This window comes from Chryseobacterium herbae, from assembly GCF_025154075.1.
In the GTDB taxonomy this organism is placed as follows: Bacteria; Bacteroidota; Bacteroidia; order Flavobacteriales; family Weeksellaceae; genus Chryseobacterium; species Chryseobacterium herbae.
In genome coordinates this window covers 389,055-446,725 of record NZ_JAOAMU010000003.1, presented here as the reverse complement: position 1 = coordinate 446,725, position 57,671 = coordinate 389,055, and the positions used below count along the sequence as shown (strand labels likewise).

The 57,671-nt window shown below is 37.7% G+C and carries 51 protein-coding genes and 2 tRNA genes (1 of these 53 only partly in view); 28 read left to right on the top strand and 25 right to left on the bottom strand.

Annotated features, from left to right (window positions below; all coding sequences use genetic code 11):
- Positions 1–95 precede the first annotated feature (95 nt).
- The gene (locus tag N0B48_RS12020) at positions 96–1,988 is read left to right on the top strand and encodes an ABC-F family ATP-binding cassette domain-containing protein (protein WP_259839034.1); all 1,893 of its coding nucleotides are present in this window, start codon (positions 96–98) and stop codon (positions 1,986–1,988) included.
- A 104-nt stretch (positions 1,989–2,092) separates the two neighbouring features.
- On the opposite strand, the gene N0B48_RS12015 is transcribed toward N0B48_RS12020, so the two are convergent.
- Positions 2,093–3,148, bottom strand: a complete 1,056-nt coding sequence (locus N0B48_RS12015; protein WP_259839033.1) for a Gfo/Idh/MocA family oxidoreductase — start codon at positions 3,146–3,148, stop codon at positions 2,093–2,095.
- Positions 3,149–3,336: 188 nt separating this feature from the next.
- Here N0B48_RS12015 and N0B48_RS12010 point away from each other — a divergent pair, with 188 nt between their 5' ends.
- From N0B48_RS12010 to N0B48_RS12000, 3 genes are all read left to right on the top strand, one after another.
- Positions 3,337–5,619, top strand: a complete 2,283-nt coding sequence (locus tag N0B48_RS12010) for a TonB-dependent siderophore receptor (RefSeq protein WP_259839032.1) — start codon at positions 3,337–3,339, stop codon at positions 5,617–5,619.
- 84 nt (positions 5,620–5,703) lie between these two features.
- Positions 5,704–6,219: a PepSY-associated transmembrane domain-containing protein gene (locus tag N0B48_RS12005; RefSeq protein WP_259839031.1), complete on the top strand. Its 516-nt coding sequence runs from the start codon at positions 5,704–5,706 to the stop codon at positions 6,217–6,219.
- Positions 6,220–6,379: 160 nt separating this feature from the next.
- Positions 6,380–6,973, top strand: coding sequence for a hypothetical protein (locus tag N0B48_RS12000; protein WP_259839030.1), 594 nt, complete (start codon positions 6,380–6,382; stop codon positions 6,971–6,973).
- A gap of 100 nt (positions 6,974–7,073) precedes the next feature.
- Here N0B48_RS12000 and N0B48_RS11995 read toward each other — a convergent pair whose 3' ends face one another.
- Positions 7,074–7,709, bottom strand: coding sequence for a peroxiredoxin (locus N0B48_RS11995; RefSeq protein ID WP_259839029.1), 636 nt, complete (start codon positions 7,707–7,709; stop codon positions 7,074–7,076).
- A 94-nt stretch (positions 7,710–7,803) separates the two neighbouring features.
- Here N0B48_RS11995 and N0B48_RS11990 point away from each other — a divergent pair, with 94 nt between their 5' ends.
- Entirely contained in the window at positions 7,804–8,688 is an 885-nt protein-coding gene (locus N0B48_RS11990) for a mechanosensitive ion channel family protein (RefSeq protein ID WP_259839028.1), read from the top strand.
- Positions 8,689–8,729: 41 nt separating this feature from the next.
- Here N0B48_RS11990 and N0B48_RS11985 read toward each other — a convergent pair whose 3' ends face one another.
- The 7 genes from N0B48_RS11985 to N0B48_RS11955 form a co-directional block, all read right to left on the bottom strand.
- Entirely contained in the window at positions 8,730–9,212 is a 483-nt protein-coding gene (locus tag N0B48_RS11985; RefSeq protein WP_259839027.1) for a hypothetical protein, read from the bottom strand.
- Between the two features lie 79 nt (positions 9,213–9,291).
- Entirely contained in the window at positions 9,292–10,482 is a 1,191-nt protein-coding gene (gene sucC / locus N0B48_RS11980) for an ADP-forming succinate--CoA ligase subunit beta (protein ID WP_259839026.1), read from the bottom strand.
- 131 nt (positions 10,483–10,613) lie between these two features.
- A complete protein-coding gene (locus N0B48_RS11975; protein WP_259839025.1) occupies positions 10,614–11,891 on the bottom strand; it encodes a chloride channel protein in 1,278 nt (425 codons plus the stop codon).
- 101 nt (positions 11,892–11,992) lie between these two features.
- On the bottom strand, positions 11,993–12,676 hold the full coding sequence (locus tag N0B48_RS11970) for a hypothetical protein (RefSeq protein ID WP_259839024.1): 684 nt from the start codon (positions 12,674–12,676) through the stop codon (positions 11,993–11,995).
- 69 nt (positions 12,677–12,745) lie between these two features.
- On the bottom strand, positions 12,746–13,132 hold the full coding sequence (locus N0B48_RS11965; protein ID WP_223606402.1) for a DUF423 domain-containing protein: 387 nt from the start codon (positions 13,130–13,132) through the stop codon (positions 12,746–12,748).
- A 1-nt stretch (position 13,133) separates the two neighbouring features.
- Positions 13,134–14,141, bottom strand: a complete 1,008-nt coding sequence (locus N0B48_RS11960; RefSeq protein WP_259839023.1) for a hypothetical protein — start codon at positions 14,139–14,141, stop codon at positions 13,134–13,136.
- Between the two features lie 229 nt (positions 14,142–14,370).
- Positions 14,371–15,699, bottom strand: a complete 1,329-nt coding sequence (locus N0B48_RS11955) for a hydroxymethylglutaryl-CoA reductase, degradative (protein WP_259839022.1) — start codon at positions 15,697–15,699, stop codon at positions 14,371–14,373.
- 143 nt (positions 15,700–15,842) lie between these two features.
- Between N0B48_RS11955 and N0B48_RS11950 the strand changes: the two genes are divergently transcribed.
- Positions 15,843–17,102, top strand: coding sequence for a putative DNA modification/repair radical SAM protein (locus N0B48_RS11950; protein ID WP_259839021.1), 1,260 nt, complete (start codon positions 15,843–15,845; stop codon positions 17,100–17,102).
- A gap of 76 nt (positions 17,103–17,178) precedes the next feature.
- On the opposite strand, the gene N0B48_RS11945 is transcribed toward N0B48_RS11950, so the two are convergent.
- The gene (locus tag N0B48_RS11945) at positions 17,179–17,517 is read right to left on the bottom strand and encodes a winged helix-turn-helix transcriptional regulator (protein WP_259839020.1); all 339 of its coding nucleotides are present in this window, start codon (positions 17,515–17,517) and stop codon (positions 17,179–17,181) included.
- Between the two features lie 94 nt (positions 17,518–17,611).
- Between N0B48_RS11945 and N0B48_RS11940 the strand changes: the two genes are divergently transcribed.
- Positions 17,612–18,475 (top strand): pirin family protein, encoded by an 864-nt coding sequence (locus N0B48_RS11940; protein WP_259839019.1) that lies wholly within the window; start codon positions 17,612–17,614, stop codon positions 18,473–18,475.
- Between the two features lie 107 nt (positions 18,476–18,582).
- On the top strand, positions 18,583–19,341 hold the full coding sequence (locus N0B48_RS11935) for a TIGR03915 family putative DNA repair protein (RefSeq protein ID WP_259839018.1): 759 nt from the start codon (positions 18,583–18,585) through the stop codon (positions 19,339–19,341).
- Between the two features lie 800 nt (positions 19,342–20,141).
- On the opposite strand, the gene N0B48_RS11930 is transcribed toward N0B48_RS11935, so the two are convergent.
- Entirely contained in the window at positions 20,142–20,942 is an 801-nt protein-coding gene (locus tag N0B48_RS11930; RefSeq protein WP_259839017.1) for a DNA alkylation repair protein, read from the bottom strand.
- A gap of 96 nt (positions 20,943–21,038) precedes the next feature.
- On the opposite strand from N0B48_RS11930, the gene N0B48_RS11925 reads away from it, so the two are divergent.
- The 4 genes from N0B48_RS11925 (at position 21,039) to gap (ending at position 24,534) form a co-directional block, all read left to right on the top strand.
- Positions 21,039–21,380, top strand: coding sequence for a winged helix-turn-helix transcriptional regulator (locus N0B48_RS11925; RefSeq protein WP_259839016.1), 342 nt, complete (start codon positions 21,039–21,041; stop codon positions 21,378–21,380).
- A 175-nt stretch (positions 21,381–21,555) separates the two neighbouring features.
- Positions 21,556–22,428 (top strand): DUF4846 domain-containing protein, encoded by an 873-nt coding sequence (locus tag N0B48_RS11920; protein WP_259839015.1) that lies wholly within the window; start codon positions 21,556–21,558, stop codon positions 22,426–22,428.
- 83 nt (positions 22,429–22,511) lie between these two features.
- Positions 22,512–23,498 (top strand): 6-phosphofructokinase, encoded by a 987-nt coding sequence (gene pfkA, locus N0B48_RS11915; RefSeq protein ID WP_259839014.1) that lies wholly within the window; start codon positions 22,512–22,514, stop codon positions 23,496–23,498.
- Positions 23,499–23,529: 31 nt separating this feature from the next.
- Complete coding sequence (gap, locus tag N0B48_RS11910) at positions 23,530–24,534, top strand: type I glyceraldehyde-3-phosphate dehydrogenase (protein ID WP_259839013.1); 1,005 nt, start codon at positions 23,530–23,532, stop codon at positions 24,532–24,534.
- 101 nt (positions 24,535–24,635) lie between these two features.
- Here the strand turns inward: gap and N0B48_RS11905 are convergent, their stop codons facing one another.
- Positions 24,636–25,478: a hypothetical protein gene (locus N0B48_RS11905; RefSeq protein WP_259839012.1), complete on the bottom strand. Its 843-nt coding sequence runs from the start codon at positions 25,476–25,478 to the stop codon at positions 24,636–24,638.
- 699 nt (positions 25,479–26,177) lie between these two features.
- Between N0B48_RS11905 and N0B48_RS11900 the strand changes: the two genes are divergently transcribed.
- The 9 genes from N0B48_RS11900 to N0B48_RS11860 all read left to right on the top strand — a co-directional run bounded on the left by N0B48_RS11900 (position 26,178) and on the right by N0B48_RS11860 (position 35,136).
- Positions 26,178–26,951 carry a response regulator transcription factor gene (locus N0B48_RS11900; protein ID WP_259839011.1) on the top strand — a complete coding sequence of 258 codons (774 nt, stop codon included), beginning with the start codon at positions 26,178–26,180 and terminating at the stop codon, positions 26,949–26,951.
- 97 nt (positions 26,952–27,048) lie between these two features.
- Positions 27,049–28,236, top strand: a complete 1,188-nt coding sequence (locus N0B48_RS11895) for an oxygenase MpaB family protein (protein ID WP_259839009.1) — start codon at positions 27,049–27,051, stop codon at positions 28,234–28,236.
- A 203-nt stretch (positions 28,237–28,439) separates the two neighbouring features.
- Positions 28,440–29,447 (top strand): recombinase RecA, encoded by a 1,008-nt coding sequence (gene recA, locus N0B48_RS11890; protein ID WP_259839007.1) that lies wholly within the window; start codon positions 28,440–28,442, stop codon positions 29,445–29,447.
- Between the two features lie 248 nt (positions 29,448–29,695).
- Positions 29,696–31,588, top strand: coding sequence for a molecular chaperone HtpG (gene htpG, locus N0B48_RS11885; protein ID WP_259839006.1), 1,893 nt, complete (start codon positions 29,696–29,698; stop codon positions 31,586–31,588).
- Positions 31,589–31,794: 206 nt separating this feature from the next.
- Complete coding sequence (locus N0B48_RS11880) at positions 31,795–32,880, top strand: E3 ubiquitin ligase family protein (protein WP_259839005.1); 1,086 nt, start codon at positions 31,795–31,797, stop codon at positions 32,878–32,880.
- A 13-nt stretch (positions 32,881–32,893) separates the two neighbouring features.
- A complete protein-coding gene (locus N0B48_RS11875) occupies positions 32,894–33,445 on the top strand; it encodes a LemA family protein (protein WP_259839004.1) in 552 nt (183 codons plus the stop codon).
- A 2-nt stretch (positions 33,446–33,447) separates the two neighbouring features.
- Positions 33,448–33,804: a hypothetical protein gene (locus N0B48_RS11870; RefSeq protein WP_259839003.1), complete on the top strand. Its 357-nt coding sequence runs from the start codon at positions 33,448–33,450 to the stop codon at positions 33,802–33,804.
- Positions 33,805–33,813: 9 nt separating this feature from the next.
- Positions 33,814–34,599: a hypothetical protein gene (locus tag N0B48_RS11865; RefSeq protein WP_259839002.1), complete on the top strand. Its 786-nt coding sequence runs from the start codon at positions 33,814–33,816 to the stop codon at positions 34,597–34,599.
- 156 nt (positions 34,600–34,755) lie between these two features.
- Complete coding sequence (locus tag N0B48_RS11860; protein ID WP_259839001.1) at positions 34,756–35,136, top strand: helix-turn-helix transcriptional regulator; 381 nt, start codon at positions 34,756–34,758, stop codon at positions 35,134–35,136.
- A gap of 113 nt (positions 35,137–35,249) precedes the next feature.
- Here the strand turns inward: N0B48_RS11860 and N0B48_RS22915 are convergent, their stop codons facing one another.
- The 3 genes from N0B48_RS22915 to N0B48_RS11845 all read right to left on the bottom strand — a co-directional run bounded on the left by N0B48_RS22915 (position 35,250) and on the right by N0B48_RS11845 (position 38,309).
- On the bottom strand, positions 35,250–36,746 hold the full coding sequence (locus N0B48_RS22915) for a T9SS type A sorting domain-containing protein (RefSeq protein WP_259839000.1): 1,497 nt from the start codon (positions 36,744–36,746) through the stop codon (positions 35,250–35,252).
- A 64-nt stretch (positions 36,747–36,810) separates the two neighbouring features.
- Complete coding sequence (locus tag N0B48_RS11850; RefSeq protein WP_259838999.1) at positions 36,811–37,605, bottom strand: alpha/beta hydrolase; 795 nt, start codon at positions 37,603–37,605, stop codon at positions 36,811–36,813.
- 407 nt (positions 37,606–38,012) lie between these two features.
- Positions 38,013–38,309: an MGMT family protein gene (locus tag N0B48_RS11845; protein WP_072922467.1), complete on the bottom strand. Its 297-nt coding sequence runs from the start codon at positions 38,307–38,309 to the stop codon at positions 38,013–38,015.
- Between the two features lie 298 nt (positions 38,310–38,607).
- Here N0B48_RS11845 and N0B48_RS11840 point away from each other — a divergent pair, with 298 nt between their 5' ends.
- Complete coding sequence (locus N0B48_RS11840) at positions 38,608–38,754, top strand: hypothetical protein (protein ID WP_259838998.1); 147 nt, start codon at positions 38,608–38,610, stop codon at positions 38,752–38,754.
- Positions 38,755–39,139: 385 nt separating this feature from the next.
- Here N0B48_RS11840 and N0B48_RS11835 read toward each other — a convergent pair whose 3' ends face one another.
- From N0B48_RS11835 to N0B48_RS11820, 4 genes are all read right to left on the bottom strand, one after another.
- Positions 39,140–40,114 (bottom strand): deoxyhypusine synthase family protein, encoded by a 975-nt coding sequence (locus N0B48_RS11835; protein WP_259838997.1) that lies wholly within the window; start codon positions 40,112–40,114, stop codon positions 39,140–39,142.
- Between the two features lie 179 nt (positions 40,115–40,293).
- On the bottom strand, positions 40,294–40,674 hold the full coding sequence (locus N0B48_RS11830; protein ID WP_259838996.1) for a GreA/GreB family elongation factor: 381 nt from the start codon (positions 40,672–40,674) through the stop codon (positions 40,294–40,296).
- 369 nt (positions 40,675–41,043) lie between these two features.
- Complete coding sequence (gene arfB, locus N0B48_RS11825) at positions 41,044–41,436, bottom strand: alternative ribosome rescue aminoacyl-tRNA hydrolase ArfB (protein WP_259838995.1); 393 nt, start codon at positions 41,434–41,436, stop codon at positions 41,044–41,046.
- 39 nt (positions 41,437–41,475) lie between these two features.
- Positions 41,476–42,510 carry an AMP-binding protein gene (locus N0B48_RS11820; protein WP_259838994.1) on the bottom strand — a complete coding sequence of 345 codons (1,035 nt, stop codon included), beginning with the start codon at positions 42,508–42,510 and terminating at the stop codon, positions 41,476–41,478.
- A gap of 100 nt (positions 42,511–42,610) precedes the next feature.
- Here N0B48_RS11820 and N0B48_RS11815 point away from each other — a divergent pair.
- The 3 genes from N0B48_RS11815 to N0B48_RS11805 all read left to right on the top strand — a co-directional run bounded on the left by N0B48_RS11815 (position 42,611) and on the right by N0B48_RS11805 (position 47,840).
- Positions 42,611–42,681 (top strand) — tRNA-Gln (locus tag N0B48_RS11815).
- A gap of 507 nt (positions 42,682–43,188) precedes the next feature.
- Positions 43,189–43,259: transfer RNA gene (locus N0B48_RS11810), tRNA-Gln, on the top strand.
- A gap of 561 nt (positions 43,260–43,820) precedes the next feature.
- Positions 43,821–47,840, top strand: a complete 4,020-nt coding sequence (locus tag N0B48_RS11805; protein WP_259838993.1) for a T9SS type B sorting domain-containing protein — start codon at positions 43,821–43,823, stop codon at positions 47,838–47,840.
- Between the two features lie 59 nt (positions 47,841–47,899).
- Here N0B48_RS11805 and N0B48_RS11800 read toward each other — a convergent pair whose 3' ends face one another.
- From N0B48_RS11800 to N0B48_RS11775, 6 genes are all read right to left on the bottom strand, one after another.
- Complete coding sequence (locus tag N0B48_RS11800; RefSeq protein WP_259838992.1) at positions 47,900–48,997, bottom strand: agmatine deiminase family protein; 1,098 nt, start codon at positions 48,995–48,997, stop codon at positions 47,900–47,902.
- A gap of 4 nt (positions 48,998–49,001) precedes the next feature.
- Positions 49,002–49,616, bottom strand: coding sequence for a hypothetical protein (locus N0B48_RS11795; RefSeq protein WP_259838991.1), 615 nt, complete (start codon positions 49,614–49,616; stop codon positions 49,002–49,004).
- A gap of 109 nt (positions 49,617–49,725) precedes the next feature.
- A complete protein-coding gene (locus N0B48_RS11790) occupies positions 49,726–50,547 on the bottom strand; it encodes an AraC family transcriptional regulator (RefSeq protein ID WP_259838990.1) in 822 nt (273 codons plus the stop codon).
- 109 nt (positions 50,548–50,656) lie between these two features.
- Positions 50,657–51,457, bottom strand: a complete 801-nt coding sequence (locus N0B48_RS11785) for a GLPGLI family protein (RefSeq protein WP_259838989.1) — start codon at positions 51,455–51,457, stop codon at positions 50,657–50,659.
- 200 nt (positions 51,458–51,657) lie between these two features.
- Positions 51,658–53,085 (bottom strand): amino acid permease, encoded by a 1,428-nt coding sequence (locus N0B48_RS11780; RefSeq protein ID WP_259838988.1) that lies wholly within the window; start codon positions 53,083–53,085, stop codon positions 51,658–51,660.
- Positions 53,086–53,202: 117 nt separating this feature from the next.
- Positions 53,203–53,496: a helix-turn-helix domain-containing protein gene (locus N0B48_RS11775; protein WP_259838987.1), complete on the bottom strand. Its 294-nt coding sequence runs from the start codon at positions 53,494–53,496 to the stop codon at positions 53,203–53,205.
- 186 nt (positions 53,497–53,682) lie between these two features.
- On the opposite strand from N0B48_RS11775, the gene ccoN reads away from it, so the two are divergent.
- The 3 genes from ccoN to N0B48_RS11760 form a co-directional block, all read left to right on the top strand.
- A complete protein-coding gene (ccoN, locus tag N0B48_RS11770; RefSeq protein ID WP_259838986.1) occupies positions 53,683–55,962 on the top strand; it encodes a cytochrome-c oxidase, cbb3-type subunit I in 2,280 nt (759 codons plus the stop codon).
- A 19-nt stretch (positions 55,963–55,981) separates the two neighbouring features.
- Positions 55,982–56,869 (top strand): cbb3-type cytochrome c oxidase N-terminal domain-containing protein, encoded by an 888-nt coding sequence (locus N0B48_RS11765; protein ID WP_259838985.1) that lies wholly within the window; start codon positions 55,982–55,984, stop codon positions 56,867–56,869.
- Positions 56,870–57,338: 469 nt separating this feature from the next.
- Positions 57,339–57,671: the beginning of a translocation/assembly module TamB domain-containing protein gene (locus N0B48_RS11760; RefSeq protein WP_259838984.1), read on the top strand. It continues 4,698 nt past the right edge of the window; only the first 333 of its 5,031 coding nucleotides appear in the window; the start codon lies at positions 57,339–57,341; the stop codon falls past the right edge of the window.

Here is a 57,671-nt window from a genome sequence, read left to right as displayed (position 1 = left end):
TATCCCTAATTCACTTCATTAGGTCAAACTTTTCTAGTTACATTTTCGTACTTTTGCCGCTCAATACAAAATCAATATCAAACCATTACATTCCAATGAATTACGTTTCTGTCGAAAATCTTACTAAATCTTATGGCATCAAAGTTTTGTTCGAAAACATCTCCTTCCACGTTAATGAGGGTGACAAAATAGCCATCGTTGCCAAAAACGGAAGCGGAAAGTCTACCCTTCTTAAAATATTAATGGGGAAAGAAATTGCAGACAGCGGAACTGTAACTATTAATAAAGACATCCAGGTGGTTTTATTTGATCAGGAAATCGAGTTTGATTCTGATCTTACCATTGACGAATTCATGATGACGCTTGATTCTTCGCCCATTCAGGCTCTGAAAAATTATCATAAATCGCTGCTTTCCACAGATTATGATTTCATTGAAAAAGCTTTGGCTGAAATGGAAATTCACAAAGCTTGGGATCTGGAGAATGATATGAAACAAATTCTTTCTCAGCTGAAGATTACAGATCTCGAGGCTAAAATGGGAACCCTTTCCGGAGGACAGATCAAACGTGTGGCTTTGGCAAAATTACTGACTGAAACCAGAGCGGAACACCGTCATACTCTTCTGATTATGGATGAGCCTACCAACCACCTTGATGTGGAAATGGTAGAATGGCTGGAAAGCTATCTGAGTAAAGCAAAAATAACATTAATCCTCGTTACTCACGACAGGTATTTCCTGGATGCTGTTTGCGGAATTATCTGGGAAATGGAGGATAAAAACCTGTATTTCCATAATGGTTCTTACGCGACTTATCTTGAAAACAAAATGATCCGTGAGGACAATATGAATTCTACTATCGACAAAGCCAATAATCTTTACAGAAAAGAGCTGGAGTGGATGAGAAGACAGCCCAAAGCGAGAACGACAAAATCGAAATCCAGACAGGATGACTTTTACGAAACTGAAAAAATAGCGAAAACCGATACAAGAAAAGAATCTCTTGAACTCGATTTCGAAATGAAAAGGCTTGGAAACAAAATTCTGGAATTGAGAGATATTTCTAAAAGCTACGGTGATAAATTATTATTAAAAGATTTCAGCTATCAGTTTCAGAGAGGTGAGAAAGTAGGAATTGTAGGAAAAAATGGTGCTGGGAAATCTACTTTACTGAACATTATTCAGGGACTTGAACCCAAAGATTCCGGAGAAATTGAAACCGGAGAAACGATCAAGTTTGGTTATTTCTCACAAAAAGGACTGAAATATAAAGAGGATGAAAGAGTCATTGATTTCATCAAAGAAATTTCTGAAAACTTTCCTTTAGCGAATGGAAAAACGATCTCTGCATCGCAGTTCCTTAGATTATTCTTATTTGATGATCAAACGCAATATTCGCCGATTTCAAAACTTTCGGGTGGTGAAAAAAGAAGACTGCATCTGATGTATATTTTGTATCAGAACCCTAACTTTCTGATCTTTGATGAACCTACCAACGACCTGGATCTTCCGACGTTGACTGTACTGGAAAACTTTCTACTGAACTTCCAGGGAAGTTTGATTATTGTTTCTCACGACAGGTATTTTATGGACAGAATTATTGACCATGTTTTAGCTTTTGAAGGGGAAGGAAAAATCAGAGATTTTATAGGAACTTTCTCAGAATACCGAGAAACGAAAAGTCGTGAGGATGCGCAGGGGAAAAACACAGCTCCTAAACCGGAACCTGTAAAAGAAATTGTTGTAGCAACACCAGAGGTTTCTCAACCTGCTTCTCCAAAAAGAAAAATGTCTTTTAAGGAGCAGAGAGAATTGGAAACGATAGAAAAAGAAATGCCTGAACTTGAACAAAAACGTGTCAAGATCATGGATCAACTCAATAACGAAACGGAATATGAAAAGGTAGCTAAGCTTTCTGCGGAACTGGAAGCCATTTCTGAAAAGCTGGAGGGATATGAGATGAGATGGCTGGAGCTTCAGGAAATCTAAATAAGTTGAAGAGTTTTAGAGTAAGAGCGCATGAGAGTTTACACCCAACGCATTTACTCTAAAACTCTCCCCCTCTAAAACTCTCAGACTCTTAGACTACTCTCCTACAAATAAACCACCTTCTCCCCTTTTGAGCTCTCCAGAGAAGCATCGATGATCTTCATATTCTGTACTACTTCTCTTCCCTGAGACGGTAGCGCATATCCGAAGACAATATATTCGTAGATCTGCTGGTAGTAATCCATATAATTTCCGGGATCGCTGGACGTGAGGATTCTTTCTGTTTCTGAATTTTCATTCAAATAATTCAAAATCCCATCTGTTCCCTGTAATGGCTGTGTCCATTCATTCCCGTAAACAGGTATGGCTCCGGCCACCAACTCATTTTCCTGATTATCGGTTCTTTCCTGCAGGAAGCTTCCTTTTTCTCCGTGAATATTGTATGCGTAGTGCGCTTCTTTCGTGAAAACCGATGATTTCAGTCGTACTCTTAAATTATTCTTATAATATAATAAGATCTCGAAATAGTCATTGGCATATTCCTCACCTTTCATCGAAAATACATCTGCGAAAAGCTTTTCAGGATATCCGAAATACTGTACCGCCTGGTCTACAAGATGAGAGCCAAGATCATGAAGTGATCCTGAACCTGTCTGCTGAGGGTCTTCTTTGTGCTGTTTTCCGCTTGGCGTTGTACGGAATCTGTCGAAACGGATTTCAGCTTCTTTGATCTCGCCTAATTTTCCTTCATTCAAGATTTTATGAACCTGTAAAAAATCGCGGTCAAATCTTCTGTTTTGATAAACACTTACAAATAATCCTTTTTCTTCAGCCAGATTCACAAGTTGTTCTGCCTCTGAAACGGTTACGGTAAAGGGTTTTTCAACGATTATATTCTTCCCTGCCTCGAGCGCCATTTTAGCATATTCAAAATGGGTCTGTACCGGTGTATTGATGATTACAAGCTCAATATCTGCATTCTGAAGCATCTCCTCCACCGAACGGTAAATGGTAGCATCCGGATATTTTTCTTTAGATTCTTCTTTGCTTCTCTCTACGATAGCAGCCATAAAAAATCCGGGATGTTCTTTCAAAAACGGAGCATGAAATACTTTTCCGCTCATTCCAAAGGCACAAAGTCCTGCTTTTACCAATTGCATATGTATTTATTTTTAAACAAATATATTCAATAATCCTCAGTTTAACAGCTTCTGACGACAACAGCTATTTTTATCACATCCTCAGAATATGACAAAAATCATTTTATTGTTTTTATTAATTCTAAATTAATTCTTTCCGAATTCTTATTTTTGCCGCTATTTAAAACTGTTCTATATAAAAATAAGAAATGAAAAAACAACTAGCTTCTTTAGGATTTTTGTTGGCGGCCGTATCTTTAAGTGCCCAGATGAAAAACCTTGAAACCGATACCATCAGATCTCAAACCATTGAAGACATTAATCTTCACAAAACAGGAAATCCCAACCAGGCAAAAACATTATCTACAAAATCTGCCCTTACGGTAATGGAAAATCCTCAGGCCATCTCCATCGTAACCCACGAAATCATTGAGCAGCAGCAGGCAAAACAACTGGGTGATGTCATTCAGAATATCAACGGTATGTATGTGACTTCATCCAGAGGAAATTCTCAGGACAGTTTTGGAGGTCGTGGTTTTATTCTGGGTAACGATAACGTTTTTAAAAACGGAACGAGAGTTAACAGCGGAGTATTTCCTGAGGTAAGCGGTTTGGAAAGAGTTGAGGTATTAAAAGGAGCTAATGCGATGCTTTACGGAAATACGGCTGCAGGAGGAATCATCAATATGATCACCAAAAAACCTAAATTCAATTTCGGAGGAAGCATAGGACTTAACGGAGGAAGCTGGAATTCTTATAAGCCAACTGTCGATATTTATGGTCCGTTATCTAAAAATATTGCATTCAGAGTAAACGGCGCTTATGAATATGCAGAAAGTTTCAGAGATGTTGTACAATCTGAGAAATATTATTTCAATCCTTCTATCTTATTTAATTTAAGTGCTAAATCTCAGCTGATTGTAGAAGCGGATTATCTTAAGAATAATTTTACTCCGGATTTCGGGATTGGCTCTATTACCAATAAAGATCTGAGCTATTCTCTGAACAATTATGTGGACAGAAATACATTTTTCGGTACAGACTGGCAATATCAAAATGTAGAACAGGCTTCAACGAATGTGACATTCAACCATGAAATAAGTACGAACTGGACATTAAATGCAGTTGCCTCTTACCAAAGCTATGTTAAAGACTACTTCTCATCCGAGCGTGTACAATGGGGATATGATAAAAAAATATCCGAGACCCGTCTATCATGGGCAAGACCGTTTAATAAAACCAACAACAGAACTAAGTATGGTTCTGCACAGGTCAATATTAATGGTGAATTTAACACCGGATCAATAAATCACAAATTATTAATCGGAGCAGATGCTGACTACAATCAGGCAGATGCTTATGCTTTCAATGTAATTGCTCCTACCAATGTTCTGTTTCTGGATGATCCTTCAACATGGGGAAATATCCCAATGCCGGACAGCGGTGAAAATTCACTGACAAGAATCAATACGAGAAGAGCCGGTGTTTATGTACAGGATTATATCAGCCTGACCAAACAGTTTAAAGTGATCGCAGGTGTGCGCTGGTCTTATGTAGAAAATATGCCTTCTATAAAGACTACTTATGCCACTGCGACAAAGCCTTTGGATAAAAGCTTTGTACAAAACTCTGCAACTTCTGATCAGGCATTTTCTCCAAAGTTAGGGGTGGTTTATATGCCTAATGATAATCTGTCTGTATTTGCCACTTACACCAATTCATTTGTTTCCAATGCAGGATATATGTCTAATGAAATTGGTTCTTTAGATACTTCAGGTACGCTTACGCAGGTGAGAGACAGAGTCAATACTCTTCAGAAACAAGGTATCAACCCTACTACTATTGACCAGTACGAAATCGGAGCAAAGAAAAACCTTTGGAATAATGCCCTTGCTATTAATCTTACGGTATATCAGATTTTACAAAATAACAACTATCAGAACTTCTTTTACGTAGATAACACAGGAACTGTACAGACACCTGATACTAACCTTAAGGAATTTGCGGGTAAAATGAGAAGCCGTGGTGTTGAAGTAGATATTACAGGAAATCCTACAGAAAACCTTTCTATTATCGGTGGTTTCTCCTATAATAATTCAGTTTATCTTGATACTCCTGAAAAAGGATATGTAGAAAAGCAAAGACTGGTAAGAACTCCAGCTACTACAGCCAATGCATCTGTATTTTATAAATTCACTAATTATGCAAAAGGATTAAAAGTAGGAGCCGGTATTTATTATATCGGAGACAGAATTGCGGGTTGGAATGATTCAAAGTCTACCAATGTCACAAGAAAGGATGTAACAAGAATGTTCGAACTAAAAGATTACACCACAGTAACCGTTTCTGTTGGCTACGAGTGGAAAAAATTCTCTATTCAGGGGAAAGTGGGGAACTTATTCGATGTAGTTAACTATAATGTACACGAAAATTATTCAGTAAACCCTATTACTCCGAGAAATTATTATTTCACACTGACGTATAAACTTTAGAATTAAAGACCGGAATAATTTCATCAATCAAAGGGGAAATTGCATTTTTGCAGTTTCCTTTTTTAAATTAACAAACAATACGATATGGATAAGATCAAGGACACAAGAACTTTTATGAGAATTACGCACCGCTATCTGGGGTATTTTCTTGCAGGGATAATGGCTATATATGCATTAAGCGGCGTTTTGCTCGTTTACAGAGATACTGATTTCCTTAAAAAAGAAAAGAAGTATGATAAAACAGTTGCTGTGAATCTTTCAGAAAAAGAATTAGGTAAAGAACTAAAGATCAAAGGGCTGGAAGTAGAAAAAACCGAAGGAAATATCTTATACTTTAAACAGGGAACCTACGATGCAGCCTCCGGAAAAGCAAAATATGCTAAGAAGGAACTTCCTTTTGTTCTGGACAAGATGGTGAAACTTCATAAATCCCAGTCAAAGGAAACATTGTCACCTCTGAACACATTTTTCGGGATCTCTTTATTTTTCTTTGTGATTTCCAGTTTCTGGATGTTCAACCCAAAGACAAAAGCTTTCAAAAGAGGAATCAAATTCACAATAGCAGGCCTTATCATTTCAGTGATTCTTCTGTGTATTTAAATTGTGGTATCATCAAAAAAATGACCAAATAATTCACATTTCGATTCTCCTAAAATTAACATTTATTCTGAGTTTTTATCTAAAATTAAGAAGCTTGGCACATTTCTTGTTTTTTCTCTAATCTACAAATGATAACATTTAATTATTAAAATAATAAATTATGAAAAAACTAATTTTTGCAGGAATATTAGCAGCAACAGGTTTGACTGCAACAGCTAATGCACAGATTCAACAAGGTAATTGGATGGTAGGAAGTAGCCTTATAACAAGTAACTTTGGATTAAATACAGGGGGAGGTTATAACATAGGATTACAGCCTAAGGCAGCTTATTTTATAAAAGATAATGTTGCAGTAGGTGGATATGTGGACTTAGGTATCAGTAAAGTTAAAAACGGATCGCCAACAGAATTTACTTATGGAGTAGGTGCTTTAGGACGTTATTTTCTTTCACCTGGAGAAAAAGGTGTGGATAACTTGCTTCACCACGGAAGATGGTTCCTTGAAGGAAATGTAGGTATCGGAGGAAGATCAGTGGAAAATGCAGACTCTACAACCGGTTTGGATTTTGGTGCTGGTCCTGGTTATTCTTACTTTATTACACCTAACATCGGTATTGAAGGTTTGGTAAAATATAAAGGTAGAACAGGATTTGGTAGCGAAGGTTTAAATTCTAATATTACGTTCAACGTAGGATTCAGTATTTACTTACCTACTTCAAAAGCTAAAGAAGTAGCAAATGATGTAAGAAACTAATCATTTTAACTTACCGGATAAAAAAATTGAAATCGCCCCGAAATATTTTTCGGAGCGATTTTCGTACAAATTAAAACTAAACTATAAAAAATCAAATAAATCATGTGTTGGGTTGTGGCGTATATCTCAGATACGGCTTTATTTCCGTCACTCCTTTCGGAAATATTTTTTTGGCATCTTCTGTAGAAATCGTCGGTGGTACGATAACATCTTCACCGTATTTCCAGTTGACAGGAGTTGCTACTTTATATGAATCAACTAACTGAAGGGAATCAAGCACTCTCAGGATCTCATTAAAATTCCGTCCTGTAGAAGCCGGATACGTAATGATCAGTCTTACTTTTTTATCCGGATCAATGATCAGCAGAGAACGTACAGTAGCAGTCACTGAAGCATTCGGGTGAATAAAATCATAAAGCTCTGAAATCTGTCGGTCCTTGTCTGCAATAATAGGAAACTGCACATCCGTATTCTGGGTCTCGTTGATATCCTTGATCCAGCTCTGATGGTCTTCTACTCCATCTACACTTAGCGCAATCACTTTCGTTCCTCTTTTATCGAATTCTGATTTAAGCTTTGAAGTATATCCCAGTTCCGTAGTGCATACCGGTGTATAATCTGCAGGATGTGAGAACAGAATTCCCCAGGAATTCCCTAAAAATTCGTGAAATTTAATATCACCTGAAGAAGTCTCTGCCTGAAAATCCGGTGCTGTATCTCCTAGTTTAATTGACATAATATTCTGCTTTGTTAGTCTACAAATTTAGTAGACTTTTTGGAACTGGCAAAATTTTTGTTGAAAATTTATATCTTTAATCAAAATTTTATTCATGCAGAACATTGAACACAGCTACATAGACGTTATTTACAGGGTTTTGGAAAGCTGGTATATGAGGTTTGCCGAGCTTACACCGAAACTTATCGTCGGAATCTTAGTCTTTTTATTCTTTCTTATTACAAGTAAGTATTTAAGTATAGGAGCGGTAAAATTATTCCACAAATTTTTCCCGAAAAGCCAGAAAGAAGGCTCTCTGGTTACTTTAATAGGGGTTTTCAGATTTCTCATCATGATGATGGGGAGTTTTATTGCCCTCGAAATTATGGGCTTTAGTGGTTTCCTTTGGAAGTTTATCGGAAGTTTAGGGGTAGCCGGGGTTATTGCCGGGGTGGCTTTGAAAGATCTGGTATCGAGTATTTTTTCAGGAATGCTGATTGGGATCGATAAGGCATTTAAAGTAGGAGATTATATTACGATCGGAAATCATTCAGGTACGGTTCAGGAAATTGGTTTCTTAACGACCAAGCTTATTACGGATGACGGAAAGAAAGCTTACATCCCGAACCAGGTGATTTTTAATGCACCTTTTTACAATATTACAGCATCGCCACAGCGCAAAATTATTCTGAATTTTGAAATTCCTGCGGATGAAGATATCACCAAGGCGCAGAAAGGAATGCTGGAGGTTATTAAGAACCTTGACAGTGTAGACAGACTGGATACTTCAGAAGTGATTTTCACGGACCTTAAACAGGGCAATTTTAACCTCCAGGCTAAATTCTGGATGAAGGTAGGGGCCAACATGGTTCAGCTGAAAAGTGAGGCTTATCTGAAGATCAAGCAGCGTCTGGATGCCGACAACATTCAACTGGTCACGCCTACGAGTATCAGTATAACGAATGGAGAATCTTTTCCTCCCGAACATCAGGACAAATAAAATATCAGCCGCTTTTTTTAAGCGGTTTTTTATGTCTTAAATTATTTGGGATCTTTTAATTTTAAGCTGTCTTTCTGAAGAATGTTAGCTACTGAATCATTCCGGACCATAGGCGCACCCACAACATAGTCGTCATTTTTAGGAATAGAATCTTCTTCAATCTTGGTTTCCCCAATGGTGGCACAAGCCTCCTCTTTTGGTTTTGAACATCCTACTAAAAATATAATCAAAGAAAAGACGGCCAGTGTTACTCTGCTATTTTGAAAATTTTGAGGAACGTATTTTAAAAACCGGTTTTTCAGTTTTTCAGTTTCTTCAGCTTCATTATCCAATTGATGAATAAAAAATCTGCCACAAATATCTGTACCCTGCTTCTCTTTGAAAACATATTCAATTTCTTGGGATTTCTTTTCTGTAAAATCAACCACACATTTGCTGCAGACAGAACAAAACTTTCCCTGCTCATGAGAAGACATTGTTTCCCAGCTTTCGGAACATGGATTGGGGATGTATATTTTTTTCATCAGGTTGCATTTTGATTTTTAAATATAAAAAAACCGCTCCAAAAATGGAACGGTTTCTCTATTTATTTAAAAGTTCAGCTTATGCTAAAACTTCTTTCACTTTGTTTGCAGCTTCTTCCAAAGTAATTGCAGAATGTACAGGAAGACCTGAATCGTCAATTAGTTTTTTAGCTTCTACAGCGTTAGTTCCCTGTAATCTTACGATCAATGGAACCGGAAGGCTACCCATCGCTCTGTAAGCGTCTACAACTCCCTGAGCCACTCTGTCACATCTTACGATACCTCCGAAGATGTTGATAAGGATTGCTTTTACGTTTGGATCTCTAAGGATGATTCCGAAAGCAGTCTGAACTCTCTGAGCATCTGCAGTACCTCCTACGTCAAGGAAGTTTGCAGGGCTACCACCAGATAATTTGATGATATCCATAGTTGCCATTGCAAGACCAGCTCCGTTTACCATACAAGCAACGTTACCGTCTAGTTTTACGAAGTTAAGACCAGCTTCACCAGCTTCTACATCCATTGGATCTTCTTCTCTTGTATCTCTTAAAGCTTCAAGATCTTTGTGACGGAACAATGCGTTACCATCTAAAGTTACTTTAGCATCTACAGCGATAATTTTGTTATCAGAAGTTTTCAAAACCGGGTTGATTTCGAAAAGAGAAGCATCAATTCCTGTGTAAGCATTGTAAAGAGATGCAATGAATTTTGTGAATTCTTTGAAAGCATTTCCTTCAAGACCTAGGTTGAAAGCAATTTTTCTAGCCTGGAATCCCTGAAGACCTAAAGCCGGATCAATGATTTCTTTGTGGATCAAATGAGGAGTTACTTCAGCAACGTGCTCAATATCCATCCCACCTTCAGTAGAATATACGATTGTATTTTTACCTTCAGCTCTGTCTAAAAGGATAGAAACATAAAATTCTTTAGTTTCAGTTTCTCCCGGATAATAAACATCTTCTGCAACCAAAACAGAGTGTACTTTTTTACCTTCAGCAGAAGTTTGTGGAGTTATCAACTGCATTCCGATGATGTTCTGAGCGTTTTCTTTAAGTTTATCCATGTTCGGAGAGAACTTTACACCGCCACCTTTACCACGTCCACCTGCGTGAATTTGTGCTTTTACTACCCAAGCCTGAGCTCCGGTTTCAGCAGTCAATTTTTCAGCAGCTGCTACAGCTTCTTCTACATTGTTCGCTACGAAACCACGTTGGATAGCAACTCCGTACTTTGATAAAATCTCTTTTGATTGATACTCGTGAAGATTCATATTATTTTTATTATTTTATTTTAAAATTTAAAGGTTGACAAATTTACTAAAAAGACATGGAAGTTCAAGTTTATTGACTTAAAAATTAAGGCACAGGAAACTTGATTTTTAACATATCCTCCAAATTTGCTTTATTCTTCGGATAATTTTTCAGACTGTGAACCGATGAACGGAATTTTCGGAGCGAGGAAATAACCTGTTAAGCTTGCAAAAAGTATCGGAACGAAATACGTAAACCCGGTTAAGGTTCCCAGAATAATCGTGGTGCTCATAGGTGTTCTGGTGACACAGGCATTAATGGCAGCCATACAGCTCACGATTGCTAAGGTCGTATCAACAGCCGGAAATAGCTGGTGAATGATCAGTCCTAAAGTGGTTCCCACAAAAAATAACGGGATAATAAAACCGCCTCTCCATCCTGAAGTTACAGTCACTGCAATCGCTATGATTTTAAAAATAAGGATCACAATTAAAAAGTTCAGTGCGAAATTTCCGTTGATCAGCTCATTGATTTCATGATGCCCGAAGTATCTCGTAATCGGGAAATTATAGGCAATGATTCCTAAAATAATTCCTCCGACTAAGGTTTTTATATAAATCGGGAATTGTCTGTATTCGAAAATCTTTTTGAAAAATTTAACCACAAAAATGAAGATCCATCCGAAAATAGTCGCCACTACTCCAAATAAAAAGGCGTAAATGAAATCATATACTCCTGAATAATGATAAGCCTTCAAATCCCACGTTGCACCTATCCCCAAATGAATGATCAAAGCAAACATGACATAACTGAAACAGCTCGCCACCAAAGCAGGAATAATAGCTCTGTAATATTCTACTGCATGTTTGTGATGCAGAATTTCAAGCGAGAAAAGACTTCCTCCCAGCGGAGCTCCAAACAGAGCCGTAAAACCTGAAGCCATTCCGGCAATACTCAGAGAACGAAGTTCCTCTCCTTTCAGTCTGAAAATTTTTCCCAGCCAGGTTCCTGTAGATCCGGTGACCTGAACCAAAGGAGCTTCAGGACCGAGACTTCCGCCCGACGCTACACAAAACAGAGACGAAAGGATCATGGAAGGATTGTTTTTAGGATCCAGTTTTCCTTTATTAAACCTTATATTATTAACGATCAGATGAATTTCTCCCGGATCTCCGATGAAGTGAATCACAAGCCCTGCCAGCAAACCACAAACGGCCATAGTAGGAATAACCATCCATCCCTGAAACTGTACTAAAAACTCTGTAAAATGTTCCAATACGATCCAGTAACCACCGGCAATTGCACCTCCCACAAGACCGGTGAAAGCCCACATGAAAAAAGTCCTGCTGAATACAAACGGATTGAATCTTATAGGCTGATCCAGAAGATTGAATGTTTTTATTAGCCGTCTCCTTCTATTGATTTTCATTTAATTTATTTTAAATATTAAAAGAACCTCATCATTTGTTTTTACCGGTTTTGAATGTGTACTTATACACAATAACTTCTCAAAGTATGTGTTATGATGATCTATTCAAATCTTAAGATGATCGGTTGGGAAAACTGTTGCACGATTGGCTTTTTGTTATAGAGCAACGGTTCTTCCAAAGATCCGATTGCATACAGGAACAATGCACTGATGATATTGAATTCTGTGCCGGATGACCCGCTGTATTTTACTTTTTTGAATTGACCATCCACATCAATGATGAAATTCAATTTACATTGGTATGTCTCTTCACTGTTGTCCTCTATCAAATAAACCGGAAAATCAACAGTCAAACGTTTTTTTAAGTCTGCAAGCTGTTGATAATTTTCAATTTGAGTAATATCAACAATTTTATTTTTCGTTTCATTTTGAGGAGCAGTTTCTCCAGGCGATACCGTATTTGTCTGTATCTCGTTCGTTGCTTTAAATGAAATACCGGTATCAAACTTCCCGGTAATTACATCTTTGTCATATATATTTTGGTACAGATTTTTCAGATTCTGTATTTTTTCACTGTAAAAAACTCTATATTTTTCACTGTATAAAACAGAATTCTTTTTGTAATCATAATGACTGATGCTATCCGAAAAACGCTTTTGAATATTTTTTACTTCTGTTAAAATATGTCCATTCAGTAATTTCTTTTTCTCCTGGGCTTCCATCTTCTGAACACTTAGAGAAAAGAAAAGGAACGTAATAAGAAAACTTGTAAAGCGGTTATTCATTTTTAAATTTTTCAGTAAGCCACGATGTAAAGTGAGCCTATATTTTTTCTGCAGATCGAACCGCAATGATTATATTTTTGTCTTGGCGAAATACCAAATCAGCATTCCCCAGCTTAGAATCATAAACAAACCTCCAAGTGGAGTAATGGGACCTAAAAACTTCAGGTTGGCGCCCAGATAATCCTGTAAACTCAGGAAATAAATACTGAAAGAAAACAATATCGTTCCTGCAATCATGAAAATAGAAATCCATTTTTGTGATGAAGTATCAAATTTCAAAATGTATCCCACAATCAATAAAAAGAAGGCAGCATACATCTGATATCTCACTCCCGTTTCAAAACTCTCAAGTCTTTCTACAGATAATATTTTTTTTAAAGCGTGCGCTCCGAAAGCTCCGAGAATAACCGACAGCATTCCATAGGCAGCCCCGAAAATTAAAGTAATTGTTTTCATTTTATAATTCTTCTAATTCTAGATTTAAATATTTTTTTGTTTTGTAATTCTGCCAGGTTCCTGTGATTTTATTCCCTTTCAGATCTGCTTCTACAAAGCCTGTCAGCATCCATTGTCTGGCTTCCTCGCTATAATATTCGCTTTCTGTGATGGAGATATGATTTCCTTTCATGTTGCCATTCCACTCGATGAGTTTTTTATTTTTATCATACCAATACACGGCAGACAGGCTCCCATCAATGTATACTCTTTTTATCAAAACTGTAATCGGGTATTTTCCGTCAATTTTTCCTTTATAGAGCTTATTCGTGAAACTTGTTTCCTCTGATTTTTCAGATCCGTTAAGCAGATTTTTGGCATAAGGACTCCAGTATTTCTCCAGATCTTTGTAAGAAAACTCAACGACATGACTACCCAGATCATCTAGTGCTCTCGTTGCATGATTGGAACATCTTGGTGCAATAAACCTCAGTTTATCCTTCCCGAAATAATATTCGATATCTTCCAGGCCATATTCTGTATAGCATCCTTCATAAATAGCAATCTGCTCCTGTACTTCATCCGACGGATTTTTCTCTGATTTTAATTTAATAAGAAAATCATCAATCTCTTTTTTTACTCTTTTCTTAATTAAGCTTTCAACTGTTTTAACCACATCCGGCAGAAAAAGATCTTTTGCGTTGATAAAATCCCCTGTTCTCAGGTCGAAATTCTTCCAGATTAAAAAACCTTCAGGATATGCTCCCGAAGCCTCTCCATCCATCGCAATACTCAAAATATTTTCGGGTGTTTCCAATTTTTCCCAACTGTAATAATCTACATAATTGGAGTAAGAATTCGTAGCGGTAGAAGCCCGTTTAAAAGGATTCCCTCCGGAATTCGGAACATATTCCAATTCACTTACCTGCAGAAAAGTATTGATCTTATTCTCAACCAAAGGTTTTCCGCTGTAGGAAATTACCGGAAAAGTATGGCTTTCAGATACAGGCTGCAGGTTATTGATCTTCACATTTTTTTGTTGTGAAAAACTTAAACCTGAAATCAAAAGGAAGATTAGAATGTTCCGTTTCACTATTTCGATTTTATATAAATTAAAATAATTTTCGCCACCAACGTTGAGATTCCCAATATGATAAAGACATTGGAAAGCTTTTTAGAATTTCTAAAGCCCGGCGATGTCGTTTTCTTTAAAAAGATCCCGAAGATGATGAATACAATGGGTAAGATAATCTGCAGCATTACTGAGCTCTTAATCTGTTAAACTCATGAATAACCTCGTGATGACTTACCGTTTTATCTTTAAAATAGGTTACAAAATGCTGTTTTTCCGCTTCTGTAGCGCCCATCTGGTTTAAAATATTCAGCAAGTGCATTTTCATATGCCCTTTTTGGATTCCTGTGGTTACCAGAGAACGGATGGCTCCAAAGTTTTGCGCAAGACCTGAAACGGCAAGAATACTCATTAGTCCCTGTGCAGAAGGCTTTCCTAGCAATGCCAGTGAGAATTTCACCAGTGGATGAAGGTTCGTAAGTCCTCCCACTACCCCAACAGAAATCGGAAGATCGATCCAGAATCTGAAAATACCGTTATCTATCGTACAGTGTGTCAGAGATCTGTATTGTCCGTCTCTCGCTGCATAGGCATGAGCACAGGCTTCTGTAGCTCTGAAATCATTTCCTGTAGCAATGACCACTGCGTCTACTCCATTCATGACTCCTTTGTTGTGGGTCGTAGCACGGAAAGGTTCGATTTCAGCAATGGTAACGGCCTGTTTGAATTTTCTTGCAAATTCCTCATTGGAAATTCCGCTATCGTCTTTTAAGTCTTCAATCTTACATGAAACCTCAGCTCTTACAATACAGTCCGGTGTAAAATTGGAAAGAATATTCATCACGATCTGAAGTGAGTTTTTTTCTTCCTGTGTGAAATCTTCACTCGTTGCAATTTCCTGCTTCATGGTTTTTCCGAACTGCTCAAGACATGAATTGATGAAATTCGCGCCCATGGAATCTACCGTATCAAAGCTTGCCTTAAGCTGGTAGTAATCCTGCATTTCAGAAGTTTTATCGATCAATTTAATATCCAGAATTCCTCCGCCACGATTTCTCATGTTGGCTGTAATAGCTTCGGTAGCTTCATACAATTTCTTCTTCAATTTAAAATTAAAGAAATGCTGAAGTTTATGTGATTCTACATTGAATATAAAGTGAGTATGTCCTAATTTTTCATTGTTGATAATGGTTGTCTTAAAACCGCCTTTATCGATCCAGAATTTTGCAGCTTTGGAAGCGGCAGCAACTACAGAACTTTCTTCTACAGCCATTGGAAGAGCGAATAATTTTCCATCAATTAAGAAATTGGGAGCAATTCCGTACGGCATATAGAAATTGGAGATCGTATTTTCAGAAAACTCCTCGTGAAGCTTCTGAAGATCAGCATTTTCGTTCCAGTATTGTTTTAGTATATTTTGATATTCTTCGTTTCCTTCAAGGTATTCGCCGACAAGCCAATCCATTTTCCCCTGCTTGGTCAATTTAGAGAAACCTTCTACCGGTTTATGATTCATAGCATAAATTTAATAAGTGTAAAGATAGTAATTTTGAAAGTCTCCATTGTTGATAACTTCCAGAGAAAAATATTGATAATTATATATTTTGGAACTACTTTTGAACACAGTTTAGATACAAATCGTAACATCCAGTTAAAAATATGAACTTTGAACGCCTGAAAGAAAAGCTCGAAATCCTTGCCGATGCAGCGAAATACGATGTTTCCTGCTCATCCAGCGGAGGAACGAGAAAGAATAAGAAGGGCGCTTTAGGAGATAGTTCCGTAAGCGGGATCTGTCATACCTACACGGAAGACGGGCGATGTGTATCTCTGCTTAAAATTCTACTGACCAATCATTGTATCTATGATTGCGCTTATTGTGTATCCCGCAGTTCCAATGATATTAAAAGAGCAGGGTTTACTGTAGAAGAAGTCGTAGATCTGACGATCAATTTTTACCGCAGAAATTATATTGAAGGTCTGTTCCTAAGTTCCGGTATTTTTAAAAATGCAGATACGACGATGGAACGCCTGGTAAGAGTTGCGAAAAAATTACGGACTGAAGAAAATTTCAACGGCTATATTCATTTAAAATCTATTCCCGGAGCAAGTGATGAACTGATGCAGGAAGCGGCTTTGTATGCAGACAGACTCTCCGTTAATCTCGAAATTCCTACGGAAAGTGGACTAAAATTACTGGCTCCTGAAAAGAACCGTCAGGATATGATTAACCCAATGCGTTATATCCAGAAAGGCATCGATCAGTATAAAGAGGAAAAGAAAATTTTCAGAAAAGTGCCGAAGTTTGCGCCTGCCGGACAATCTACACAGATGATCGTGGGAGCCACCAATGAAAATGATTTACAGATCATCAAAGTGGCTGACCATTTTTATAAAAATTTCAATCTGAAAAGAGTCTATTATTCGGGATACGTTCCAGTGTTGGAAGATAAACGACTCCCTTCTTTAACTACGGAAGTTCCTATGCTTCGGGAAAACCGTCTGTATCAATCGGATTGGCTAATGAGATTCTACGGATTTAAAGCGGAAGAAATTCTTGATCCGAATATGCCTTTCTTAGATCTGGAAGTAGATCCTAAACTGAGCTGGGCTTTGAGACATCTTCACCAGTTCCCGGTTAATCTCCAGACTGCCGATTATCAGATGATTTTAAGAATTCCCGGCATCGGAGTGAAAACAGCACAGAAGATCGTTCAGGCGCGTCGTTTTCAGGTTTTAAATATGGATCATTTGAAAAAATTGGGAGCTGCTGTCAACCGGGCCAAATATTTCATCGATTTTAATGCTGGGAATGCTTACCTAAAATATTTAACCGATAAAAATCTCAGAAAACTGCTTGTAGGCGGAAGCTCTTCTAAGTTTCACAACCAATTTTCACAGCAGCTGAGTTTGTTTTAGTCTCATCCTTAATAATAAGCATCTATTTTTCAACCTCAACACTAAAAAAATGCCCGTGATATTTTGAAGTTATAAACTACATTTCCTTAATTGTTTTTTCTCTGTGACCCTCTCCCCATTTTTCCATGGAAGTCAATACTTCCTGTAAACTTTTACTGTAAGGAGTAAGTTCATATTCCACCGTAACAGGCTTGGTATCAAGAACTGTTCTGCTTATTAACCCGTTGATTTCCAACTCCTGTAATTCTTTAGATAAAATACGGGGTGTAATGCCTACTTCACGGGATAATTCTCCGAACCTTCTTTTTCCGCTCATCAAAACCGTGACCAGCACTAATTTCCATTTACCTCCTACCACATCCAAGGTATCTTTGATGGCCCGGATAGACCTTTGACAGCTCTCTTTACTTTGCATACGTATCCTTTTTGTAACTACTATCCTTTATGTAACACAGGCTAAATGTAGAGAATTTTTCCCGAAATTTGATTAGCAAATTAAAGCACTTACAATGATACAACGAACAATAACAACAATAATACAAGGTTCCTGGAGACAAGGTTTTTTAGGAAATGGACATAAGGCATTAAACGTATTAGAAAATATTCCCTACGAAAATTCTGATCCATTTATCGTATTTATGGATGACGATATGAATCTTCCGGGTGGGCCACCGGTGGGCGGACCACATCCTCATGCAGGAATTGAAACATTAACGCTCGTTTTAAAAGGTGACGGAAAAGACCTGTTAACAGGTAGTCTTGAAATCATGACTGCCGGAAAAGGTATTATACATACCGAAGAAATCTCTACAGAAACCAACGTACACATTCTTCAGGTTTGGCTTGTTCTTCCTCTTGACAAAAGATGGGTACAACCATTTTTCCAAAAAATCCTGTTGGAAGATGTTCCCAAGATCATCACAGACCTGTACGAAATCAGAGTATACAGCGGTAGTAGTAATGGACTTGTTTCTCCTGTTAAAGACTTTACTCCTTTCAGCTTAATAGATTACCGGATGGAAAAGAATGCACAAATTGTTCAGGAAATTCCGGGCGCTTATAATGGTTTGATTTATATGCTCGATGGTTCAGTCACCATAGCAGGCAAGATGCTAAAAACGGGTCAGACAGGGTGGATCAATAAGACTGGGACAGATGAAGAAAGTCAGGTAACTTTTGATACAAAAGATGAAACAGCCCGTTTCGTTCTGTATGCCGGACAGCCTCATCATATTCCTGTGGTACAGCATGGGCCATTTGTTGCAGAAAGTGCAGAAGATATTTCAAAACTCTACAGAGAATACCGTCATGGTGAAATGCCCCATTTGAACAGTCTTCCTGAATCCCAGAAAACACAATACTTCAAAGAATAAGAAAACAGTATCATTCTATTCGAAAAAGGACTCTCATTAAAAATTGAGTGAGGTCCTTTTTTGTTATTTTTGTCCAGAATGAATTCATAGTATCTAAATATAGAATGATGATCACATTGATTTACGACGGAAGTTTCGACGGCCTTTTAACTGCAGTATTTGAAGTTTTCGAATACCGGTATAAGGATGTGGAAATAGTGAACAAAGAAAGATTTCATCAGGAAAATATCTTTGCAGAGATTCATGAAACCATTACCCAAAATGATAAATCCGAAAGGGTCTTCAATAAACTGGAACAGAATATCGGGAGATCAGGAGTTCATCAGCTGCTAAAAGTATTCCTGTCAGAAGATCCGGAACTGGAGCGCCTGATTTTATCGGCAGTCAGACAATCTATTCAGCATCCTGAAGCCAATATCCTTCAGAATTATGCGGACAATGATATGCTTAAAATTTCTAAGATCTGTAAATCTGTAGACCGGGAAAGGCACAGAATGACCGCTTTTGTACGTTTTGAGAAAATGCAGGATGGTGTTTTCTTTGCGAAAATAGATCCCGATTTCGATGTTCTTCCACTGATCAGGAAACATTTTAAAGACCGCTATCAGGATCAGAAATGGATGATTTACGATTTGAGAAGAAATTACGGAATTCTGTACGATTTGGAAGACTGTGAGTTCTTTTATCCTGAAGAAAAATTAGATCTTCACCAATACGAGCAAAAGTTTCACGACGAAGAACAAAACTACCAAACCCTTTGGCAACGATATTTTACCAAAACCAATATTGTTGAACGAAAGAATTTAAAACTGCATGTTCAGCATGTCCCGAAAAGATACTGGAAATATCTGACTGAAAAATGGTAAACAGATCCTTAAAAATTTAAATAATGTGAATTCGGGATAAAATTACTTGTAAATATCCTGGTCATATATACAACTTGTTGAAACTTCTTAGTTGGAAAAAGCGCGAAGAAACGCAAGTTTTATCTAATTCGAATGCTTTAAGGCGCGAGGATTTTATCTCCGATAAAATTGTATACCGTTCAATAAACGCCAATGAACTTGCTGAAAATCTAGATTTTCTTGCGCCTTAAAATATCCTCATTTTTGTTCAACCTTTGCGTTTTTTCCAACTTTATCAGGAAGGTTTGAAACTTTGAATATCAATTGGATTAATTGTACATGACCTGATTTTTCTATTTAATTCTTGAGGAAAATAAAAGTTTAAACAATTTCATAATGTAGCGCAATAATAGCTTCAGGTCTTTACCATCTAAATTTTCTCATCTTGAGTTCGGATTACATAGCTGATCACTAGAGAGAAGTTCTAAATTTTGAATCAATAATTCCATATTGTGGATAACTTTTTATTTCGGCGAAAAAAGACCTGATTTCAAGTCCCTTTTTGATCTCCATTATTTAAATCATTCATTTCGTGAGATGTATAATCCAAATTAATCAAAAACTCATATTGTGGATAACTTTTTCCAGTTAATATATAGTTAACATTGAAGCTTTTTCAATCTTATTTTTCCTGCCAAATCCAGCAAATTATTCCCTAACCAACGGGAATAAAGGATTTGAAAAAAACATTTAAAAATTTGAAAACCTGTGACATATGTAATAAAAAACTACATCACCGTTCTATCTTTTGTGGATAAGTCTTACTTTTTAAGGGTTCGCAAAGCTTTTTTTACAATGTACTGCGTTTCTTTTGTCGGACTTTCACGAAGCCATTCATCACAGATTTCTACTACAAACTCGGGTTTTGATTTGCTGGCATCATTCAACCAGTTACCTACACTATCCTGCACATATCTTGAAGAATCTGATCGTAATGGTTCGAGAATATCCAGTCCAAGCCCGGGATTTTGTTTTAAAGCATTGATATGCTCGCACCAAACTCCTCTCGGTCTTGTAGATTCACTGGCAAAACGTCTCACGTTCTCATTGTCATGCATCGTCCATTCTGATAAAATAGATAAGCTTTCCTCAAGATTTTTGGAGATATCCGGACGCACCGTCATCCAGCAGATTTCCCTCACTCCAAAATGAGAATCAGAAGCAAATGACTGAATCCTTTCTAATTTTTCTTTAACGCTTAAATTATTGTTTTGTCCAATCGTATAAGCAGCCCAGCAACGTACGAGATCTGCCGGATGGGCTGACAGTTTGAGAAGAAACTTATCGTCATTATTTTTAGCCGCGAGATTAAGTAGACCAATTCCGATGGCTTCATTAATGGTATTAACGGTTTGTTTTTTCAGCTGGTCTACATTTTCTAAAATAGGTTTCAAATATTCTGTACGATGATTCTGCTGAAGCAAATTTTCCAGCAACAGCCTTTGATCTACCGCCAGCCATTCTGTAAGATTGACACTTTCGATATCACCCCGGTTTAGCTGTTTGAGGATATCTTTCGGAATATCTTTTATGGAGCGGGCGCCTTTTCGTTTTTCGGTCATGATTCTATTAATGATTAACTTTACAAAAGTCCGAAAGTGAATCAAGATGGGCAATAACGCATATTTTTCGCCCATAGGGATAAAAAAGTCAATTTTATGAAAACAAAGGAGAAAGCTGAAGAAAATAAAATCTGTCCGTTGGAAATTGCCGTTAATACCATCAGTGGAAAATGGAAAATTCCGATCGTCTGGCAGATCAATGAAGGCAAAAAAAGGCCAGGTGAATTTCTTCGGGGTATTGGCAAAGTAGACCGCAGAGTTTTGAACCTGCAGCTTAATGAGATGGTAGAGGATGGCATTTTGGTTAAACATTCGTTTAATGAATTACCTCCTAGAGTTGAATATACCTTAACCGAACTTGGCGGAAAACTGGTTGAAATCCTTTGGCAGCTGAATGATTGGGGGAAACTTTTAATTCCTGAAAATGAGGAAGTTTAATATTTTTCACGCACGCAGATAAGACGCAAACATCTGTGTAAATCTGTGCAATCCGTGGTTAAAAATTAATCCTAAATAAAACACTGGCAACTTTACAAATTCGTACCATCTGTCGTTAAAAAAAATTCACTTCATATTCAAAAATCCATGATATTTGTAATTGAAAAAAAACCACATGAAAAAAATTATTTCCATTCTGGCTGTTGCACTGATGACAGCAGCATGCAGTAATGATAAAGCCATATCGGGTAACAAAACCAATATTACAGCAGTTTTGGCTCCGGAAAATTCTGTTCACATTAATAAAGATAAAAATACCATCAAAGAAAGGTTTCCTGCTCCTGAAGGTTATACCTGGATTGAAGAAACCCCCGATTCCTTCGGATATTTTCTTGAAAATTTTAAGTTGAAACCGTATGGCAGCCAGATCATGAAATATGACGGAACTCCTATCGAGACGCAGGATCTTCATGAAGCCGTTTTCGATATTGATACGGGAAATAAGGATCTTCAACAATGTGCTGATGCGGCCATCCGACTGAGAGCTGAATATTTATACAAAGCCAAAAGGTTTGACGAGATCAAATTCCATTTTACAAGTGGCGATCTGGCTTCATGGAATGACTATAAAAATGGCATCCGGACCTTTGTTAATGGGAATAATGTCAGTTTCAGAAAAGCTGCAGATTTTGATGATTCCTATCCCAATTTCAGAAAATATCTGGATCTGATCTTCAATTATGCGGGAACGATATCTTTAAATAAGGAAACAAAACCTGTTGCCAAAACTTCAGATCTGAAAACCGGTGATATCCTCATCACAGCGGGAAGTCCGGGACATATTGTTTTTATTTCCGGAGTATGCCGGAGTAAGGAAGGGAACAAGTTATTTTTATTAAGTCAGGGATTCACTCCGGCGCAATCTATTCATACCCTTTCCAATCCTTTTGAGAAAAATATTTCGCCATGGTACAGCCTTGATGTAAATGCTGCAGAAACTAAAACGGCGAGGTATTTTTTTAAACCTACAAATTTTAGAAGCTTTTAATTATTTATATTCAAAACTCTTCTCAACTTACTGCCATTATCTGAACTTGTTTTTGTAAATTTGTGTTCGAAATTTTTTACTAGATGAAAGAGAGTGCTGTAAAAAAAATTGCAGTTCTTACCTCAGGAGGTGACGCTCCCGGTATGAATGCGGCATTAAGAGCGGTAGTAAGGACCGCAAACTATTATAATATTGAATGCTACGGAGTAAGGGAAGGCTATAACGGCCTTATCCACGATGATTTCCTGAAAATGGGTCCCCGTTCCGTAAAAAATATAATCAACCAGGGCGGAACGATTCTGAAATCCGCCAGATCCGTGGAATTCAGAACTCCCGAAGGACGCCAGAAAGCATATGAAAACTGTGTGAAACATGGTGTGGATGGTTTGGTATGCATCGGAGGAGACGGAACTTTTACCGGAGCCAAGATCTTTTACGAAGAGTTTGGGATCAGAGTCATTGGTGTACCGGGAACAATCGACAATGATATTTTCGGAACGGATAATACCATCGGCTACGATACGGCTTTAAATACAGCTATGGAATCTATTGATAAGATTCGTGACACGGCAACTTCTCACAACAGAGTTTTCTTTGTAGAGGTAATGGGCCGTGATGCAGGTTTTATCGCTTTAAACAGCGGATTGGCAACTGGTGCGCTGGATATTCTTATTCCTGAGAAAAAAGACAGCAGAGATGAGCTTTTCGCTAATTTCAGAAAGGCTGAAAAAACTGGAAAGGCATCAAGCATCGTTGTAGTAGCGGAAGGTGAAAAGCAGGGAAGCATCTATGATCTTGCCGACTTAACTAAAGAAGAATTCCCAGATTATGATATCCGTGTAACCATTTTGGGACATATCCAGAGAGGAGGTTCTCCAAGCTGTGCAGACAGAGTTTTGGCCAGCAGACTGGGGTACGGTGCCGTAGTGGGATTAATGGAAGGAAAAACAAATGTAATGGCAGGAATGCGTTCCAACGATATGGTGTACACACCGATCGAAGATGCCATTAAAAAACATAATGAAATCAATAAAGATCTTTTACTGATTTCCGAAATTTTAGCAATCTAATTATTTTTTTATAAATCTAAAACAAACTATTATGTCAACAATCAAAGTAGGTATCAACGGTTTTGGTAGAATTGGACGTCTTGTTTTCAGAGCAATGACTGAAAGAGATAACATTGAAGTAGTAGGAATCAATGACCTAATCAACGCAGAATACATGGCTTACATGTTAAAATATGATTCTGTACACGGTATTTTCCCGGGAGAAGTTTCTGTAGAAGGAAATGACCTTGTGGTAAACGGAAAAAGAATCAGAGTAACTGCTGAGAAAGATCCTAACAACTTAAAGTGGAATGAAGTAGGTGCAGACTATATCGTAGAATCTACAGGTCTTTTCTTATCTAAAGACTCTGCTCAGGCTCACATCAACGCCGGAGCTAAAAAAGTAATCCTTTCTGCTCCCTCTAAAGACGACACTCCGATGTTCGTAATGGGTGTGAACCACCTGGAGCTTACTGACGATATCAAAATCTTATCCAACGCTTCTTGTACCACCAACTGTTTAGCTCCTTTAGCTAAAGTAATCCACGATAACTTCGGAATCGTAGAAGGTCTTATGACTACGGTACACGCTACAACGGCAACTCAGAAAACTGTTGACGGTCCTTCAATGAAAGACTGGAGAGGTGGAAGAGCTGCTCTGAACAATATTATCCCTTCTTCTACAGGTGCTGCTAAGGCGGTAGGAAAAGTAATCCCTTCACTAAACGGAAAATTAACAGGTATGTCTTTCAGAGTACCAACTGTTGACGTTTCTGTAGTAGACCTTACCGTAAGATTAGAAAAAGCTACTTCTTACGATGAGATCTGTGCTGCGATCAAAGCTGCTTCTGAAGGTGAATTGAAAGGAATCTTAGGATACACTGAAGATGCAGTGGTTTCTCAGGATTTCGTAGGAGATAAGAGAACTTCTATCTTCGACAAAGACGCTGGTATCATGCTTTCTCCAAACTTTGTAAAACTTGTTTCTTGGTATGACAACGAAATGGGTTACTCAAACAAATTGGTAGATATGCTGATTCATTCTGCTTCTTTATAATCAGTAATGAGCAATTAGCAATACATAATGAAAACCTTCCCGATGGGAAGGTTTTTTTATGATCAATTATTGGTTATGGGTTACAAAATTTCGATAATAACTTACGGTTTTGCTCCAAAAGGATTTTTATCAAATCTAAATGATAGTCCCACGAATGGATTCACCCTGTACTGCATTTTATTCAGATTATCGGAGGTAACAGAGCTATCAATAGTCTGCCCTACTGTGTAATCTGTGTTAGGACGGTTTTGCTTATGAACCGCAACGCCTGCTGATAAAACAATATTCTGTCCGATCCCCAAAGCACCTCCGGCAAAGACAGACAATTCTTCAAAATTAAATCCTAAACCACCTGTAAATCCGGGAGAAAAGTTTCGCTGGTTATTCATAAATGTAAACATAATACTAGGCATCAGATCCATCATTTTCCCATCTCTGTTTTGTGCTACGCTATTATCTACAGACGTAAATCTTGAACGGCTTGTGAGAAAAACGGCATTGGCTCCGAAGGAAGTTGTCCATTTCCAGTCAGATTCACTTTTCAGAATATACTTTCTTATTTTCTCTTCACCAATTACCCCGATGTACAGAATATATTGAGTATTGTTTCTAAAAACCAATTCCGTAACCACCTCATTTTCAGCACCAATTTCAGCATTCCCTTTCTCTTTCTCCATTTTTAACGGTTCATATTCAATAGCTTTCTTTTTTATCACGAGACTTTTCAGCTTTGAGGAGGGTATATATAATTTATAAATTCCCTTTTCAACTGGCATTTCAATGCTATCAATTTCAACAGACAGATCAATAGTAATCGTTTTATCGATTATCTTTTTTCCGTTATCTCCGATTCCCTCTATCTTTTCAACTTTTATTTGTGCAAAAAAAATGGAGGGCATAAAAATTACGAAAGCAAGAATCTTTAATAATAAATGTGTTTTCATGGCTATTAGTTTTGTACAAAGTTTGGAATTCCATGAATACAAGTAAAGTACCCGTTCGGGTGATTTTAAAATATGGGAATATTGGCTCTGTCTCAAAACTTAACGAGCAAAAAGTCTGTTTAAAATCGATCTTAATTTTCTTAACCTCAATAAACTTTAGTTTATTTTTTAATTTAAACATTAAGGATTTAAGGATCATGTTTATTATTATGAATGAAGAAATCAATAAATTGATTTTTTAAGTTCTTAATTTCTTAATGTTAAAAAAAAATTAGACAGCCTGTAAAGTTTCGTTAGAAAGATAAATATTATCTACTCTCCAAGTTTTAAGACTGAGCCGGAATATTGAAGAAATTTGTTGGGTGGTAAAAAAGAAAAAGCCTCTCCAGCAACGAGAGGCCATTAGTTTATCATTTTCAAACAACTAAAAAGAAAAGAGTAAACTGATTTTATAACATTCATTATCGTTTCAATTAAAGCCGCCCTGAAGAACGGTCCGTCAAGTTTGTTCTAATTAATATTTCTCCAATTACCATAAATTATAGAAAAAAATAAATCATTAAACAAAACGGAAGGAATAAATTGAGTTGCCATGGTTATTAGCTAGTACAAAGTTTACGATTTTATCATCGTAAAAAAATCCCCCTTTTGTGGTATTTTGTAAGTTTTTTAGTTATTTTAGCGTAAAACTATTTATTCATGGAGAATTCAGAAAAAAAGCACCCTCTCATTGAAGTCTGGAATACGTATCCCGGAATCAGAAAAGACAGAGAGATCCTGAATAAACCTCCCGTGGAACGAATCATTGGCGAGATGTTTGCCATCGGTGAGTTTTATTATTATGCCCTGAATCTCACCAACAGTACGCTTTCCCATCATCATGAAAATATTCTCAGGCTTCACGGTCTTCCGGAATATCCTGAAAATTTAAAAGAAGTCATCGATCTTACTCACCCTGATGACATTGAATTTGTCATGAAAGCCGAGCAGACCCTTATTGATAAAATAACAGAGATCGGCCTGGAGCACCAGCTTTACATCAAGTGCAGCTACTGTTTCAGAATGAAAACGGCAGAAGGAAATTATGAACTGTTCCATCATCAGTCCGTTATCACGATGGAGGATGAAACCGGCATTCCGGTGCAGGCTATAAATATCCATACCAATATTCATCACATCACTAAAGAAAATCCATATACCGTTCTTATTTCCGGGATAGGTCCAAGAAATGATTTTCACCAGGTAAAACTGGATTCTTTTTCCAAGCCGCAGCAGTTTTCAGAGCATTTAACCAAAAGGGAAATGGAGATCCTTGGCCTTATCACCAAAGGATATTCCGGACCTGAAATAGCCCAGGCATTAATCCTGTCCGAACATACGGTACGCACACACCGAAAAAATATTTTAAGAAAAACAGATTCCAGAAACTGCAAGGAGCTCGTGAAAAAGGCCTTTGAGAGAGGGCTTATCTGATAATTTTTACTTTTCCATATCATAACGGCTGAAAGACTGATAAATCTCACCAGGGTATTTCGGTTCAAAACTTGTATTTTTATATACAATGGAAAGAATGACTCCCCAGCCCCGTTTTAAAGATACTCACCACTTCAAAGATTTTTGGGAAAAAGGCAATGGAAAACAGCTTATTGATTTTTCCGGAGCGGAAGTAAGTTTTAAGAACTTCGACAGATTTGCTGCCCATTTTTATCATGTGGATGAAATCGGTGATGAGGTGGTGAAAGACGTTTATTTTACTAAAAAATTCCACGAAGCCTCCAGAGAAATTGAAGGTTATATACGAAACGGTGTTTCTGACACAGACGATGTTCCCGAAAGCGTAAAAAATCTTTTCGCACAGACTCATCATATTCCTGAATGGCTCGACTACAGCCTGCTGAAAAGCGGTGCAGAGCTTTGCATGCGCGGCAATATAGACTCGCTGATCTCGTTAAGGGATTACTGTCTGATGGGAGGTTATGATTACGCGTACCTCAACAAACCTCTTACTGCCACAGAAGCCTTGAAAAAAGGAGCTGTAAAACGTCTTTCCGAAACCCTGGATTTCTGGGTCAATGCCACCCGCTATGATGCACTTGAACTTCATAAAAAAGGGTATGAATTTGCCATAAAGACCCGCCTGATTCATTCTTACGCCAGACTTTCCATCAAGAAACATTATCGCCAATGGGACACTGAAAATTGGGGTGAGCCGATCAATTCATGGGATATGATGGCAACGTATATCGGTTTCAGTCTTGTTTTTCTCCATAGTCTTCAGAAACTGGGGAATACTTTTACGGAAGAAGAAGAGAAAGGAATTTTTCACCTTTGGAAATATGTAGGATATTTATTGGGCATTCCTGAAGAGCTTCTTCCAGACGGTAAAAAACAGGCAACGGAATATTTCTATCTATGGACTTCTGTACAACCGCCGTCAGACAAAGATTCTATTCTGCTGGCTCATTCTTTACTTAATGAATCATTGGAAAATCCAATTTTAAAATTTAAATTTCAAAGGAAGAATTTGAGATATCTTCATATCTGCTGCACGTGGTTTCTTTTGGATGATGAGGTATGCAAAAGACTGCAGATTCCGGATGTTCCAAACAGAAATCTGTTCCCGAAAACCAAAATTATGATCAACAAAATTTATGATCATGTAGTAAGCAGAGACGCCAGAATAAAAAAAGGGAACAAAGACCAGATGAAGGTACTGGAAGACTATCTGAGCATTACAAAAAATTCAAATTTCCACTAGAAAAGCGCTGAACAGCCGATGCATCAAAAGGCAAAAATTATTTTTTTATGTTTTGAATCATAAAACGCCGCATCCCGTTCGTAATGAATGATATCAGTCTCTATATTTTATTATTTTTTAACTCTAAAAACAGGTTTTCACTCTAAATAATATTAGTTTTTGATGTTTAAATTATGTACTTTTGAAAAATTATTTTAATAGAGATGAGCAACATAGAAGATAAGAAAAAAGCACTTGCATTGGTGCTTGACAAGCTAGATAAAACATACGGAAAAGGAACTGTAATGACATTAGGTGACAGTACTATTGATACGACCATCGAAGTGATTCCTTCCGGATCTTTAGGATTAGACATCGCTCTTGGAGTAGGTGGATATCCAAGAGGAAGAATTATCGAAATCTACGGACCAGAATCTTCCGGTAAAACAACTTTAACCCTTCACGCTATTGCAGAAGCTCAAAAAGCAGGTGGAATTGCAGCATTCATTGATGCAGAGCACGCTTTCGACAGAGGTTATGCAGGAAAGCTGGGAATCGATCTTGAAAACTTAATCATTTCTCAGCCGGACAACGGGGAGCAGGCATTGGAAATTGCTGACAACCTGATCCGTTCGGGAGCTATTGATATCGTAGTTATTGACTCGGTAGCAGCGCTTACTCCAAAAGCAGAAATTGAAGGAGAAATGGGAGATTCCAAAATGGGTCTTCACGCAAGATTAATGTCTCAGGCATTGAGAAAATTAACCGCTACGATTTCAAGAACAAAATGTACCGTAATTTTCATCAACCAGTTGAGAGAAAAGATCGGTGTTATGTTCGGAAACCCTGAAACGACTACTGGTGGTAACGCCTTGAAATTCTACGCTTCTGTAAGAGTAGATATCAGAAAAGCAAGTGCCCCGATTAAAAACGGAGATGAAGCAGTAGGAAGCCGTGTGAAAGTGAAAATTGTAAAAAACAAAGTAGCTCCACCTTTCAAACAAGCTGAATTTGACATTATGTACGGTGAAGGAGTTTCTAAAACAGGAGAAATCCTGGATCAGGCTGTAGAACTAGGAATTGTAAAGAAAAGCGGTTCTTGGTTCAGTTATGAAGAAACTAAACTAGGTCAGGGTCGTGACGCAGTAAAAGATGTGTTAAAGGACAACCCTGAGCTTGCTGATGAATTGGAAAATAAAATCAAAGAAGAATTGAAAAATAAAGTAAAATAATTTTTTTTTCAATATTATAAATTAAGACAGCTTTTTGAGCTGTCTTTTTTTGTGATGTTTCATTTAGGTTTTGGCTAAAGCCAATATGGTTTTATGCATATTTTGTAAGCGGGCTAAAGCCCGCTCCTATTGAATTTTAATAAGGTGCATTTAATCTTTTAAATCACCCACCCCTTCTGTCATTCTGTCACTTTATTCAAATCGGTATTTTTTTTGAGCGTTCAAAAGAAATTAAAACAAAAATTATTATGACTAAAGGAAATATTAATGTATCTGTGGAAAACATTTTCCCGCTTATTAAAAAATTTCTTTACAGTGACCACGAAATATTCCTGAGAGAACTAATTTCCAATGCAACTGATGCTACTTTGAAATTAAAGCATTTAACGAGCATTGGTGAGGCTAAAGTGGAATATGGAAACCCGAAGATTGAAGTTAAGATCGATAAAGAGCAGAAAACGTTACGCATTATCGATCAGGGAATCGGGATGACATCTGAAGAGGTTGAGAAATACATCAATCAGGTGGCTTTTTCTGGAGCTGAAGAATTCCTTGAAAAATATAAAGATTCCGCAAAAGACTCTGGAATCATCGGCCATTTCGGCCTTGGTTTCTATTCTGCATTTATGGTGGCAGAGAAAGTAGAAATTCTTACAAAATCTTATAAAGACGGATCTGCTGTAAGATGGATCTGCGACGGAAGCCCGGAATTCACCCTTGAAGAAACCACTGATAAAACCGACAGAGGAACGGAGATTATTCTTCACATCGCTGAAGATTCTACAGAATTTTTAGAAGAAGCAAAAATCCGTGAACTGCTTTCAAAATATAATAAGTTCATGCCTGTTCCAATCAAATTCGGAACAAAAACACATACGCTTCCATTACCGGAAGACGCTCCTGAAGATGCTGTAGCAGAAACTGAAGAAGTTGACAACATCATCAACAATCCGGCACCGGCCTGGACCATCGCACCAAGCGAGCTTACCAACGAAGATTATATGAAGTTCTACCACGAATTGTATCCCATGCAGTTTGAAGAGCCTTTATTTAATATTCACCTGAATGTTGACTATCCTTTCAACCTTACCGGAGTTTTATTTTTTCCGAAACTGAGCAACAATTTAAATATTGATAAGGATAAAATTCAATTGTATCAGAACCAGGTATTTGTTACGGACGAAGTAAAAGGTATCGTTCCTGATTTCTTAATGCTTCTGAGAGGAGTGATTGATTCTCCGGATATTCCATTGAACGTTTCCCGTTCTTACCTTCAGGCTGATGGTGCAGTAAAGAAAATTTCATCTTACATTACTAAGAAAGTGGCGGATAAAATGTCTTCTCTGATCAATGAAAACCGTGAAGATTATGAGCAAAAATGGAACGACATTAAAATCGTCATCGAGTACGGAATTATCACCGAAGAAAAATTCGCGGAAAAAGCAGATAAATTCACGCTATATCCTACCACTGACGGAAAATACTTCCTTTGGAATGAACTGATTGAAAAAATCCAGCCAGCTCATACGGATAAAGACGGCAACACAGTCATTCTTTATGCAACCAACGCAGACGAGCAGCACAGCTATATTCAGGCAGCGAATGATAAAGGTTATGATGTACTGTTACTAGACTCTCCTGTGATCTCTCACGTGATCCAGAAGTTGGAAACTTCAAAAGAGAAGATCTCATTTGCAAGAGTGGATGCAGATCACATCAACAACCTGATCAAAAAGGACGAGCCTGTCATTTCTAAATTAAATGAAACTGAAAAAGAATCATTAAAGAAGAATGTCGAAGAAGCCGTAAAAGATGCTAAATTCACGGTACAGCTTGAAGATCTTGACAGCAATGATGCTCCGTTTACCATCACACAGCCTGAATTTATGAGAAGAATGAAGGAAATGCAAGCTTCAGGCGGCGGCGGAATGTTTGGAATGGGAGGTTTCCCTGAGATGTACAATCTTGTGGTGAACTCAAACAGTGAACTTTCCAACCAGATTTTAAAAACAGAAAGTCCTGAGGAAAAAGAAACGCTGATCAAATACGCTCTTGATCTTGCAAAACTTTCACAGAATCTACTGAAAGGAAAAGACCTGACAGATTTCATCCAGAGAAGCTACAAGCAACTGGAAAAATAATATGATAAAGAAGGCCGTATCACAACCGTGACAACGGCCTTTTTTTATATTAATTATCTTTGTCAAAGTTTAAAACCTTGAAAAGGATATCTTCCAGCCTCCCTCTTCCAGCTTCCAGCCCCTTCATATTACCTGAGTTTAGTTTAAATTATCCTACAGATTCTTTATTATCCTGAATATCATTACATTTGTTCAAAACGTAATCGATGTTCGAAATAACCTCTGAAATACTTCCTTTTCTCCTCCTGTTCAGTTTAGGGATTGCCCTGTTTCATACCTTTATTTTATCTGGAATTTTTAATGTCAACTTAAAACCAGGCTGGATTATGTTTGTCATCGATCCTGTTATTTTAGGAATTGCTTTTCTGCTTTTCCGAAAAGAATCGGGAATTGTTTTCATTGCGTTGTTTCTTTCTGTTTTTGCCATGGCTATTATCGGGATGATCAAAAACGGTATTGAATCTACCGTTGATTCCTTTAAAGAACAGCGAAAAAATAAAACCCCGGTCTGGAAAATTATTGGTGGTGGATTGCTGGCTCTTTTAGGATATCTTGCTTTTTTCTACTTAGGCATCTATTCTTTCTTCCTCATCTTTTTTGTGATCATCCTAAGCTCCATGCTGCCGAATAATAAAAACAGATTTTACTTTTATCAAAGAACACTTCCTACTTCCACTATAAAAAGTGTAGCGATGGGTCTTGCGGAAATTTCGGGGAAGGCAAAAGCTATTCAGCCGGTCATTTCTCCGGATACGGATACCCAATGTGTAGGGTATATTTATACGGTTGATGAAATTCACACCTCCAGAGATGATGACGGCAGAACTTCTACTTCCTATCACGAGATTTCAAGAAAAACAGATCTCAAAAACTTTTATATTGAAGATGAAACCGGAAAAATAGAAATCGTTCCTGCACAACTTCAATGGATTAATTTTTCACCCACAAATTCGCGGGAAGGTGGTGGAAAACGGTATCAAGAATATATTCTCGATGAAAAGACTGATTTCCTTTTAATCGGACAGGCTTTTTATGAAGGGGCCAACTCTATTCTCCGTTTTGATGAAGGTAAAAAAGTATTTGGAATTGCTCCTTTGGATATAGTGAATTTTTCCAACAAATGGAGACCTTTAAAACTCAGGGCAATGACTGCATTGGGTTGCATCGCTGTATTTGCCGCCATTATTCTTTTTACACCCATTACAATTAATGGGACTAAGATCATGATTGAACAGAGAAACTGGAAAGAGGTCATGAAGTCCAATCCTTTTGAAAGTATTTTTAACCGTTAATAACCACTAAACCATGATTTCGCTTTTACTTATCATTATTGTTGCTGTAGGTCTGATTACTTTCTTAATCAGCACTTATAACCGACTGGTAATGCTGGAAAACAATTCTCAAAAAGCTTTTGCCAACATTGATGTGGTGCTGAAACAGCGGGCAGATGAAGTTCCCAATCTTGTAAGAACGGTAAAAGCAACCGCTCTGAACGAGAATACGATTCTGAAGGAACTTGTAGCCCTTCGATCCCAATATCTTAACACCAAAGAAAATGATCAGAAAATGAAAATTGCTTACAATATCGACGGAAAACTGAAATCATTTCTAGTTACCGTGGAAAATTATCCTGAAATAAAAGCCAGCCAGTCATTTCTTGAGCTTCAGAAAAGATTAAGTGAACTGGAAGATATCATTGCTGACCGAAGAGAATATTTCAACGATTCTATCAATTTGTACAACACCGGCATTGCAGTTTTCCCGGATTTTATTTTTGCTAAAATGATGAATTACCGGAAAAAGGAAATGCTTCAGTTTTCAGATACCGAAAAACAAAATAATACCATAACACTTTAATAATGGAAATAGATTTAGGCACCCTCGGCAGTTTCATCAATTCTGAGAAATTTTTCGGAAGTCTTGCTATTGGTTTTCCGGTTCTTACGATCGGATTATTGATGCTGTACAGTATTTTTAAGAAAATTTTCTTTGTGAAAAAAATTCTCAGATTCATCATTCTGACTTTCGGACTGTCCGTAATTGTGTTTATCCCTTTTATTTTCTTCTCAGCTTTTATTGGCTTTGAAAAACTAAAACTGACATTGATTTATCTCGCGATTCTGGTCTGTGTGACTGGTTTCACATTATTCAATACAGAGGAGACCGTTAATTTCCTCAAAGAAGCGTCAAAATTGAAAAACGCTCAAAAAAATTAAAACAGAACCATGGGAAAATTTATTTTATTTGCGCCTTTAATTTTTACATCCTTCATTCTGCTCATGAATTACGGAAGGAAGAGATCAAAACAAGGTAGTACATCCATTTCTCTGGCCTCTTTTATTTATCCGGGTCTTGTAGTTTTTGCTGTTTCCAGTTTATTTTTTGGCTTGGTAACCTTTATTTCTTACCCGGTAATCTCCTTTTTCTCGTCTCCAAAATATGAGGCTAAGGTTGTTGAATATGATTCCACACAATCTTATGGTGACGAAACTAAAAAAGCGGTGGTAGAATTCAGAGATGACAACAATCAATTGATTAAAAAACCTTTAAACTATGGAAGCAGTCATCCCGTAGAAATAGGAAAAACAATAACGGTGGGTTATGAGGACGGAGACCAAAGTGTGACCAACTTAAGTTTCGGAACGCAGCTACTCCCCATCTCTATTATTTCTCTTTTCCTGTTTTTGCTCGGTTTGGCTATGGCATGGATCTTATTATATTCCTTGGGAAAGGACTATTCTATTATTTTCCGGATAGGGATTGGTTTTGTGATGTACCTGGTTTTTCCTGCAGCCGTGCTATTTTTTATCGGGATACTATCCTGGGTAATCTGGGAATATTTCCAGGGGAGAAGAAATGACATGCCAATTTGGGCATTAGGAATTTGCAGTCTATTTGTCACGCTCCTCATTCCTGCTTTCTTCGGATACTTAAAAGTGCTTTTTACCAAAGAAAAGAAAGTCAAAAAAACCAGTAGATTTTCCAACTTTAAAAACCAAATTCGTAAATAATTTTTACTGTAATCCAAATAAAAATTCAAATTTAGCTACTGATATCAATATTCTGTGAATGTCGCATGATCAGGGCAACAAATCTTATTGCACATTTTTTCTGTTTTCTATTGTACACATTGTGCTTTTTTTCCATTTTTGTATAAAATGTCGGATATGCAAAAAGAAAAATTACGCGTCATCAGAAAACAAAAAGGCTATACCCAGCAGCAGATAGCTGATATTATCGCGACTGATGTATCCAACTACAGCAGAAAAGAAAGCGGAGACGTAAGAATTGTAAAAGATGAATGGGACAAAATTGCCCGTTTTCTGGATGTTACCGTAGAAGATATTTATGAGGATGAAGAAGCTAAGGTGGTTATCAACAATGATCATCCCATCTTTAATGGAAGTGCTTCAGGAGGAAACATCAATCAGCAGTTTAATAACATACCTGGTTCTATTATTGAGAATCTTCAGGGTTACATTACCATGTTGAAAGAGGAAAATGAAAGATTGAAAGAAGAATTAAGAACTCCGAAAGGAAGGAAATAAGGCTGCAGTTTTAAAGTCTGTCCATTATTTAAAATATAAATGCCCTGAATACTGTTGAGTATTCAGGGCATTTTATTTTGTGAAAGCTTATTGCTTTTTGCGAAAGACAATAATTATTCTTTGATAATTTTATACGTTTTTGTTCCCTCTGAAGTTTGCACTTTAAAAACATAAACTCCTTTGGTAAGCGATGAAATATCTACTCTTTTCTCTTTCGAACTTTTTACAAACTGTCCGGCTAGCGTAAAAATATTTATATTTTCTATCTTCTTATTTGTTTCTATATGAACAAAATCAGATGTTGGATTTGGGAAGATATTCATGGGGCTTTCTTTAGTCTCATTTGTTGATAAAAAAGTTTCCGGGTACAATTTAAAAATCCATGTATCTTCACCACCTGTATTTTTCCCTGACCCTACCAGATCTCCGTTCTGAGAATTTGTACTTCCTGCAATCACTATGCTTCCATCGCTATTTTGTATGAAATTTAGTGCATAATCATAAGTAGATCCTCCCCAACATTTCTTCCACAAGATATTTCCTGATGTATCAAATTTCATCAACCAAATATCAGAAGCTCCATGATGACCACTTCCATATACCGTTTTATAACCATTCCAGACGAGCCCCATTGCTATGTAATTGTTGTCCGTAGATTTTATAATTTTACCCCAATTATAATATTCAGCATAATCACTTCCAATCTTTTTTTGCCATAGAATATTACCTGCGAAATCAGTTTTAAAAATCCAGTAATCACTATCATCATCTACTGCAACACCAGTCAAATCTCCATCCAATGAGCTTGCCTGTCCCCAAAATACATATCCGTCTACATCCTTAAAAAAATCTGTTGCATATTCCCAGCTGGAGCCACCATACGTCTTCTGAGACAACAGGTTTCCTGAAGTATCCAATTGTATAACCCAGGCATCCTGCTCCCCGTGATTATTGGTAACTGTCCCATTATTAGATCTTGTCTGGGCAAAAACCATGTAATTGCTATCAGGCGTAAAATCTATTTTCACTCCCATATCATCTGCATTTCCGCCATAAGTTTTAGTCCAAACTAAATTTCCATCCCCTGTAATTTTGGTAATTCTAATATCTAAAAAGCCGGCGTTTAATACATTTCCGAGTAAAATATATCCGTCCGGGACAGGTAGAATATCATTAATTCCTTCTCCATTGTAAAACTTTTTCCAAATGAAATTCCCCAAGCTATCCATTTTAAAAACCCACATCTTTTCGCTGGAGTAATGTCCGGACATATCACCGTCTGTAGAGCTTGTAGTGCCAATTAAAATAAAATTTCCATCAGCGAGTTTTATAATTTTTTTACCAAAATCTTTTCCGGATCCACCAATCGTTTTATTCCACACCGGATTTCCGTTAGCATCAATCTTACTGATGGCACACTTGAAAGAAGACCCGGGTACTGTATTTGTTTGTGCCAGCGAAATATATCCCCCGTCAGAAGTTTGTACAATATCGTTGATACGATCATGCAATCCGGTCATGATTACTTTTTGCCACTCCATCAGAGGAGCTGTTTGAGCCAAGGATAGGTAATAACTTACAATGAATAAGAGTAGTAGAATTTTTTTCACGGTTCTTTTTTAATTTTCACGCAAAGTTAATCAGATATCTTATGAATGCAAATCTTCGCTTTTTTTATAGTTTATCGATTGCCTTCAGAATCTCTTCTTTGTTATTCACCAATCCCTGCAGATGATCTCCTTTTGATTTGATGAATACTTTAGGTTCAGAAGCATTATCGAAAACCAATTTCCCCTGTTCGTAAGGAATGGTTTTATCTTCCCCTCCATGAATGACAAGCACAGGAAGCTTTCCTAAGGCTTTTACATCTTCTTTAGCAGCATATGGAGAAACCATCGACTGCAGGATAAAATCTTTGTATTGAGGGTTAAAATGAGCGGCTATGTCGGTGAAAGAGGACATCGGACAGTCTAGGATAAGACCAGAGATTTTTGAAACATTATCTTTAGCAAGGTGAGCTGCGATCTGAGTTCCCAAAGAAGCTCCGTAGATATAGACTTTGGTATTTTTGATATCAGGTCTTTTCATCAGTTCATCAAAGAATTTCTGTCCGTCTTCTGCTATATTCTTATGCGATGGTTTTCCTGTAGAGAGTCCATATCCTCTGAAATCAATCATCACGACCTGATATCCTGCCTCTACCAAAGGTTTGGTCATAAACTGATAGGTCGTTACATTTCCTCCTGAGCCATGAAAATAGAAAATCGTCTTCCTGATATTTTTTGCGTCTGGTTTTGCAATAAAAGCGGTGATTGTATCTTGATCAACCGGCAAATTAATCTGTTCAAGTGTTTTAAATTCAAAGGGCTTCATCGTTTTACTGGGCTGATAGAATTTTTCATCCGATTGAGCTTTTGAAAATACAGCGATAAAAAGGAATAGTAATGAGAAGATTGAAATTGGTTTCATAAGTTTTCGTTTTATTTATGAACCAAAAGTACCGCAATTACCAACCGTTAAAAAAAATAGGTGACTGATCTGTAAATATCTTTATCTGAACGGTAAAATTGTTAAGACTACCTGAGTTCGAGATAAGAAAATTAAGATTTAGGCACCAAAGTTACGAAACTAGTTATGAGTTTTAAATGATATTGTTTTTCAGGTTTTGGCTAAAGCCAAATTGCTTTCTTCTTTTTTGTTGAATGGGCTAAAGCCCATTCCTATTGAATATTAGACTACCCTGAGGTAATAAAATTAAGATTGAGGCACCGAAAAGAAACTCGCATCCCGAAACGTTATGAAATGCTAAGATTTATACTTTAAACATTCTTAAATCATTATAAAAACAAATGTCTTATCCTGAAATCAAGTTAAGACTAAATCTCCTCAAGCGGGTTCCAGAACAATTTTTTGAAATCTTTTATCCTCAAATTTTCTACAGTAATTCCTTCCGCTTCGAGTCTTTTCTGAAACTCAGGAACAGATAACACGCCTGAACTGGATATGACCCGGTGCGCCGGAACATCTTCAGGACATCCTCCCATCGCTTTTCCTACATGGCGGGAATGATTGGGATACCCTACCGCTTTAGCGATGGCCCCATAAGAGGAAACTCTTCCTTTCGGAATAAGTCTTGTGATCTCGTAAATCTGTTGTTTGAAAATTTCGTCCATAGCCAAGTGATCTGTTTTTTATTATTAGTTAAGGAAGTCAGAAGCTCGAAGAGGGAAGTTATTGAAGCCCAAAGATAGAAGTACCGGGGTATTTTTATTCATCTTTTTAAAACGACTTCAATATATTTAAAAAGAATTGTTAAATATGTACTGCCTGATAGTAACTTCCATCCTCCAGCTTCCAACCTTTTCATCTTAAATTCTCATCCCGAACGCAGATTAAATACATTTTAACCCGTTTCTGCATCATTTTTGAACTCTTAATGATTCAATGATGTTTGATTTTAACTATAAAGATATGAAAAAATCATTTTTCAGACTGCTGAATGCAGTGAATAAAAAGATGTTTCCCAAGTTGAGCAATAAAGATCCGAACCGTCTCAGTAAAATAGAGAAAGGAATTCTGGCCTACCGTTATTTTGTGCTGGTGAATTCCCTTGACTGACCTCCGCGTGAGGGATGTGGAGGGCGCGAGCGCAGCGAGCGGTACAGCGTACCGGAACGAAGTGGAGCCCGGAGCAGCCCGACCCGAGGTTTGGGATTGGGGTGGTGAGGGGCACGCCATTTTTTTTATGATGTAAAAAGTATTAATGTATTCATGATTACAACTTATATGTCACTGCGAACAAAGCAAATCAATCACAATTAATAATAAAGCTTCAATTTAACGGTCTTAAAATTCTTAATGATTCAAAGTAAAAACCATTAAGAAAAAGTTCAGCATTAAGATTATTAAGAGATTGCTTCGCTTCGCTCGCAATGCCGGTGTGAGAACAAAAAAACGCTTCAAAGTGAATTGAAGCGTTTGTATTTTGATAAGAAATGTATTCTTAAGAATTTTCTAGAATGTAAGAGAACATCAATGGTGCACAGATGGTGGCATCACTTTCAACGATGAATTTCGGTGTAGTGATATCCAGTTTACCCCAAGTGATTTTCTCGTTTGGAACTGCTCCTGAATATGAACCGTAAGATGTGGTAGAATCCGAGATCTGGCAGAAATAAGACCAGAAAGGAACGTCATGCATTTCCATATCCTGATAAAGCATCGGTACTACACAGATTGGGAAATCTCCTGCGATACCTCCTCCGATCTGGAAGAAACCAACTCCTTTTCCAGCTGAATTTTTAGTGTACCAGTCTGCAAGATACATCATATACTCGATTCCTGATTTCATAGTGGTTGCCGTAAGCTCACCTTTGATACAGTAAGAAGCGAAGATGTTACCCATCGTAGAATCTTCCCATCCCGGAACTACAATTGGAAGGTTTTTCTCAGCGGCAGCGATCATCCATGAGTTTTCTCTTGGAATCTCGTAGTACTGCTCAAGAACTCCTGAAAGAATCATTTTGTACATGAATTCGTGCGGGAAATAACGCTCACCTTTAGCTTCTGCATCTTTCCAGATATCCACGATATGCTTCTGAAGTCTTCTGAAAGCTTCTTCTTCAGGGATACATGTATCGGTAACTCTGTTTAACCCTCTTTCTAATAAAGCCCACTCGTCCTGAGCCGTAAGATCTCTGTAGTGAGGAACTCTTTCGTAGTGAGAATGTGCCACAAGATTCATCAAATCTTCTTCAAGATTCGCTCCTGTACAAGAAATAAAATCAACTTTTCCCTGACGGATCATTTTTGCAAGGATTTTCCCCAATTCAGCAGTAGACATAGCACCTGCCAAAGTGATCATCATTTTTCCGCCATCTTTAAGATGTGCAACATACCCCTTAGATGCATCTACCAATGCAGCCGCATTGAAGTGCAGGTAATATTTCTCTATAAATTCAGAAATCGGTTTGCTCATTTTTTTAATTTTTGCAAAGATAAAACTTAAAAACGGAATGCAACATGAGTACGTAAAGAAACTCTCCTCTGAACATCCTTTTTTAACAAATGATAAATAGAGCTGCCTTCATCAGGGTTTTATACAAAAAGTACAGCCCTGGAGCTGTACTTTCTCTAACAATATAGATTACACAGGGATTACCCGTGACAAGATTCTACTTTTAAGATCTCAATCTTTCTTTCGCCCTCTCTAAAAGGCCAGTCGATGATATCTCCCACTTTATATCCTACCGTTGCCAAGGCGATATCCGATAAGATGGAATGTTTGTTCTTAGCCGGTTTAGCTTTTGCAGAAGCCACAAAAATATATTCATGTTCAAAATTCTGCGTATGATCTTTGATGGTCACTTTTCTGTCAACCGTTACGATATCGGCGGGAAGATCTCTTCTCAAAACCTGTTTCGCTTTTCTAAGCTCTTCTGCAAGCCTTTTTTCTTCAGCCATACTTACTTTTTTTCTTCTGAGTGTATCTTTTATCGCATCATAAATTCCGGTGGTGAGTATAATAGGTTTAGACATTTTTTACTTGTTTTAAAAATTAATGAATGCAGTTATTCTTCGTGATCCAATGCAGGATGACACTTCTGTTCAGTTTTTCTCCTGTAGAAAACTGCAAAAAAATAATAGGTAAAATAGATCGGAATGTTTCCCTGTCGTGGATCCTGACAGGGCTTAATTGATAAAGTCCTTAGAACTCTTCAGAAAAGAATCTGTATGTAAATATAACAGCGACAGCAAAAGACCATTGGAATGGCAGTCTGCAGATAAAGAAATATGTGCTGTCATAGATTAAATCGTATTAATAATACCCGTAAGATACTCAAAAATCCCGACATACGGAAGAAAACCATTTTAAACTCGCAACCACATATCTCGTAACCCGTACCCTTACAATTTAAACTTTCTGTTATCCTTCTTCTCGGAAATTTTCTTTTTGGTATCCAGTCTTTTCTGTTTTTGTCCTTTGGAAGGCTTAGTTGCGATCCTTTTCTTGGGAACAATTAAAGCTTTATTGACGATCTCAATAATTTTTTCAATCGCTTTGTTTTTATTCATCAACTGGGTCCTGCTTTCTGAAACAGTCAGAAATAAATAGCCTTCAGCGTTGATCCTGTTTTTTAATTTATTCTGGATCAGCTCTTTTTGGTATTCATTGAAGAATTCAGATTCGGCAACAGACCAGAGAACCGTTACAGCGGTTTCGACTTTATTGACGTTTTGGCCTCCTGCTCCACTGCTGCGGGAAGTTTTAAAGCTGAGTTCTTTTGAGAAGTCTTTCATAGGATAGAGACTGATAGATTAAAGCGTAAAGATAAAAGATTATAAGCCTTCGCTTATTATTTTATGGAGTTCTATTCGGTTTACTTTACCATTCGGTGTTCTTGGGATCTTTTCAGTGAAAATAATTTCTTTGGGTTTGTGAAAGTTCTTTTCAAAAGATATTTCAAATATTTTCTCAACCAAATTCGCAGATTCTTCTCCTTCTATGATCAATATTAATTTCTGTCCAAGACTTTCATCTTTTATACCAATGAATACCGCTTCGTTTGGAATTTCTTTTTTGACCAAAGCTTCCAGGGTTTCAGGAAAAATTTTCGCGCCTCCGGAATTAATCACGTTGTCAATTCTTCCCAAAAATCTAAACTGCTTTTCATTTTTAATTTCAACTAAATCATTAGTCTGCAGCACTTCAGCATTCACATTGGGAGCAAAAATCTTCAGGCAACCTCTTTCATCTGTACTGATAGAAACGTTTTCAAAAGCGGTGAAATAATCTTCGGGTTCAGGCATCAGCTGTTTTAAGGCAATATGGGAAAGGGTTTCAGACATTCCATAGGTTTCAAAAATACGGTTTGAAGTATGGGAACGCTGAGCTGCTGTATTAATTTTTTCTTTCAGGTTTTCTGAAACTGTAGCTCCACCGATGATTAAATTTTTAATTAAATGTAGCTTGTCCAACGAATTCTCCACCTGAAGCGGAGTCATGGCACAGAAATCTACTACTTCATTTAAATGTTCTACCGGTTTCAAAGATGGCTCTGAAATAATCAGCATCAATCGTCTTTCTATAGAACGAACCATCATCATTTTACCGGAAATATATTCTACCGGAAGGCATAATAAGGCTTTATCATCTTCTTTTAAACCTAAAAAATTACAGGTCATCAACGCAGAATTGACCATTTTATTTTTCTCGATTTCAAAAACTTTCGGTGTTCCTGTAGAACCGGAGGTCTGCACTTTTACCGTATTTCCATCGGAAAACCATTCGTCCAGAAAATTTTTGGTTTTCTGTTCAAAATCCGTTTGAAATGATAAATTATTAATATTGAGATTATTGAAGTCTATCCGCATGATTGTAGTATATAAAAAGTGATGTAAATGTAAAAAAAACTTTAAAAAGTTCTTGTATCTAAAGAAAAAAGCTGTAAATTTGCCTCACCAAAATAAAAACAGACCCATGGTGTAACGGTAGCACTCTGGTTTTTGGTACCATCAGTTGGGGTTCGAATCCCTGTGGGTCTACAAACCATTCTTTTTTAAGGATGGTTTTTTTGTTTTATAAACTTTCCGTTTCTGCCATTTCCATTATTTGTGATGGATTAAAGTTATTCAAAATTTAGAATCATCTGTAAAACTTGTAAAGCAGATAAAGATTATTTTTTTAACGCAAAGAAAATGTATTCTAACACTTTATAAAGGGAAGCAAAGACGGAATCAACGAAGTTGATTCTGATGAAGGAAATGGATATATAATGATTTAAAGAAAAAGAATCATACTTCTTATGGAAATGATACTGATTTTTAATTTTGATAATCTGCTCTATCCGCATAATCTGCGAGAGCTATTCATTTTTGTTTGCTCTATAATTCTGCCGTGACATCAGGAAAGATAATTACATTAAAAAAATAAATCTTAAGTCATCAAAACATAGTCGTTTACCTTTTCATCACTTAAAAATTCCATACTTTTTACGGGAGATTCTTGCCTGTAAAGAAAAAAATTGTAAATTTGCACCACCAAAATAAAACAGACCCATGGTGTAACGGTAGCACTCTGGTTTTTGGTACCATCAGTTGGGGTTCGAATCCCTGTGGGTCTACAAACCATTCTTTTTTAAGGGTGGTTTTTTTGTTTTAAATAGAAGTATAGATCCTAATATTTCTGATCGTATATTTTCCATCTCAAATTTCTTGATTTTTCTAAGATTCTCACTGAAAAAAAAATTCTTTTTTCAACAATACATTTTATTCAACATAAAATTCATTAGTAGATCATTAAAAAATATCAAAATCTATAAATCACTATTTTTTTAAACATCTTATTACACAATAGTTTATATTTTTCTTTTTCTCATCCATTCGTCAATTGAATAATTTATGCCCAAAAACATATATCGTAAAATAATAAAAATAATTCATTCAGATTTAAGGAATTTAATCAACATTCAGATTTCAAAATAAAACATAATCAACTGAATATCAATACTAAAATTATCAAAAACATCATTTTATATTATTATATTTGGCGTTATTCAGACCTGTCCGTGTATTGATGTTTTTATCAAATCGGGCTGGTTTTTAGTACAACAAAAAAATTAAAAGTATGACCTGAACACCAATTAAACATTTCAATTCAACTTAGCACAAATAAAAACACACCGATGAAAAAAAAATTACTTATTTATTTTGTAACTACTTTGTTATTTTGTTCTGAAAAATTAGTTTCACAAACTTATCAGCTTACAGGAAACCCTGTAAACACTACCGGCTGGGATCTCGTATCAAGTGTCGTCAACGGAGATTTTATACAACTCACTTCAGATCAGGTCTCCCAATTTGGAGCAATCAAACGATCTAATCCCATTACCTTAAGCTATTGTGAAAAATGGAAAGTAGAATTTGATTTCAGAATTGACGGAAATGGCACTTCTTCCTGCGGAAAAGGGGATGGATTCTCATTCTGGTATCTCGCCAATCCTCCTTCAGGATTTGTAACGGGAGCCGGTCTTGGAATTCCGAGCAACTCATCGGGCTTGATGGTAGGTTTTGATACATACAACAATGACAACGGGCACGCCATGAGTAAGGTACACCTGCTATACGGAACCAATAATATCGCGGGAAGCAATATTGAATATAACAATACTCCGGGAAGCACTTTCCATTCTCCCAATCTCAACCAGACCCTGCCGTTTGTAGGCTCTACCTATAAACATGTGGAAGCAACCGGCGAAAATGATCCTGCCAATCCCGGAAACTGGATCATCAGGGTAAAGATTAACGGTGTTGTTATTGTTAATCAGTCTTTTTCACCTTCAGGAGCTGCAGTAGGGCTATCACAGGGATATTTCGGTTTTTCAGCAGCAACAGGCTGTGCCACTTCAAGACATTCTATTAAAAACGTTAAGATTTTCGTGGACAAAGTTCCTATTCTGACTGACACCGTCACTTCATCTTTATGCGTCAGCTCTTCAACGGGAAGCAACACCATAAATTTAACCTCTTTTAATTCGCAATTCGTTAACAACCCTGGAAACTACACCTTTACCTATTTTATTTCAGGAAGTTCGACCCCTATTGCCAATCCTACCAATTTCCAATATTCAGCCAATACAACGATTAAAGTGGTGGTAAGTGACCCTTCTTCCGGCTTATGTAACAATGGTGATGGAAAAATACAACTGAATATCACTCATGTCACGGTTCCCACAATTACAGCCTCTGCCAACGTTATATGCCCCGCAACAAGTGTAACGCTTACTTCCAGTAATGCATCGGGTAATACATGGTCTACGGGAGCCACCACTCCTTCTATAACAGTGAATACTCCCGGAACCTACACTCTGACCAATACCAACGGAAACTGTACAAGTCAGCCGTCATCCATAATCCTCACTCAGGATACAGATCCTAATGTTCAGATCGCAGGAAACCTGGTCTTATGCAACGCTGCTTCGACCCAGCTTACAGCTTCTTCCGCAGGAACAGGAAATATGTACACATGGTCTACGGGAGCGACAACTCCTGCTATTACCGTAACTGCACCCGGAACTTACACGGTAACTATAAAAACACCTGCAGGATGCCGGTATCAGAAATCTGCTGTGGTTATTCAGGGAAATGTTCCTGTAACGCAGAATACAAGTTTAATCCAATGCTCGGGGACAGCTTCTGCTCTATTTAATCTGACCTCAGCTCAGCCTGCCATAAGTACAACTCCTGGTGTTACTTTTGCTTATTATATCAGTCAGGCTGATGCCATAGCCGGAAATGGAAATACAATAGCCAATCCTTCTGCATATACCTCAGGAAATGCTGTGATTTATGTCAGAATACAATCAGCAGAATGTTCAAAGATTGCAGAACTTCAATTGATCGTCACTCAGACACAGGTTCCGATTATCACAGCCTCTGCCAACGCTATATGTCCCGGAACAAGTGTAACGCTTACTTCCAGTAATGCAACAGGAAATACGTGGTCTACGGGAGCGACCACTCCTTCTATAACAGTTAATACTCCCGGAACCTACACCTTGACCAATACCAACGGAAGCTGCACCAGCCAGCAGTCTTCCATTACCCTAACTCAGGATGCAGATCCTAATGTACAGATCACAGGAAACCTGGTCTTATGTGCCACGGCTTCGACCCAGCTTACAGCTTCTTCCACAGGAACAGGAAATACTTATACATGGTCTACGGGAGCTACCACTCCTGCTATTACCGTTACTGCACCGGGAACTTACACGGTAACCGTAAAAACACCTGCAGAATGCCGGTATCAGAAATCTGCTGTGGTTATTCAGGGAAATGTTCCTGTGACTCAGAATACAAGTTTAACCCAATGCTCGGGGACAGCTTTTGCTCTATTTAATCTGACCTCAGCTCAGCCTGCTATAAGCACAACTCCCGGTGTTACTTTTGCTTATTATATCACTCAGGCGGATGCCCTAGCGGGAAATGCAAATACAATAGCTAATCCTTCTGCATATACTTCAGGAAATGCCGTGATTTATGTCAGAGTACAATCAGCAGATTGTTCAAAAATTGCGGAACTTCAACTGATCGTCACTCAGACACAGATTCCAATTATCACAGCCTCTGCCAACGCTATATGTCCCGGAGCAAGTGTAACGCTTACTTCCAGTAATGCAACGGGAAATACATGGTCTACGGGAGCTACTACGCCATCTATAACAGTTAATACTCCCGGAACCTACACCCTGACCAATACCAACGGAAGCTGCACCAGCCAGCAGTCTTCCATTACCCTAACTCAGGACACAGATCCTAATATACAAATTGCAGGGAACTTGACTTTCTGCCAAGGTTCTCCGACTATATTAACCGCTACAGCAGCGAGCTCCGGAAATATTTTCACGTGGTCAAACGGTACTACCGGACCATCCAATACGGTTGCTGCGCCCGGAATTTATACGGTCACTGTAACAACGCCTCCGGGATGTCACTACCAAAAGTCAGTTACTGTCACCATGGATCCTATCATCATTGTCAATATTGGTACTCCTGAATCTATAACATGTACCAATAATCAGATCATGCTCAATGCTTCTGCTTCTGTTTATCAGCCGGGTGCAACATTTTTATGGACAGCATCAGCCGGAGGAAATATTGTCTCGGGGGCCAATACTTTAACACCAACAGTGAATGCTGCCGGAACCTATACGCTTACCATTACCAGTAATACCCCTTTCGGATGTGTTAAACAGAGATCTGTAACCGTTATTAAAAACACTAATTCTCCTGTTATTTCTATAAGTGCATCACAACTTACAATCTGTAAAGGACAGTCTGTTACCCTTACTGCTTTAGGTGCTTCTACCTATATATGGAACAGTCTTCCCGGTAATGGAAACATCCAGACCGTTTCTCCTTCTACTACAACAACTTACAGTGTTACCGGCACGGGATTTAACGGTTGTCAGGCACAATCACCTGCAACCATTACCATCAAAGTCGTTCCTGAAATTGTATCTGCGTTGAAAGATGCCGAGCTTTGTGAGGGGGATAAGATTATTTTAGATGCCGGTTCCGGTACTGGTTACACCTATCTTTGGAATACCGGAGCTACCACACAAACCATTGATGTGACCCTTGCCGGTACTTATAGTGTAAGGATCAGTAACGGTGTATGCTCTAAAACATTTACAGCAAAGGTTTCCTATATTATGGTTCCTCAGATCAAAGCAATAACTTATAAAAATAATACCCTGATTATTGAAGCTACCAACAACTCTAATCTTCCGCTGGAGTATTCTATTGACGGTGGTTTTACATGGCAAAATTCTAACGTTTTCACTCCTGTTCTCAAGAATACCCAGTATTTTATCAGAGTAAGAACCAAAGGAACCTCCTGCTACGCTACCGGAGAATATTACACTTTCTTTATGGCCAATGTCATCACCCCGAATTATGACGGAAAGAATGACGTGATCGATTTCAGTGTTATCAGCCGATATGGAAGTTTCAGAGGGAGTATATTTGATAAATACGGTAAGTCTATTTTCAAGATTGATCCTAAAAACACCATCTGGAAAGGTGAATATTTAGGCAGACCTCTTCCTACCGACACTTACTGGTACTCTCTGTTCTGGGAAGATAAAATAAGTAAAAAACCGGTAGAATTATCCGGATGGATTTTATTAAAAAACAGAGACTAAAAAAAATGCAGACATTGATGTCTGCATTTTTTTTATCATTATACGGTAAATATTTTATTCTAAAAATTCCCGGCAGGCTGTTGTTGTGTTACACAGTGAATCATTCCACCGTTTTCATATAAATTTCTCACATCAATTCCAATGACTTTTCGGTCAGGATACTGTTTCTGAATCATTTCATTAGCCACTTTATCATTTGGATCGCCATAGTTGGGAACCAAAACCACTTTATTGGCAACATAGAAATTAATATAAGAGCCTTTTTCTTCCAGCTGCTTTCCATAAGCAGTTTTTACTTTATTTTTTGTTGCCGGCAGATATACTTTTTTGTATTCTTTTCCGTCTGCATTGGATGCTGCGTACAAGGTATTGATATCTTTATCGGTAAGTCCCATTTCAAAAAGACCGTCCTCGTCCATCGTGATCATGGTATTGTGATTGATGAATTTCATAAAACCGTCAATGTGCATATCGGTCACATCCAGTCCGGTAATACCATCAAGCCAGATAACCTTTGAAACACCGTAATATTTTTCAAACATTTCTTCAGCTTCCTGCTGTGTAATCCCTTTCGTTCGGGTAGATCCTTTTTTCTGACTGATCACAGAACTTTTACAGGCCATCAGAACACCGTTTCCATCGGTCTCTACCGATCCGCCTTCATTCACCATTTCTTCGTTCAGATCAATCACTTTAATGCCCAGATCCGCTCCTATTCGCTGAGGAATTTCATCACAATTTTCGGAATCGTATTTTCCTCCCCAGCCATTAAAGCCCCAATCTTCAATAAGTACACGTCCGTTATTATCTTTCACGAAAATAGGACCGTTATCTCTCACCCAGACATCATCGGTAGGATATACTTTGAAATCTACATTTTTTAAAGAGATTTTATTTTTTTCCAACAGATCGGAAATTCTTTTCTTTTCCTTATCATCATAAGCGATGATGTGAACTTTTTCTCCGGACTGAAGCTCACGTGTCATGTCAATCCACGTCTGCTCTATTCTTTTCCGGTATTCAGCGCCATGCTGGTGATGGTGTGGCCATTGCAGCCATGTTCCTTCGTGAGGTGAAGATTCTTCGGGGAAGTGATACGTCTGTGCCATACAAAATGTTACATTAAATAAAAGGGTGAGTGCTAATAATTGATTCATATCATTAAAATTTTTTTCCAATAAATAGTCCGAAATTAATATCGGTTTCAAAAGTACTTCCGGTCTGGGAAATATTGCTCCCTATCCCGAACTGCATTTTTTTGCTGTTTTCCAATCCCAAACGGATGATCTGGCTGCTGGCCTGATGTTCCTGAAAACTGAAATCAGATTCTACCATCAGCATGCTGTAGAAATTAAACCGTTCATTCAATTTAGGAGTGTATTCCAACAGAGTGTAAAGTCCCAATCCTGCTTTTCCGGTATCCAAAGAATAGGTAACGGCAGGAAATAAGTTGATTCCTAAAGTTCGGGTTTCTTTCACAAAAGCCAATCCCAGTGAAGGCATCACATCTTCGTCTGAAATATAAACCCCCGCGGAAGCGCCCCAGTTGCTGCCAACATAATAATTAAGACTCTGATGCACTGCCGGACTTACCTTTCGTGTTTCATAATCATAAGAAGCCGTTCCGGAAACGAAATAATTCCATCTGTTTTTAAAATCTTTATCATAAATTCCTAACACCTCAGCTTCCTTATTTCCGCCATAAGTCTGGATGGAAACCTGAGATTGTGCATAAGATGAAATTAATACAATAAAGAGGCATACATTTTTTTTCATTCTGTCCTGTTTTCTAAAAATTTTGCGGGATAAATTCCATCAGTTGGAGTATTTATCTGGGGCAAAATTAGATCATCAGAAAAACAAAACTTGTCCTAAAAGGACATCCTTACGAATGCAGCGGAAAATAAATATGGGTAATCATTTCTCCCTTTTCAGACTGCACATGTTCTTCTATAACATCCGAATTATCAAGCAGGAGTTCTGGTCGGGTGAGCCAAAAACGGTAAAAGGCCCGGTAAGTTTCTAAAATATTGTCAAAAGATCCGTAATGAGTAAACCGGATGTATTTCCCTCCAAAAATTTCTGTTTTCTGAAATCCTGAAGCTCCCGGCGCAGTATCTAGTATAGCCGCCCCATATCTGCAGTGGGAACGGTTGGTGATCAGCGGTTGATCCCGTATAATTCCATAAGCAGGAAAGGAATCTCCGTTTTGCTGTTCAATCGTGGTCCATAAATCATTAATCTCCTGATTATTGTAATCTTTAGCCTTAATGAATGTACAGTACACGGAAACCGCATCCTTGTATTTTATTTCATACTGCAGATCAGCAGCTTCACTGTCCAGAAATTCTTTAAAAATCTCCTGCTTCTGACTTCTGGCTTCTGCTGGTGAAATCTGATACTGTTTTTTAAATGCTTTTGAAAAAGACTGGATATTGAAATAACCTACTTCCCAAGCAATATCAGAGATTTTATCAGTGGTGTAGATCAGTTTTTTATACGATTTTTCCAGACGGAGACGCTTTTGAAATCCGGAGATGGTTTCTTTAAAGATCTTAAAAAAAATCCTTTGAAAATTACGGTAAGAATACTGCGACAGATGTTCTATTTCATCGGCCGTGATCTCTCTGTCAAAGTTTTCTTCGATATGATCAACAATCTTCTGTATTTCATTAAAACTGATCTGCACGGCTTTATATTTTGCCAATGGATTGGCTTACGTACTCTAAAGATAAATATTTTCAGTTGAGTACTCAACAAATTATTGAAACAAATAGCAGTTCTAAAGTAAAGCTGATACAGATCGTAAAAAGCTTTTATTTATAATTTATTTTATGATTCAGCTCTAACGGATTATCATCTTCAAGGATAGATTTTTGTGCCCGTTTGATCATTTCGTTCATATCCTGTTCTTTTCCCTGAGGATCATAAAATGTAACTTTCCCGGCAGTTTTAGAATTCCAGGGGTCATTATAATATGTTTTTCCGAGATGATCATATTTTGTCCAATCGATGGTAATGGCTTTTTTTCTTGCATCAAACCAATCGCCCCCCTTTTTTATTTGCACTAAATTGAATGTGTAGTCATGTTCTGTATCTTCAATAGAAATAATTAAACCGGGCAATCCATTGAAAACATACGGGCCATCATTAAACGGTAATTCTGTAGTAAACCAGGCAATCCAGCTTCTACCGCCATAATTAACTTCTGCTTTTTGTGATTTATATTTTCCGATTGTTTTTTGTTCTGATGAGATTTTCCAGTTTAATGGTTCATCAATAGGAATAAGATAATTTGCATGTAAATAAGTAATCATTTTTTTTGTTTTATTATTGCTAATATCTTTTTTAACATAAAACTGATTTTCAACCCCCATTTTATAGCCTCCATTTTTATTAATGAACGACAAGGAATCAGCTTTTCTAGCCATTGATTCCCGGAAAATAGAAATATTATTCTCAAAATCCAGCACCATATGATCCTTATAAATATCATCAGGTTTTCCTTTAGCAGATCTAAATTTAGTTTCATAAATAAAACTAAACTTCTGTGAAAAACAAAAGGTTGATACTATTGAAAAAAAGAAAATAAATTTCAATTGGTCTGTTGTTTTCATAAAGTCTGGGTTAAGTTTTTGGACTTGTTATTCGAATCGGAGACACCCCATTCGACCAAGTCAAATTTAGGCTCAAAAAACTTAAATAACTTACATAATTTCAATGAAAAGGACAAGTGTTCTGAATTCTATTTAAACGCAAAAAAGGACAGATCAAAATCCATCCTTTATATTATTAAGTAAATCTGTTGTACAGTTTATCACTTGATTTTAGGCTTATATAATTTAAACATCAGGAATAAGAACGCAAGCCATATTGGAATTAAGATCACCTGAATTTCCATTCCTGTAATGCTCATCAATACCAAAATCGCGACTAAAAACAGAATACAGATATAGTTCGAAACCGGATAAAATATGGAGGGAAATAAGGTCTTCACACCAGCTTTATCTTTCTCCTTTCTAAATTTCAAGTGGGTATAGCAGATCATCAGCCAATTGATAATTAACGTAGAAACCACCAGAGCCATTAAATATTCAAATGCTTTTTCAGGAACCAGTTTATTGATGATAATACAGATTCCGGCGAAACAGGAAGAGATCAGAATTGCATTGGTAGGAACACTGTTCTTATTCAGTTTCTTTAAGAACTTCGGTGCATTTCCCTGCTGAGCCAATCCGAACAGCATTCTGCTGTTGCTGTAAACACTGCTGTTGTACACTGATAAAGCCGCCGTTAAAACGATCAGATTAAGGATATTGGCAATTAAAACATTGAATTGAATCACCTTTCCGAATATATTGAATTCAAATCCATTTAAATTCTGGAAAACCATCACAAACGGGCTTGTTCCTTCTGTAATCTCTCTCCACGGGCTCAATGCAAATAAAATAACCAAAGCTCCTACGTAGAAAATCAAAATCCTGTAAATAACCTGATTGGTCGCTTTAGGAATCGTTTTTTCAGGATTTTTAGCTTCAGCAGCTGTAATCCCAATCAATTCCAATCCTCCGAAAGAGAACATGATCATCGCCATGGCGGCAAACAGTCCGGAAAACCCACCTTCCCCTTTATTAAAGAAACCTTTGGGAAAAAATCCGCCGTCGTTCCATAGATTGGAAATGCTTGCTTTATCGCCTCCGCTACCACTCACTAATAAATAAATACCGAAAACAATCATCCCGATGATAGCCACTACCTTGATGATGGAAAACCAGAATTCAGTTTCACCGTATACTTTCACAGATGCCAGATTTAAGGCCGTAATCATGATAAAAAAGAATAAACTGGAAACCCAGAGCGGGATTTCGGGCCACCAGAAGTGAATATAATGCCCGATGGCCGTCAGTTCAGCCATGCTTACAAGGATGTAGAGAATCCAGTAATTCCAGCCGGAAGCAAAACCGGGAAAGTTCCCCCAATATTTATAGGCAAAATGACTGAAACTTCCGGAAACAGGTTCCTGAACCACCATTTCACCAAGTTGGCGCATAATAAAGAACGCAATGATTCCTGCTAAAGCATACCCGAGAATAACGGAAGGACCCGCTAAAACTGCTGCCGGACCAATCCCGAGAAACAATCCTGTTCCTATGGCTCCTCCGAGGGCAATTAATTGAATATGTCTGTTGGTTAATCCTCTGACTAGAGCCCCATCATTGGACTCCGTTTTCTGTTCGCTGCTCATAAAATCAATTATGCCCTAAATATATAAAACTTTAGAGAAATTTAACTTCTATGAAGCTGTAAGAACCGTCAATGGATTCAGTTTTAAAGAATTAAAAAGTAAAAACAGGGTATTTCCTTATAAATATTCTTCAGGAATTGAAATATTATTGTTTTTCATGTACTCTAAAAGTGACTGATACCGATCATCACTCCCATCATTTCCACATTTGTGTGAAATACTGCAGATATCAGAAGGCTTAATTTCCAGAATATTTGAGATCTTCGTCAGTATATCGAGATTGATCTTCACTTTAGAATTTTCAATATCGGAATAGGCCTTTTGGGAAATGCCCATTTCAAAAGCCATATACTCCTGCGTAAAGTCTTTGCTTCTGCGGATTTTCCTGATATTTTGGCCACATACTTTCATCGTTTTTGTTTTAGTAGTTTTCGGTATAGTTTAGAAGGATACCTACTAGACTTACACAAAGTTAATAAATACCTTTGGCAAAACATTATACACGTTACATGATATTTATTTTTTCACCCAAATCAAGGTCACTGCCTTCTGATTTCAGAGGATAAATATCACTTCCGTACAACAACAATTGGAATTATGGAGACGCAAAAATTCAATTATGACAATAATATTGTCAGAGCATTCTTGTATGCTACTATCGTATTCGGGTTGGTCGGTTTTCTGCTGGGACTTTCGGCTGCGCTGATGCTTTTCTACCCTGAGTTGCCTGAGTTTTTATTCGGGACAGATGATACCACGATTAAGAGTCTGAGAAGCGGAAATATCCAGGGACTGATCAACACGCAGGGTGCTATGGGATTCGGAAGAATCAGAATGCTGCATACGAGTGCCGTTATTTTTGCTTTTGTGTGTAATTCCTTCTTCTGCGGTGCGTATTACAGCATGCAGAGACTTTTAAAAACAAGAATGTACAGTGATACGCTTTCATGGATTCATTTCTGGAGCTGGCAGCTGATGATCGTTGCTGTAGTGATCACATTCTTAATGGGAATCAATACGTCTAAAGAATATGCAGAACACGAGTGGCCGATTGACATTTTGATCACCTTCTCATGGGTTATTTTCGGAATCAATATGTTCGGAACCATTGCGAAAAGAAGGGTAAGACACCTTTACGTAGCCATCTGGTTCTATATCGCAACCTGGATTGCCGTAGCGATGCTGCATATCTTTAATAACCTTGAAGTTCCTCTATCATTCACAAGTTGGAAATCCTATTCTGTATATGCCGGTGTAAAAGATGCACTTGTACAGTGGTGGTACGGTCATAATGCCGTAGCATTCGTACTCACAACACCGGTACTGGGTCTGATGTATTATTTCATGCCGAAAGCAGCACAGCGTCCTGTATTCTCCTATAAATTATCCATTATTCACTTTTGGTCGCTGATATTCGTATACCTGTGGGCAGGCCCTCACCACCTTCAGTATACGGCGCTTCCGGCATGGGCTCAGGCCGTAGGTACGGGATTCTCTATTATGCTGATTGCTCCGTCATGGGGAGGAATGCTGAACGGACTTCTTACCTTAAGAGGAGCCTGGGACAAAGTAAGAGAAAATCCTATCCTTAAATTCTTCGTCGTAGCAATTACCTGTTATGGGATGGCTACTTTCGAAGGACCTTTATTAGCCACAAAATCTTTAAATAAAATCGGGCACTACACCGACTGGGTCATCGGGCACGTACATTTGGGTGCGCTTGGATGGAACGGTTTCATGGCCTTCGGGGTAGTCTATTATCTGATCCCGATCATGTGGAGAACCCCGTTATGGTCTAAAAAATTAGCCAACTGGCACTTCTGGCTGGGAACATTGGGAATTATCTTTTATGCCGTTCCGATGTATATCTCAGGATTCACCCAGGGATTGATGTGGAAACAGTTCAATCCGGAAGGAACTCTGTTATGGAAAAACTGGCTGGATACGGTGACCGCCATCATTCCTTACTTTAAAATGAGATTCTTAGGAGGTCTTCTCTATCTTTCAGGAGCTATTTTAATGGTGATCAATGTGATTAAAACCGTAAGATCAGGTTCATTCCAGAAAAACGTTCCGGCAGAAGCTCCGGCACTGGCAGATATTGGTACTGCAAGAAAAGAAGGCGAAGGTGTACACCTTTGGTTGGAAAGAACACCAAAACTATTATCTATCCTTGCTTTCATTACCGTAGCCATCGGCGGATTAATAGAAATCGTTCCGACTTTATCCTTAAAACAAAGTGTTCCGACGATCACGGCTGTAAAACCATACACACCGCTTGAACTGGAAGGAAGAGATTTATATGTCCGTGAAGGATGTAACTCCTGCCACTCCCAGATGATCAGACCTTTCCGTGATGAAATCGTGAGGTTTGAAGGTAAAAACGGACAATACTCAAAAGCGGGAGAGTTTATTTATGACAGACCATTCTTATGGGGTTCCAAGAGAACCGGCCCTGATCTTCACAGAGAAGGAGGTAGAAATCCGGATTCATGGCATTTCAAACATATGTACAACCCTAGAATTACCTCTGCAGGTTCCATTATGCCGCGTTTCCCATGGCTGATCACAAATCAGCTGGACCGTTCTCAAATGGTTGCCAAGATGAGGTTAATGAAAAATGTATTCGATGTTCCTTATTCAAAAGCGGAAATAGATTCTGCCGGACAATGGGCCGACAACCAGTCCAAAGCGATTGTACAGAGAATTTATTCTGAAGCTACCGATGTGAAAGATCAGATGGAAAAAGAAAAAATGGCAAAAGGAGCATCGTATGTTCCGCTTGAGCAGAGAGAAATTGTAGCCATGATCGCTTATCTGCAAAGATTGGGTACCGATATTAAAACTACACAGATCCAGACCGCAAGTGCTGAATAACCCATAAAATTGTACTGCAATGAAAAAGAGAACCCCTATTTCAATATATATCGCAACAACAATAGGCTTAACGATCATGGCGTTTGAAATGTTCGCCGGAGATTCAGGTTATTTTTCCTCGCCGTTTTTCTGGGCGCTTACTCTCATCGCTGTCATTCTTCTTCTGATCATGAACTCGATTGGAGATCTGGTGGAAAATGAGAGTTTCAACAGGCTGACAGACGAGGAAAAGAAGGAATATTTAGCAGAAAAAAACATTCCGTATTATCAGAAGCTTTGGAATTCAGCATTCAAAAAGCAATCTGCAACCGAAGAAAAAGACATTCTTATAGACCATGGTTTTGACGGAATCACAGAGCTTGACAACTCACTACCGAAATGGTGGATAGGTCTGTTCTGGTTTGGATGTATATTCTGTGTCGTGTATCTGATGGCTTTTGCCTTTACAGAATACGCTCATCCGGAAGCTGAATATGACAAAGAAGTGAAAACCATGCTTGCCTCCATCGAAGAATACGAAAAAAATGCTCCTCAGATCAATCTGGAAAATGCAAAATACAGCGCAGATCATATCGCTGAAGGTCAGGAATTATTTAAAACCAACTGCGTAACCTGCCATGGTGACGGCGGAAAAGGAGGCATCGGACCGAATCTCACAGATACCCACTGGATCAACATCAAAGAAAAAAGTCTGTTTAAAAACGTCTTCTGGATGCTTGAAAACGGCTCTCCGAATAATCCAACGATGCGTCCTTTCATCAAAGACGGAACCATTACAGGAAGAGATGCTGAGAAGATTGCAGCCTATATCTATCACATCAACCAGGAAACTTCTCCTATCACTCCGGCTCAGGGCGGTGCCGCTGCTCAGGGTGAAGAGGTGAAATGGGAAAACGGAAACAATTAGTTTTAATAGTCTGGAAGTTTGAAGCAGGAAGAGGGAAGTTATTGAGGTCAAAAAACAAATCTACAGCATAGTTTTATTAATTTTTTTTAAGCCAAATCATTAAATTTTAAAACAACAATCAAAATGAGTGCGCAATAAAAACTTCCAGCTTCCCTCTTCCAGCTTCCAATCCCTTATTAATAATTAACAAAAATTTATTATCTCCATATATTCCTTGCCCCCTTTGAAACTTATCTAACATTTGAATTTTCATTTTTGCTAACCTTTTCAACGTTAAAATGATATAAAGGGGGCTTTTATTAAAAAAAATCCAAACCTTGGTTGTCTTTATCAACATATTCACTTGACAACTACTCAACTAAATTCCATATCAGGACAGCCAAGGCAGGATTTTTGTACTTGTAACAGGATACCACAACAAAGAACTAATAAAATAGTATTCATATCTTTGTTAGAAACCTGATCGCATTTGAAACTAAAAATCAATAAAAGAAAAATTTTAAAGCGTATTGCAATAACCTTTATTTCGATATTGGTTTTTGTTACCCTTCTGATATTAAGTCTGAGGCTTCCTGCCGTTCAAAATTTCATCAAAGACAAACTTGTCGTGTATCTTGAGAAAAAAATCAAGACCAAAGTAAGTCTGGAAAGGGTTTATATAGGATTCCCGAACAGTCTTGTCATGGAAAATCTTTATCTTAAAGGACAAGATGTGGACACCCTTCTTGCTGTTAAAAAGCTGGATGTAGGTCTTAATATGATGAAGCTCATCAGTTCCACGGCCGACATTACTTCGGTGGAT

Coding starts and splice junctions, on each gene's coding strand:
- N0B48_RS11985 (WP_259839027.1), bottom strand. CDS start 9,212: ATGAAAAAAATATACATCCCCAATCCATGTTCCGAAAGCTGGGAAACA.
- N0B48_RS11805 (WP_259838993.1), top strand. CDS start 43,821: ATGAAAAAAAAATTACTTATTTATTTTGTAACTACTTTGTTATTTTGT.
- N0B48_RS11930 (WP_259839017.1), bottom strand. CDS start 20,942: ATGACCGAAAAACGAAAAGGCGCCCGCTCCATAAAAGATATTCCGAAA.
- N0B48_RS11820 (WP_259838994.1), bottom strand. CDS start 42,510: ATGCGGATAGACTTCAATAATCTCAATATTAATAATTTATCATTTCAA.
- N0B48_RS11965 (WP_223606402.1), bottom strand. CDS start 13,132: ATGAAAACAATTACTTTAATTTTCGGGGCTGCCTATGGAATGCTGTCG.
- arfB (WP_259838995.1), bottom strand. CDS start 41,436: ATGAAAGACTTCTCAAAAGAACTCAGCTTTAAAACTTCCCGCAGCAGT.
- N0B48_RS11860 (WP_259839001.1), top strand. CDS start 34,756: ATGCAAAAAGAAAAATTACGCGTCATCAGAAAACAAAAAGGCTATACC.
- N0B48_RS11795 (WP_259838991.1), bottom strand. CDS start 49,616: ATGAAAAAAAATGTATGCCTCTTTATTGTATTAATTTCATCTTATGCA.
- N0B48_RS11835 (WP_259838997.1), bottom strand. CDS start 40,114: ATGAGCAAACCGATTTCTGAATTTATAGAGAAATATTACCTGCACTTC.
- pfkA (WP_259839014.1), top strand. CDS start 22,512: ATGAAAGAGAGTGCTGTAAAAAAAATTGCAGTTCTTACCTCAGGAGGT.
- N0B48_RS11840 (WP_259838998.1), top strand. CDS start 38,608: ATGAAAAAATCATTTTTCAGACTGCTGAATGCAGTGAATAAAAAGATG.
- sucC (WP_259839026.1), bottom strand. CDS start 10,482: ATGAATCTTCACGAGTATCAATCAAAAGAGATTTTATCAAAGTACGGA.
- N0B48_RS11880 (WP_259839005.1), top strand. CDS start 31,795: ATGTTCGAAATAACCTCTGAAATACTTCCTTTTCTCCTCCTGTTCAGT.
- N0B48_RS11865 (WP_259839002.1), top strand. CDS start 33,814: ATGGGAAAATTTATTTTATTTGCGCCTTTAATTTTTACATCCTTCATT.
- N0B48_RS12005 (WP_259839031.1), top strand. CDS start 5,704: ATGGATAAGATCAAGGACACAAGAACTTTTATGAGAATTACGCACCGC.
- N0B48_RS11995 (WP_259839029.1), bottom strand. CDS start 7,709: ATGTCAATTAAACTAGGAGATACAGCACCGGATTTTCAGGCAGAGACT.
- N0B48_RS12015 (WP_259839033.1), bottom strand. CDS start 3,148: ATGCAATTGGTAAAAGCAGGACTTTGTGCCTTTGGAATGAGCGGAAAA.
- N0B48_RS12020 (WP_259839034.1), top strand. CDS start 96: ATGAATTACGTTTCTGTCGAAAATCTTACTAAATCTTATGGCATCAAA.
- N0B48_RS11895 (WP_259839009.1), top strand. CDS start 27,049: ATGACTCCCCAGCCCCGTTTTAAAGATACTCACCACTTCAAAGATTTT.
- N0B48_RS11990 (WP_259839028.1), top strand. CDS start 7,804: ATGCAGAACATTGAACACAGCTACATAGACGTTATTTACAGGGTTTTG.
- N0B48_RS11905 (WP_259839012.1), bottom strand. CDS start 25,478: ATGAAAACACATTTATTATTAAAGATTCTTGCTTTCGTAATTTTTATG.
- N0B48_RS11845 (WP_072922467.1), bottom strand. CDS start 38,309: ATGGACGAAATTTTCAAACAACAGATTTACGAGATCACAAGACTTATT.
- N0B48_RS11785 (WP_259838989.1), bottom strand. CDS start 51,457: ATGAAAACAACAGACCAATTGAAATTTATTTTCTTTTTTTCAATAGTA.
- N0B48_RS11920 (WP_259839015.1), top strand. CDS start 21,556: ATGAAAAAAATTATTTCCATTCTGGCTGTTGCACTGATGACAGCAGCA.
- N0B48_RS11955 (WP_259839022.1), bottom strand. CDS start 15,699: ATGAATCATAAACCGGTAGAAGGTTTCTCTAAATTGACCAAGCAGGGG.
- htpG (WP_259839006.1), top strand. CDS start 29,696: ATGACTAAAGGAAATATTAATGTATCTGTGGAAAACATTTTCCCGCTT.
- N0B48_RS11875 (WP_259839004.1), top strand. CDS start 32,894: ATGATTTCGCTTTTACTTATCATTATTGTTGCTGTAGGTCTGATTACT.
- N0B48_RS12000 (WP_259839030.1), top strand. CDS start 6,380: ATGAAAAAACTAATTTTTGCAGGAATATTAGCAGCAACAGGTTTGACT.
- N0B48_RS11925 (WP_259839016.1), top strand. CDS start 21,039: ATGAAAACAAAGGAGAAAGCTGAAGAAAATAAAATCTGTCCGTTGGAA.
- N0B48_RS11970 (WP_259839024.1), bottom strand. CDS start 12,676: ATGAATAACCGCTTTACAAGTTTTCTTATTACGTTCCTTTTCTTTTCT.
- N0B48_RS11975 (WP_259839025.1), bottom strand. CDS start 11,891: ATGAAAATCAATAGAAGGAGACGGCTAATAAAAACATTCAATCTTCTG.
- recA (WP_259839007.1), top strand. CDS start 28,440: ATGAGCAACATAGAAGATAAGAAAAAAGCACTTGCATTGGTGCTTGAC.
- N0B48_RS11775 (WP_259838987.1), bottom strand. CDS start 53,496: ATGAAAGTATGTGGCCAAAATATCAGGAAAATCCGCAGAAGCAAAGAC.
- N0B48_RS11870 (WP_259839003.1), top strand. CDS start 33,448: ATGGAAATAGATTTAGGCACCCTCGGCAGTTTCATCAATTCTGAGAAA.
- ccoN (WP_259838986.1), top strand. CDS start 53,683: ATGGAGACGCAAAAATTCAATTATGACAATAATATTGTCAGAGCATTC.
- N0B48_RS11935 (WP_259839018.1), top strand. CDS start 18,583: ATGATCACATTGATTTACGACGGAAGTTTCGACGGCCTTTTAACTGCA.
- N0B48_RS11830 (WP_259838996.1), bottom strand. CDS start 40,674: ATGTCTAAACCTATTATACTCACCACCGGAATTTATGATGCGATAAAA.
- N0B48_RS11940 (WP_259839019.1), top strand. CDS start 17,612: ATGATACAACGAACAATAACAACAATAATACAAGGTTCCTGGAGACAA.
- N0B48_RS11945 (WP_259839020.1), bottom strand. CDS start 17,517: ATGCAAAGTAAAGAGAGCTGTCAAAGGTCTATCCGGGCCATCAAAGAT.
- N0B48_RS11780 (WP_259838988.1), bottom strand. CDS start 53,085: ATGAGCAGCGAACAGAAAACGGAGTCCAATGATGGGGCTCTAGTCAGA.
- N0B48_RS11800 (WP_259838992.1), bottom strand. CDS start 48,997: ATGAATCAATTATTAGCACTCACCCTTTTATTTAATGTAACATTTTGT.
- N0B48_RS12010 (WP_259839032.1), top strand. CDS start 3,337: ATGAAAAAACAACTAGCTTCTTTAGGATTTTTGTTGGCGGCCGTATCT.
- N0B48_RS11765 (WP_259838985.1), top strand. CDS start 55,982: ATGAAAAAGAGAACCCCTATTTCAATATATATCGCAACAACAATAGGC.
- gap (WP_259839013.1), top strand. CDS start 23,530: ATGTCAACAATCAAAGTAGGTATCAACGGTTTTGGTAGAATTGGACGT.
- N0B48_RS11850 (WP_259838999.1), bottom strand. CDS start 37,605: ATGAAACCAATTTCAATCTTCTCATTACTATTCCTTTTTATCGCTGTA.
- N0B48_RS11900 (WP_259839011.1), top strand. CDS start 26,178: ATGGAGAATTCAGAAAAAAAGCACCCTCTCATTGAAGTCTGGAATACG.
- N0B48_RS11950 (WP_259839021.1), top strand. CDS start 15,843: ATGAACTTTGAACGCCTGAAAGAAAAGCTCGAAATCCTTGCCGATGCA.